This window comes from Bacillus sp. mrc49, assembly GCF_002803435.1.
The window spans coordinates 1-43,000 of the sequence record NZ_PHNG01000767.1 but is presented as its reverse complement, the minus strand read 5'-3'; the positions used below and the strand labels follow the sequence as shown (position 1 = coordinate 43,000).

The following is a 43,000-nucleotide window of genomic DNA, read 5'->3' as shown; positions in this document are numbered from 1 at the left end:
GACCTTCAATCCGATTACCGGAAGAAGGAACATCGACAATAATCCAGCTATAAAGCTGAATAGGAACCCAATGATCACGGCATTCGGTGCGAATGGAAAGATGGTCGGACAATCCAGCGCAGGCTTTGTATTTGGCGCGACTTTATCCGCGATTCCCTTGAAGGCTGGGACGATCTCGGCAATCAGCATCCGTACCCCTGCAAGAATGATGTAGACACCGGCTGCAAATGTGATTGCCTGGATGAAAGAAAATACGATGAAGTTCGAGCCGCCGGATAATTTTGTTTCGATATAATCCTGCCCGGCAAACAATGCGACGATCACGAAGAAAATCGTCATGGTTAGGGAGACAGCGACCGATGTGTCCCTCAAGAATCCTAACGATTTAGGCACCTTGATTTGCTCCGTCGTCTTTTCCTTGTTGCCAAACCATTTTCCGACGGTTGCAGAAACGAAATATCCAATCGTCCCGAAGTGGCCGATGGCAAAATCATCGCTTCCGGTGATTTTCCGCACGTATGGCTGAAGGAGCGCAGGGAACAACACCATGCATGCCCCCAACAGAATGGAACCGACCAAGATGAGCGCAACGCCGTCAAGCCCGCCGACCGATAGGGTGACAGCAAGTAAACAAGCCATGAATAAGGTATGGTGTCCCGTCAAGAATATATATTTAAATGGCGTGAAGCGTGCTAGTAAAACATTGACGACCATCCCAAAAACCATGATCAAGGCAGTCGAAGTCCCAAAATCACTTTGTGCCGCTGCAACAATGGCTTCGTTATTCGGGATGACGCCTTGAACATTAAAGGCATGATCGAACATTTGGCTGAATATATCAAGGGCGCCAATGAGTACGGCCGCACCCGCTCCAATGATGATGAAGCCCATAACGGTTTTTAGCGTTCCAGATACAACATCCGCAGCAGCTTTCCGTTGTAACAGCAAGCCGACTAGCGCAAACAGCCCGACCAGTATCGATGGTGTACCCAAGATGTCATTCATGATAAGCTCCAGCATTGCCTCTCCCCCTCTTCTTTATCTTTTCTTCTTATAGATGTGAAGCTAATTTCGATGTAATTTCAGGAATGCTCATCATGTTTTCCAGGGTGACGATCGTACGCGTCCCATCATCCAGCTGACCGACAATATCCGCGGCACCGAGGAATATATCCGCCTGAACCGTTTTGGCCGATGCCAGATCCGTATGATCCACTTCAGCCGTCTTCCCCATTTCCGTCAACGCCTTTTTCACATTCATCTCCATGATGAAGCTGCTGCCCAATCCGTTCCCGCATACTACCATGATTTTTTTCATATCAATCTCTCCTTTTATCCGATATGGACTTCCAATTTAGATTTGATTTCCGGAATGCTCATCATGTTTTCCAATGTGACGATCGTACGCGTCCCATCATCCAGCTGACCGACAATATCCGCGGCACCGAGGAATATATCCGCCTGAACCGTTTTGGCCGATGCCAGATCCGTATGATCCACCTCCGCCGTCTTCCCCATTTCCGTCAATGCTTTCTTCACATTCATCTCCATGATGAAGCTGCTGCCCAATCCGTTCCCGCATACTACCATGATTTTTTTCATTCCGTTTCCTCCTTTGAATATTTATGAACGTACTCCATAAGGACCTCTTTGTCTGAAGTTCGCAGCAGTTCTTCAATATTGGCTGGTTCATTCAATAATTGAGTGAGCTGGATCAATGCGCGCAAATGGGAATCGTTATCCACCGCAGCCAAAATGATGATCAAGCGTACCGGCTTATCCGGCGCAAAGTCGACGGCTTCATCCAGCTTCAATAAGCTCATCGATAAGGACCGGACTCCCTGCTCCGGCCGTGCATGGGGGATTGCCACCCCGGGAGTGATGACTACATAAGGACCATTCGTTTCTATCGCCTCGATCATGGCATCCACATATCGCTCTTCGACGGTTCCCAGGTCCACGAGAGGCTTAGCCGCTACCTGAATGCCTTCCTTCCAATCGGAAACGTGCGGCTGTAATTGAATGGTTTGCATATTGAGCAGTTCTTCTAACACAGGCTTCTCTGCCTCCTTTAATGAAAATTGAGTAATTTTTGGTGTACGATCATACATCTTCGACTGCAGTGCCTTTTCAAGCTGATCCTGTTCATGGATGGTGGCATACTTGGAGATGAGCTTCAATAATGCTGCAACATCGACACTTTCGGCCGTATATCCGTACAGCTGCTGCATCACCTGCTGGCGCAGTGTATGCTTATCCTGCATTTCCAGTATGGGCGGCACGACGAATAATGTCGCGTTCGTCCGCATATGGACGGTTGAAAAGACAAGGTCATATGAGAGTGTGTAATCGGACGCAGCTCGAACGGACAGAACATCCAGGAACAAAATGTCGGGAAACAGCTCCCTCAATGTATAAATGAGGATATTGCTGATACCGATACCATTCGGACAAACGACTATCGCTCTTTTTCGATCATCCAATGTCGTTCCTTGCCTGCGCAGCCAGCCGCCAAAATAGATCGTGAAGTAGGCCACTTCCTCTTCCGATACCGGACAATCCAGCTCCTTCTCCAGCACCCACATCGACTTCTTTGTCAAATGATGCAGCTCAGGATATACCTTCTGGACCCGGCCGGTCATCGGATTCATTTGCGGGAGACCGTACCGCAGGCGATGATATGCCGGTTTAAAATGAACATATAGTTGTTGGCATAGCTGCTCTTTGTCTTTCAGGTGAACAAAAGCCAACCTTTCAAACTCTTCCACGATTTCCTCCAATAGCTGTTGAATGATCTCATCATCCTTTAGAGGCGAAAGGTCCTTCGTACGATTCATGCTTAATAAATGTAAAGTTGCATACAGGTTTTCCGTTTCACTCCATGCCGATTGAAAGGCATCCGTTTTGGTCATTTCCTCGACCATTTTGTACTCGTCAGTCGTAACAAATGGCTCCCAGCTCGGGTCTGCCAATAACGCTTCCCCTTTTCCAATGAGCTGATCGGTGCATAAAAACAAATAAGTCAGTTCATGGAGCCGTTCATCGGTGAAGGTGATGCCCAATTCACGCTCGATCCTTTCAAGCTGTGAGCGAATCGCAAAGATTCTACTTTCGTATCTCCCCCAGATGCACTCCATGATCGGCTCGCGATTCGGGCTGTTCAGCACATCATGCACCAGATGTTCGATGACATATCGTTTAACCCGGCTTTCTCCCTTCACCACATATCCTTCTTGCTTCGAATACTGGATTTTAAGCGCCTTGTCTCTATGTATTTCCTTTAACCGCTTTAAATCCTTCAACACCGTATTGCGTGATATTCCGGTAAGTGACTGGAAATGGTAGACGGACAGTTCCTCCTCGCTTAACAAAATCAGCAGGTAAAAAACTCTTTCTCTATCCATCTCTGAAAATATATAATTGCGTTTTGTCAGCTTAACATTCAATTCTTCATCCTTGATTGTTCCAGAAAAGGAATAACCCGTTTCACGGCTGAATTGAATCGGCTTATAACCTTGAAATTGCAGCCAATCATTCGCTTTAGTCAGGGCATATTGAATTTGCCTTCTCGTCAAACCGGTTTGTGCTTCAAGCTCTTTCATTTTCGAAATCGGCGAATGCTGCAATAGCCTTAATAAATTGGCGCTTCTTTCATCTAAAAACATGCTCATTCCCTCTCCCTTCCTCTACAATATCCCACTTCTCATTAGAAATGAACGGTTTCTGAGTTCGTTTGTTGTCACATCGACTGCACAATATTATACTCTACATTTTTTTGTGCACAATCCTGCAACCATGCTTAAGGCAACGAAGTCATCCGTTCGAGGGCTGAGTACATCCACTCAAAAATAAAAAAAAGTTTCGGAGTCACCGAAACCTTTTGTCTACTAGACAGTCATACTCTCATACTCCATGTCCAGACGGTTTTTTCATGAATAATGAAAGCACCACATTAACGCCGGCAAGCAGTAAACTGACTTTAAATACAAGTGATGATCCCGTAGCAGCAGCTGCTGGCAGGTCATTTGCGAAATCAGCCAGATAGCTGCTTTGCTTCGCAGAGAAAAGCGATATCATGACTGCAATGCCAATGGCCCCCGATACTTGCTGGGAGGTTTGCGTGATCGCGATACCATCTGGATAGAATTGTCTTGGCAAGGCATTCAATGTATTCGTTTGGACGGAAGCAAGGACCATGCCAATGCCAAGCATCATCACGATATGTGTGACTGCCACGATCCAAAGTGCCGTTTCCGTTCCGTACATGGCATATAGCCCATAGCCGATCGCAACCAATATCGTTCCAGGCATAATGATGGCACGAGGGCCATATTTATCGAATAGCCGCCCGATGATCGGCGCGAATACACAGTTTAACAAACTGCCTGGCAGCATGATCAAGCCAGTGGCGAACGCCGAGACGATTAACGCCATTTGCATATACATCGGCAGCACAACAAGCATCGATAACATGTTGAAGAACGTAATCATGTTCATCACAAGTCCCAGCACGAAGAGTGGATACTTGAATGCCTGTAAATTCAAAAGCGGGTTTTCCATCTTCGTTTGACGGAATGCAAACAAAACGAGTGCGATGATCCCAACGATGATTGTGCCCATGACCGTCGTATTCGCCCAGCCGAGATCGCCGCCTGCGCTTACCCCGTACACAATACCGCCAAAGCCTATCGTCGATAACACAACCGACAAGAAATCAATTGTAACCGTTCGGATTTCATTAACATTCGGAATGAAAATATAGCCAAAAATAAGCGAAAATAATAAAAACGGTAGCGTAAACCAGAATATAAAATGCCACGATAACGTATCCAAAATCATGCCAGCCAAGGTAGGACCGAAGGCTGGACCCGCTAAGATGACCAATCCCATGATCCCCATTGCCCCTCCACGTTTATGCGGCGGGAAAATCGTGAAGATGACATTTTGCGTCAACGGCAAAATGATCGCCAGTCCAGCTGCCTGAATCACACGTGCCGCCAATAGCACACTAAACTCTGGTGCGACAGCCGCGACAATCGTACCGATAATTGAAAAAAATAAAGACGCCATGAACATTTGGCGTGTTGTAAACTTTTGCATTAAAATTCCTGTTACCGGCACTAAAATGCCGAGTGTCAAAAAGTAGCCTGTTGCCAGCCACTGGATGGTCGTCGCACTTACATCAAAAATATCGCTTAATTCACCCAATGCGATGTTCAATGCGGTTTCACTGAATAGCCCGACAAACCCCGCGACTAAAAGAGCCGCCATTATCGGCCCTGTTTTTACCTGTTTATCCACTTGTTAAAAACTCCCTCATTATAGTTGATAGCCATCGCAAAGAGATGTCTCTGAACTCATCTGCAAAAGCTTCTTACATTTGCCGAAAAAAATCGTTGCATGACCTCAGCAACGATTAGTACCCATAGCCGAAAGCACCCTCCCTATTATACCAACCGGTCTATTTGATACTATACCAAAAAAAATTCTCAGGATGTAAGTACTTTTTAACGCTTCTATTCAACGAATTCACATTTTGGACACACTTTTATCAGTTACATGTTCTTTTTACCGGAAGAATAGTGCTCCCTTTCACTGGATTGGAGCTTTACTCGCGAATTTGGCTTTCACACATATTTTGGTGTGATTTCTTGCTCATTCATTGACATTTTGTATACATAAGTATACAGTTAGAAGAAGAAAAAACATGTATACGTTTGTATACAGAAAGAGGATGCTATGAGAGATGAAAAAATGAAGGATCTAAAAAACGATGGACATCACAAAGGAAAAGGACATGGTTCACACCATCGTGGCCCAAAAACGTTTCGCCGCGGACGGGCTCTCGCTTTTCTGGAGATGATGAAGCTTAAACGTTCAACCATTAAGGAACAGTTAGACAAACCAGAGTTTCAATCCATTAATCAAATTTTAGTCGGTGAATTAAAAGCCATCGATATGTTAATCAACGAATTTACACAATTATTTGAAATACAAGAAAGTGAAGAAAAGGAAGCTATCAATCATGATGAGGAAGGAATGGTACAGAATGAAACAAATTAACCACTATATCGATTCAGTGTTTCATACCCAAGATGAGCTTTTGGAAGAAGTCGCGTCTGCGATAAAAGAAAACGGGATGCCTTCCATATCGGTATCTCCTTCATCCGGGAAATTCCTAACCATGCTTGTATCGATTTCAGGTGCGAAACATGTACTGGAAATAGGTGCTCTTGGGGGCTATAGCGGGATTTGCCTGGCCAGGGGCTTCGGCAGTGAAGGGAAATTAACGTCCCTTGAATTAAAGGGAACTTACGCAGCCTTGGCACAAAGCCATCTATCAAAAGCTGGCTTTGGCGATCAAGTAACGTATATGACCGGAGAGGCACTGCAAAGCCTTGAACGACTCGTTCGTGATAACAGGAAATTTGATTTTTTCTTTATAGATGCTGACAAGGACAATTATGAAAATTACCTGCACTATTGCATAGAGCTGGCAGAACCGGGTGCTTTAATCGTCATGGATAATGTCCTTGTCGGAGGCAGTGTCGCAGATCAGGAAGCTGAACCTAAGCATTACACTGAATTCATGAAGAAATTCAATGAATCTGTCGCCAATCATCCTCGCTTGGAGTCATTGCTCATTCCACTTGGTGACGGGCTGGCCATTTCAAAAGTAAAGTAACGCTGCTTCGTTCACGATTATATCGATCAAGCCTCCCGATTTATCGCTCAATCTTACGAAGTGAGGAAGAAAAATAAAAGGAATTTCAATTTTCTTGAATGAAAATGATTTTTATTATCAATAATAAAAAAGAAGAAGGGCAACCAGTTGATGGTTACCCCCCGAGGTTTTAAACTCCTGGATCAAATGTTTTGCAATCCGTTTCTTTACTATTTGATGCATGATTCCCTTTATGACTCACTACATAAATAGCTTCAGCATTACATTTGTTTCCAGAATGCCAATGTACACAATTATTTACCTCACATAGAACATCTTTAGCCATCGTATTACACCTCCTCATTTGTTATCATTAACAAATTTGGGGGTATTGATACTTTCCTTTTTTAGGTTCCTCCATTTTAGGTGATACAACTCTTGTACTGAGGATTATTGCGATTTATCGATCAAACTAGATTTTATATCAATCAAGTGTATGATTTTTATTTTAGGCTGATTGTTTCAGTAGTTCGGCTTGCGGGATTTTCCAGAGCTCGCGCCACTTTTTCAAGGCCGAGATGAGAATGACCAAGCCAAGGCATAGCATGATAATCGACAATGCTCCATTCAGGATGCTGAAGCCTGCAGCGTCCGGGTTCAAGTATACGTTTTTCACCATCCAGTATCCTGCTACATTAACCGTTACATATAGGTAAGCGAGGGGCACGAGGCATGTCCACATATACCAGCGCTTGTCGGCGATTTTCAAGACGACGGTCGCCCCGATGATGAGGCCGATCGAGGCCATGAGCTGGTTGGATACGCCAAATAGTGCCCAGATCGAGCCGATGTCCCCGGAATAGAGCAGATAGCCCCAGATGAAGCAGGCTAACGCACTGGCGAAGATGTTGCCGGGCAGCCAATCGACTCGCTTCAATGGTTTATAGAACTCGCCGAAGAAGTCCTGGATCAAGTAACGGGCCACACGCGTCCCGGAGTCGATTGCGGTTAATATGAACACCGCCTCGAACATGATGACGAATTGGAAGAAAAATGACGCCAATTTATCAAAGAAGGGAATTTCCGTAAAGATATAAGTCATCCCGACAGCAAGGGTTACGGCCCCGCCTGTCCGTCCTTCAAGGTTAATGCCAATTTCTTCGCTTAGCTCATTAAGGTGCACTTTTTCCATTCCTAATGTTTGAAAGACCTCAGGTGAAGAGTTAATCGCAAAATAATCACCTGGCTGCAGGGAGACTGCCGCAATCAATGCCATGATGGCCACGACACATTCCACAAGCATCGCCCCGAAACCGACGGATTTGATATCACTCCAGCGGTTCAGCATTTTTGGCGTTGTGCCGGAGCCGACGAATGCATGAAATCCTGAAATCGCCCCACAGGCAATCGTGATTGAAATGAATGGCCACACAGGACCGGCGACAATCGGGCCTCCGCCATTGACGAATTCGGTGAATGCTGGAAATTGGATCTCTGGATTCACCACGAACACGCCGATGATCAATGCGGCAAATACACCAATTTTCATGAAGGTGCTTAAGTAATCACGCGGTGCAAGCAGCAGCCACACCGGCAATGCCGCTGCAAAGAAAGCATAAATCGGCAAAATGAGGGCCAGCGTGCTTGCTTCGAGTGTCAATAGTTCACCAAGGGCCGTTCCTTGAATGTTCGGACCAAGCAAGATCCCAGCCATGATGAGGGCGAAGCCGACGATGGTCGCGCCTTTTAGATTGCCTGTTTTTTTATGGTACAGGCCTACTCCCATGGCGATGGGAATCGTGATTCCGACGGCAAACGTCCCCCAGGGGTTATTTTCCAATGCATGCAGGACGACCATAGAAAGTCCTGCCATCGTAATGGTAATGATAAAAAGCATCGCAAGTCCTGTACAGAAGCCTGCGACCGGTCCAAGTTCTTCCTTGGCAACTTCCGATAGCGATTTTCCGTCTTTACGCATCGATGCGAACAGCACGACGGCATCATGGACGGCTCCGCCGATGACAGCCCCGATCAATAGCCATAGCAAACTTGGCAAATAGCCAAATTGTGCCGCAAGAATCGGACCGACGAGCGGGCCTGCCGCTGCGATGGCGGCAAAGTGGTGTCCGAATGCCACCCATTTATTTGTTGGAACATAATCTTTTCCATCTTCCAATGCATGAGCCGGTGTCGGCTTGGAATCATCCAGTTTTAAAACTTTCCTTGCTATGAATGTCCCGTATAAACGGTAGGCGATCATTAAAATACAAATCGAGCCAATGACGATTGAAACCGCATTCATTTTGGAACCCCCCTCTATTTCTTACATCGTAGACTGATGATATCATGATGTAAGCGGATGCAAAGGGTTTTCAAGCTACAATGCAGATAATGAGGGCTGGATTGCAATATAAAGAAGCTAAAATGCAGAATTATGAAAATTTTAGAAACCAATAAGCTGCTTTAGCTCCTTTACATATGTGCGGCTCACGGGTATGTTCGATCCGTCGCTCATGATGAGATTATACGTCGAATTGAACCAGGGCTGTATTTCGGCTATATGGGTGACATTGACGATAAACCCGCGATGCACCCGTAAAAAGGAGCGTTGATCAAGCTTCCTTTCAAACACGATGAGCGGGTCGCCCATTTTATATTCATTTTCTTCCGTTTTGATGATCGTCTTTCCATCGATGAGCCCGATGAATAATATCGAATCCCGGTCGATCAAAACGATCCGGTCATCGATTTCAACAGCCAGTTTCCCTGTCTGCTCCACCGCGCTGCGAAGCGGGGGATTCGACCTGATTTCACCCTCCCCTGCTTTAAGCACTTTGACGAGCTTGTCCAAGGTTTGGCGTATCCGCTTTTCATCAAAGGGCTTCAATAGATAATCAAATGCATACGATTCAAACGCCTGAAGGGCAAACTCGTCATAGGCCGTGGCAAAAATGAGGGTCGGGGCCGGCTCAAGCCCCGCCAATTGTTTCGCCAATTGCAACCCTGTGCCATCTGCCAGCTCAATATCCAAAAAGACAAGATCTGGCTTCAAGCGGGGAATATTCCTCATGGCATCTGCTATCCCTTCAGCCTCACCGATGACTTCTACGTGCCTGCTTCTCTTTAAAAGATATTTCAATTCATCCCTTGCCAGTGGTTCATCTTCTACGATAAATGCTTTCATCATCGTTGACATATGCTCCTTTTTTGTTTAGTGGTATTGATATTTTCACTTGTGTACCAACATTCGTTTCACTTTCTACCGAGAGGCTGGCCTGGCCCTTATAGATGCCCTCCAGCCGTTCACTGATATTATGAAGGGCCGTTCCTGTACCTTTCGGCGATTTGACAGTACGCTTCCCCAATTCAGCTAATTTCTCGCTTGGGATCCCTTTTCCGTTATCCTTCACGGTTATGCACATCGCCGCCTCTTGAAAAGATACATCGATGAGGATTTCACCTTTGTTTCTCATTTGCGAAAAGGCATGGTGGATGGCATTTTCAACGAGCGGCTGCAGCGTGAACGGAGGCAGTGGAACCTCCTTAAGACTTGGTTCTATGTTATGAACGATTTCATATTTATCCGGAAAGCGGGCCTGCTCCAGCGATAAGTATGCATGGACATGCTCCAATTCCTTTTCAAGCGGCACCAATATTTGCCTTGCGCCTTGCAGGTTGCTGCGAAAGAAAGCACTAAGCTCCAATAATAGGCTTCTTGCCTTCTCCACATCCGTCCGGCATAAAACGGAAATCGTATTGATTGCGTTGAACAGAAAATGCGGATGGACTTGTGCCTGCAAGGCCTTGATTTCTGCATCTTTCAATAACTCCGTCTGCATTTCCGCTTTAGCGAGCTCCAGCTGGGTGGAAAAAAGCTTTGCCAGCCCTTCAGCCAGCTCCTGTTCCACTTGGCTTAATTTATCGGGATGCTTGAAGTACATCTTCAACGTCCCGACCGTTTTCCGTTGGACCTGAAGGGGCAGCACGACCGCTGCTTGCAATGGACATTGATCTTGAAAGCAATAAATATCCTTTCTTGTTTTCGCGACGATGATCTTACCCTGCTCAAGAGCCTTTTTCGTTAAGCCCGTGGCGATTCCTTCCTTCGGGACATGATGATCGGAAGCTGCCCCCACATGAGCAAGTACGCTATTCCGATTGGTTATGGCCACGGCATCCGCTTCTGTCAGCCCAAGGATGATCTCGGCAATTTTCTTACAGGAGCTTTGATTCAAGCCCTGGCGGAAATAAGGCAATGTCTGATCCGCAATCAGGAACGCCAAATTCGTCTGCACCGCCCGCGTCCGGGCCTCATCCCTCGTAATCGATTGAATGATGAGCATGAACAGTAACGTGCCAAAGCCATTGATGAATATCATCGGAAGTCCGATTACCTGAACGAGCTCCCAGGCCCGTTCAAATGGCTTGGCCGTTGCCAGGATGATGACCATTTGGATCGCTTCCAGTGCCATGCAAATCGGGAGGGCAAACCAAGGGGTGATCCTTCCATGCTTTTGACGCCTTTTCCCTAAATACCCGGATAAGACTCCGGCCAAAATTGCCGCCACGGCACAAGCCCCTGCTGTAAATCCCCCGAGCGAATAACGATGAATCCCTGCAATCAAACCGACCCCCAAACCAACGAATGGCCCCCCAAGCAAGCCGCCGATGGCCACACCCATGATCCTGGTGTTGGCAATCGCGTTATCTGGCGCGATTTCGGTATGCCAATCACCGACGGGCATGGCATGATTTCCGATTTCAATCCCGGTATAATTACTAATGATGCCGAATGTTCCAAAAAGGATGATGAGCATGATTTTCTTTGACATTCGATGTTCATGGCCGATCATTTGCCGAAATGGCTTCATATAAGAAAGCAGGAACGCAGCAATCACGATGATTCCCACTTTTTCAAACAGCGACGGTAATAAATGAACCAACTCATCCACCCTTTTCTGGCTTTTTCATTCATCTTACAACAGCTTTGAAATCTTTGTCGAATTTTGTTTTTTCATTTCAGCCCGCCACATCATTGGCGCGGGTATACCGTTTCTGAATCTGAATAAGTCATTTTTGAAACCAAGCTAATTAAAGAAAATACTTATAATGGGAACTTAGGAGGAATTATGATTAGTAGAGACAGAATTTTTTATACTTTAGGGGCATTATCATTAATTGGTGCAGCATTGTTCCCGATTGGATATATAACATCTTTCAATATATTTATCTCTTTGTTTATTATAGGTATATTACTTATCTTAATAGCTCAAAAAAGAAAAATGGATTATTCATTACCGTTTGGAAGTTTTTGGTTACAGCAAGAGCGATTGGAAAATCCTAACGGAACATAGCAAAGTGTTTTTCTTCACCTGGTTTTTTATAGATATTTTACTCGGATTAATCTCGGTGCTTACTCCTATTCATACCTATATATCAAGGTCATAATGCATTAAACAATCCTTCTCATCCATACGTTTTCGCCACCCTACTATATCACTCACGTTCATGTTAATTGAATTGGGCAAAATCTCTTAAACTTCGCCGTCCCTCCTTCATGATATAAGCTATTCAGCCAAACAAGCAACCAGCAAAGCTAAGTTAACGGGAAAAACCGGGGCAGGAATTTGCCCCGGTTGCTTCGTACTTAAATGATTTCGCTTTTTTTCTCAAGGTCAATTAATCCATGATTCTCTTCGATTTCGTTTTGGTCTGTAACATCATATTTTGCCGGAGATTTGGCGATTTTGTAGAGGGCAATCAATACACCGAGCTCTAATATTAGCGCTGGTACCCCGCCAAGATTGGAGAGCATTTTAATTCCGTCAATTTGTGCAAAACTGATCATCACCCAGGAAACAAAGCTTACGGTTATTCCCCAGGTGGCTTTAATTAAAATTCCTGGTTCGGGACTTTTTGGAGAGATGCCAGTCGAGCTGATGCCACCCATCGCTGCCGTATTTGCATCCGCTCCCGAAACAAAGGAAAGGAAAACGATGAATAAATAAAAAGGAATGACGACCTGAGCGAAAGGCAGCGCCTCGAATACGGCATATAAAACGGATTCAGGACCACTGTCATTCAAAACTTTTGCGAGTGCCCCTCCTTCCATTTGCATCTTAATCGATGTACCACTGAAGATCGTCATCCAGATGCCGCCGAAGATCGCCGGCAAAATAAAGTTGACGAAGATCACTGTTTTTACCGTATATCCATAAGCGATTCTCCCAAGAAATAAAGCGGTAATCGCTGCCCATGAAAACCAGTTAGCCCAATAAAACGTTGTCCACCATTGAGGCCATTGATCTCCAGCGGCAGCTCCTGTAAATAAACTCTTCTCAAAAAAGTGACTGATATAATAGCCGAGTGATTCCGTACCTAAATTCAACATATAAGAAGTCGGTCCTGCAATAAGCAGGAATAAGGCGACGGCATAGAAAGCTTTTACGTTGATATTGGACAAAATCCGGATTCCCTTCGTCAATCCACTTGATGCGGAAACAATGAAAATGGCTGTTCCGACAAGAGTGATGATTCCCCAAACAACAGGCGTGCTTTGTATTCCAGTCAAGCTTTTGATTCCGCCAGCAAGGCTCATCGTGCTCGTCCCCATTGAAGCAGCCATTCCCAAAGCCAATGTATATAAGCAGACGGCATCAATCACTTGCCCGCCTTTCCCTTCCAATTTCTTGCCGAGGATAGGCGATAATGTAGATGATAAGCTGTATGGCTTACGCATATTATAATAAGTAAAAGCAAAAACAATAATAGGTACACAATAAATGGCATAAGGTGTAATGGTCCAATGAAGGTACATCGTTGACATCGCAAAGATGGCCGCAGCCGGACTATTGGGGTCAATCCCCAAAGATTCAGGCGGTGCTGATACATGATATACAGGCTCAACGATTCCCCAGAATGTTAAACCAGAGGCAATGGTTGTCGTTAATGTGATGGCAAACCAGTTTTTGAAACTCAAGATGGGTTTTGCTTTAGCACCACCAATTTTCACTTTCCCTAGTGGAGAAAAGTACGTGGCGATACACGCTATCACCATTAGTAATCCACTTACACTGAACACGCCTCCCAAGTTTACAATCACCCAATCGTTGGCATCGGTCGTTATCTTTATAAAAGCCTCTTTGTTGGTAAAGCTAAGGATGACGGCACCCAATAATAATAAAAACGGTGGCCAAAACACTAAGTGTCGGATATTTTTCATGATTCCCCTCCTAATCCCACTGTAGAGAAAACGGTTAAGACACTTTCAACTACCCGTGTTTCTATAATTATTCATTTTTCCTTTTTAAGCATTAACCGGTGCAGGTGTTAAGATCTTGCTGGCAAACCGTACTAACTCTTCCCTGGTCGCGACGCGGCAATTATTTAAGCGCATTGGCGCATTTTCTTCCGATAATGCGATTTCCACCAGTCGATCCACGTCAGCAAGGCTTAAACCATCCTCTTGAAGCGAGGTTTTCAAGCCGCTTGTTTCTACTAATCTGTTAAACTCGCTTGCCCCCGCAAGAGCAAGTCCTTCTTCTGTCAATCCTTCCTCTTTTACACCAAGAGCACGCGCTACTTCGGCATGGATTTGCGTCGCTTCTTCGGCATTCCAAGCATATGTAGCAGCTAATGCAATCGAGACGGCACGTCCATGATGGATCCTTCCCAGTGTTCCAAGCGCATGACCGAGGCAATGGGCAATTCCGGTGCCTCCTTGCTCGATGGCCATTCCTGCAAGTGTGGCTGCTAGTGCAAGATTTCCTCGCGCCTCTAAGTTTGCAGGGTTTTGCAGTGCGGTTTCAAAATGCTTCGCAATCAACCGAATCGATTGCAGGCTCAATGCTTCTATAAATGGATTCGATTTTTTTCCGGCGCACGCTTCAATTGAATGAACGAGGGCATCCAAGGTTGTAGCCGCTGTTAAAAAGTCAGGCAAGGCCACCGTGAATTTCGGTTCTAAAATGGCAAGATCAGGTGCCATATCCGCATCCCATCCCCAAACCTTTCTTTTTTCATCGGTAGAGAAGACAACCGTGCTCGTTACCTCCGCTCCTGTTCCCGATGTAGTGGGAATCATGATCGATTTAATGGTCTTTGGTGCAAACGGGCGTGCCATTAACGCATAATGTACTGCCGGATGTTCTGCACCTGCAACAAGAGCTGCCATTTTTGCTACATCCATCGCTGAACCACCGCCCAACCCGATTACACATTTAGCATCGAACTGGCGAATGATTTCTGCCGCTTCATCAATGGAGGCTGCCGTTGGATCACTTTGCACATTGCTAAAGACGAAGGCTTCTACACCATCCATTTCGAGAGCCTTCAAGATAATATCGGAAAGACCGACCTTCATGACACCTGGATCTGTAATCAGTACCACTTTATTCTGACCGCTTATTCCCTTAACATCCGTTCCGATTTGCAAAGAGCGGTCAATTCCGAAGGCAATTTGTGTTTTAGGCATGAAATCAAAAGAATTACTCAATTTATATCCTCCTACTTTCATCTTTGATGGATCCATCTGATCACTTTGCGTTATCAATTAAAACGTAAGATAAACCGTTTTGATTTGTAAAAATTCTTCAAATCCATGTTTTCCATCGTCACCGCCGATACCTGATTGCTTCCATCCTGCATGATACCCTTGGTAAGCTTCACCTTGTTGACGATTTACATAGACTTCGCCACATTCCAGCTTCGTTGTCAGCTCCATCACATATCGGTAGTTGTTTGAGTACACATTTGCCGTTAAGCCATACTGGGAGTCGTTAGCCATTTCAATGACTTCTTCCAACGAATCAAATGTAATGATCGGCAGCACAGGGCCAAAAATTTCATCATGAACGATTTTCATTTTTTGCGTACATTGATCTAAAAGCGTTGGAGGATAAAAACTATCCGTCATTCCTTCGACCAAGCTGCCACCGCATAAAATTTTGGCTCCTTCATCAACGGCTCCAAGCACCATGCTGTGTACACGTGAAACATCCTGAGCGCTTATCAAACAGCCCATTTCTACATCTGGATCGATCAGCCCATCACCCATCCGAACGGATTGAAAAGCTTCGACCAGTTTTTTCGTGAACGTCTCTTTAATGTCACGATGAACATAAACACGCTCCGTGTTATTACAAACTTGCCCAGAGTTGGCTAGCCTTCCGCCCTTTATGGCTTGGACAGCTAGATCAATATCTGCATCCTCCATTACAATGGCAGGCGCTTTGCCCCCAAGCTCCAGCGACGTACGAACCATTTGACGTGATGCTTTTTCCATGATTTTTTTACCGACTTTCGTGCTTCCGGTGAAGGTCACCATATTGATTTGATCTGAAGAACTTAATGTTTCACCTACAACATCATCAGTCCCTGTCACGATATTGATCACCCCTTGTGGGAAGCCGGCTTGATGAATGCATCGTGCAAGTTCCAAGGCAGATAGTGGTGACTTCACGCTTGGTTTGACGACAACCGTATTCCCGCTAATAAGTGCTGGAATGATTTTTCTCATCAATACGTAAATAGGGAAATTCCAAGGAACGATCACTAAAACAACTCCTAGCGGTTCCTTATAGGAAATGATTTTTTCATTGGGATTATCGCTATCCACTACATCCCCCTCGATGCGCCGGGCCCACTGTGCCTGGTATTCACCCAAATCCGCCGCATAAAAGACTTCCGACTTCGCAGCGGCCAGCGGTTTTCCCATCTCTTCGGTAATGGCTGTGGCAATAGCTGTCAATGATTCTTCTTTTCGCATTTCGTTTAATAAATTCATGACGGTTTCTGCTCTTTTGTATGAGGGCACCATTCTCCAAGAAGCGAAAGCCTGTTTCGCCGCGTGAACGGCTCGTTCGGCTTCTTGCTTTGTACAAGATGACACTTGAGCAACTACTTGTCCTGTTGCTGGGTACGTGACATCCATATAGTTTTCACTATCGGTAAATTTTCCATTTATATATGCTTCGTATCGTTTCACGTGTATGATTCACCCTTCTCTAGTAGTTTCATAGTTAGAAAGCGAATTTGAGTGTTAACTGGTGACGGTTTGGCTTTCTCCTACATAAAAATGATTCACTTCATATTTTTTCAATGCTTCTTCGTCCAATTCAATTCCTAAACCTGGTTTCTCAGGTGCGACTAAATATCCTTCCCCGTCTATCATCAAGCGATCCTTTTGAATGAAATCACGGCGGTCATTCGACCAAGCTGGCGGATCATATGGAAACTCCAAATATGGACAATGGCTAATGGCCGCAGCGAGATGCAGGTTAGCTAGAAGACCGACACCATTTGTCCACGTATGGGGACTGAACCAGCCACCGCTTGCTTGTATGAGTTCAGCGATCTTTTTCGTTCGGGTAATTCCTCCCGATAGCGCCACATCCGGTTGATACACATCAAGTGATTGATGCTTATTCATTTCTCGAAAATCATGCCAATTCCGATTCATTTCCCCGCCTGCAATCCGAATACCGACACTGTCACGCAATTTTGCCATTAATTCAAATTGGTGTGCTGGAAGCGGTTCCTCTAACCAGAAGACTTGTAACTGTTCAAGCTCTTTTGCGACTTGATAAGCCATTTTCAAATCCCAAGTGCGTTCTACATCCCAAGGCATTTTCCAGCCTTGATTGGCATCTACCATAATTTCCAGCTTGTCCCCAACTGCTTTTCGTACAGCTTCCACGACTTTAATATCATCTTTAACATCTTTATGATGAAAGCGAATTTTCATCGCTTTGAAACCTTGCTCCACGAAAGAAACGGCACGTTCTGCACGCTCCTTCGGGGTGACCATTTCACCTGTCGAAGCATAAGCGAGCAATTTATTCGAACGACCGCCAAGCAATTTATAAACGGGCTGTCCGCTCGCTTTTCCAATCAAATCCCAAAGTGCTAAATCCAGAGGCCAGCACCGGCCATAATGAAAGTCAATATTCTCGATGATTTGTGAATGGCGCTCCATTGCAAAAGGATCTTGACCGATGAATAAATGCTCATGACCTTCAAACCCCATCATGAGATCTCCAGAGCCGACGCCGGTAATGCCCTCATCCGTATGAACGTACACCACGGTCGATGCGAATTTCCTTCTCGGTTCCGGATCCCATGCCGCCTTGAATGGCGGATCCAATGGCAATAAATAGTGCTTGATTTCAATGCCGGTAATTTTCATGTTTTTGCCTCCAATACCCTTCTATTTTTCTTCTTCTTAAAACTTTTGCAAGTTCCATGCCAACATGATGAAGCTTGTCCTATCGGCATTTTCGTTTGAATTGTAGGAATATTCTACAATTTCACTGTAGAAAAATCCTACAGTGTAGACGTTATCTACAAAAAAAATAAGCCTCGCATTGAAGGCTTATTGTCGGATCAATTCATTTGCAGCCAGGAAATCATAGGCCACCTTCGATACATCCTGGTGAAGGGTATCGACTTTATAGATTAATTGGTGCATCTTTTCGTTTGTTAATTTAGCCGAAAGGCTGTTTAATTTTTTACCAGCGATCGGATATTGCTTCATTGTTTTCGTTAACAGAACTGGCGCGGCATGATAAGGCGGAAACACGATCTTATCTTCTTGTAATGTAACCAAGCCATATTCCTCGATACGGCTGTCGGATTCCATCCCAACAGCGACATCCACCCTTCCTTCTTTTACAGCCAATGGGAGGATCTTCGAATCAAGGGCAATGACGTTCTCCTTTCCCATGTCTATATGATAGGCCTCGTTTAGTCGCTTAAACCCGTCCTCCCTAAACAAAAACTCTTCGTTTGTTGCAATTTTCATTTTCTTATCTTCTTTTTGTAAAAAATTCACCAAATCGCTAATGGTATGAACATGATTTTTCTCCACGAATGTCCGTGTTACGATAAGTCCCCACCTGCTATTGAAATCACTGCGATTCAACCATGTGATTCCCTTCCTTTCATCTTCGTCTTTCACGAGTTGATACAGCTGATTGCCATCATAAATGGGTGATTTTTTATGATAGTACATTCTCGCTGTATTCGTGTATTCCCAATACATATCAATGAACCCCGCCTCAAGGGCTTGCCTGATGGAGGGGCTATCCAGAAAGCGAATTTCTTTTACTATGAATCCTTCCTTTTTTAATAACAAGGCAGTCATTTTCATTAGTAAATATTGTTCGGTCAACGATTTGGATCCGATCTGGATAACCTTCTTTCCGACCGTTCCTTCATTTTTTTGCTTGTTTTCATGTTCTGCGGAGTCTATCGGCGAAGAGTTGGTGCAGGACGATAAAAATAGGCAGCCTAACAACATTACGAGAACCCTGCACGCTTTCCGACGAAGACTGTTCAAGAATATCCCCTCCCTCTACGTTAGATCATGGTTTCATACCCATTTTTTTCATTTTATATATAAGCGTATGGCGAGCAATTCCTAGTTTTTCTGCAGCCTTCGTTTGATTATCGTTTGTTTCCGTCAGTGCTTTTTTAATCATTTGTTCCTCTACCTCCTCCAATGCTTGTGAAAGATTATCGCTTGCCGTCCACTGCTTATTGTCAAAAGGCACGTTACCATCTTCTGAGCTTAATCGCTCATCAGTACTTGTTTCCTCCAAATCCGCTAATTCAATCGTTCCTTTTCGCTTAAGAATATGCAGCCTTTCTACCGTGTTTAACAACTCCCGAATGTTTCCCGGCCATTTATGCGCTGACAGTCGTTGCACCACCTTAGGGTTAATCTTCAGTTCCTTCTTGTATTTATCATTTAGTTTTTCCATGTGATGCCAAACAAGCGGGCTGATATCTTCTTTGCGATGCCTTAATGGGGGAATTTCGATTTCCATTAAATTGAGACGGTAATATAAATCTTCTCTGAATTGCTGTTCCTCGACCAATTTTTTCAAGCTTTTATTGGTAGCGGCAATGATTCTTACATCCAATGAATGATACTCATTACTCCCTATCTGCATGATTTTCTTTTCTTCGATAACATGCAATAATTTCACTTGCATGCTTAACGACAATTCGCCGATTTCATCCAAAAAAACCGTTCCCCCGTCACCCGCCAGGAACTTCCCTTTTTGGGAGGATGTCGCGCCAGTAAAGGAGCCTTTTCGGAAGCCGAACAATTCACTTTCTAATAACGTTTCGGGAATTGCCGCACAGTTTATCGCCACAAAAGGCTTGTGTTTACGGACACTGTTTTCGTGAATCCACTTTGCCAAGGCCGTTTTTCCAACACCGCTCTCCCCAAGTATCAGCATGCTTGCCTCTGTGTCCTTCACTCGTCGTACCAGTTCAAGCACTTTATTCATCTTCTCGCTTTCTGACACAAGCCCAGGATTGCCCGAGAGACCTTCATCTTCCGCTCGTGGTTGCTGACATACCTTTACGACAATGTTTTTTAGTTCCTCAAGCTCAATCGGCTTGTTTAAATAATCTGCAGCGCCAATTTTCATCGCCATTACAGCGCTTTCAACATTCGCATAGGAAGTCAGCATAACAACCGGAATGTCCCCTTCTTTTTTTACCGCTTTCAAGACCTCGATTCCTGTCATATCAGGAAGCATATAATCCAAAATGACGGCATCGATAGGCGTTTCACAAATGGCTTTTAATGCAGCCTGCCCATTCAGTGCAATGACCGTATTGATCCCAGCCTTTTTTAACTTCCGAGCAATCAATTTACATAGTTGCTCTTCATCATCCACGATTAATACATTCCAAGTCACAGTCATTTCCTCCGTTCTCATGGATCATCATCTAGTAAACACGCAAGTGGTGATGGTACCCTTTCCTAATTCACTGACCAACTCCAGTTTGCCGTCATGCTCGGCCAAAATATCACGGGCAATCGTAAGCCCCAGTCCGGATCCGCTTTCCTTTGTGGAAAAGAAAGGATTGAAAAGCCATTGTAAATCTTGTTCACTGATCCCCGTTCCAGTATCCTCGATAATGACAAACACATTAGCATTTTCTTCCCTTATTGTGATGATGATCGACCCGCCATCCGGCATGGCTTCAATCGCATTCAGAATTAAATTCAAGAATACTTGTATGAATTGATCATACGCTCCTTTTATCGAAGGGTCATGCTCATAATGTCTAATAATTTGAACTTTCGTTTCATTTAACTTCACTCTCAACAAATGGATGATTTCTTCCAATATACTTTGGAGTGGGAGATACTCCCTTTGTTTCTTGTTTACCTTTGCAAAGTTAAGAAAATTGTCGACAATATCTTTCATTCTATTAATAACTACATAGATGTCGGCTGATAGTTCCTTTATATCCTCTGAACATTCACTTTCTTCCGCTTCCTCCAATAACATTTCGGCCGATCCGTATAATATGGCAAGTGGATTCTTGATTTCATGAGCAAGCCCTGCCGTAATTTGGCCGATCAATGCCAGTTTGTCACTTTGCTTCAATCTGGCTTCCAGAAGTTTCATTTGTGATATATCCTGGAGGACGGCGATAATACCAATCGTATGCAAATCTTCATTGTAAAACCTCGAAGTGGTAATTTTAATTCTTCTTTTATTGCCGTTTGCGTCAATCATATCGCTTTCCTTTTCTTCACCCTGAATACCGGAGTGAAGCGTTTGCAATAACACCCATTCCCCGTTTTCGGACTTAATCGGCAAGTCCCTTATATGATTTCCGATCATGTCCTGCCTTCCATAGTGGACCATTTTTTCAAATTGCTGATTAACATAAGTGATGAAGCTCTCTTGATTGATGGTGATGATGCCATAAGGAATTCCCTCAAGTACGTCGTATAAATAACGCTCTTTTTCCTCCAGCAGCTTTTGCTTTTCATAATTGCTATTCCCCATGTTTATGATCGTATCGGTCAACAGCCCAAGCTCATCCGGCCGTGCCTTCTTCTTCTCGTTAAAAGGGATATATGTCCGAAGCGGATGATACGTTCGGGCATATTCGGTCAACCGGATGATTGGATACAGAATACTTCTCATACCCAACCAAGTGAAAAATAAGCATAAAACCAAAATCGCTGAAAAGCTTATCCTCAATGCCAATGAAAGCTTGTGAATAGGTTCAAATGCAATTTGTTCCTGCACGCCATAAACGAGGTCCCAGCCATCTTGCATCGCTTGATAGGCGGCCACACTTCGTTCTCCTTCCCAATCGATCACCATGGACTCCGAAAAACCGCCTAACTCCTGCAAAGACGAAGTTTGACCGATTTGCTGCCCTGCAGTCGATGCAATGACAGTTCCTGAGCTGTCGGTTATATAGCTAAAATGCCCCCTGCTCACACTCACACTTTTCAATACTTCCGACAAGTAATCCTTACTGACTTCCGCTACGAGTGCACCCTGGAATTTTTTGTTTCCCGAAAAAACCGGCACGGAGATTGTCACAACATCATCGCCCGAGTAGTTTTGAACATTATCCGAAACAGCATAGTTATGACTCCAGCGGACTTGTTCAAAATTTGGATAATCATAGTAAAGCAGTGTAGGGTTTTGAACGAAAGGAGCCTCGAATCTTATCTTTTTGCTATGGTCTAAAAAGTAGATGGAATGGATAATGGAGCTTTGCGAAATGGCCTGCTTCGATTGAGTATACATGCGAACATAATCAAGCTTTGCATCGGTATCTTTTCCAGCAATCAACTGGAGCTGCAAAACGACATCCGTCATCTCCGTATTCAGTCTTTTGACGATCATATCCGTATTCGACCGATTTTGCGCCACGATATCTCTCTTTATTATTTGCTCTGCATATCCGATGATAAGATTGTAAATCAACAGAATCGGAATAATCAAAACCAACAGAAAGATATTCAAGTATTTCCTCGTGATGCTTTGGTTGATATATTGAAATAGATTTTTTATGATTTTCATCGAAGACACCCTATTACCTGCAATTTTATAGATAATAGAATTATAGCAGATAAAATCGAATAATTTGAATTACCATTTTATTCAGTTAACTACTGTCGAACACTGCTTGTTTGCCTGGGAAAATAGTCCGAAGACATCACAAAGGGCATGGGTCGATAAAGAACCCATGCCCTAACGTTGTTTATTCGTTTAGCTTCTTCCGCATATCCGCCGCGACATTCCTTAATGCTTTCTTCGATCCCCGCTTTAGGTCATGATCCAATTTCCTTTCTTCGTAGCTGACGAATAGGGCGTTCAGATCATAGCCTTCCGGATATAAGTCGACGGCTTTTATTTCAAGCTCCAGCTTATTTGCATGAACTTCCTTGAATTCATCTTCGAAAAGGACGATGACATGATTGAATGAATCCTTCTTTTTATAGACGATCGCATATCCGTCAAGTCCGCTTACCTTTACCTTGTCACCGACGTCTAATTGGGGCAAGGCTTTTTTTGATGGAGTCTCGGCTTTCGCTTTTTTGATTTTTCCTTCCTGGACACGTTCCAAGTTATAGTCTTTATTGTCAATATAGTGTTTTGCCTTTTGCAAAACCTTTTGACGTATATCCATTTTTTTCGCGATCCACAGGGCATTGCTTTCTCCGGATTGGCCGATCAGCAGCTTATACTTCGGCTCCAATGTTTCACTGTTAAACTGCATCGCCGCATTCATGAAATCGCTGTGAATTTCGGAATAGCGCTTGATTTCCCCATAATGGGTCGTGGCAACGGTGATGCATCCCTTTTGATAAAATTCCTCCAGTATCGCAATCGCCAAAGCCGCGCCTTCATTCGGTTCCGTTCCGCTCCCGATTTCATCGAAAAGCAGCAGCGAGTTATTGGACACAGCAAGCATGATTTCCGAAATGTTTTTCATATGCGACGAAAACGTACTCAGCGCATTTTCCATGCTTTGGTTATCACCAATATCGACGAATACGTGATCGAAGACAGCCAGCTCCGTTCCCTCTTTTCCGGCAATATGAAGCCCGGACATCGCAGCCAGCGTAAGGATGCCGATCGTCTTCAGGACGACCGTTTTCCCGCCGGCATTAGGTCCTGTGATGATCAAGCTGCGATAATCCTGGCCGATTTCGAAATCCAATGGCACACTCTCGGCGGGCAAAAGCGGATGCTTACAGCCTGTTAGCCGGATATACCCATGACCATTGATTTTCGGTTCGATCCCGTCCATGCTTTTACTGAACTTGGCTTTTGCGAAGATCATATCATACTGGCTGATGAGCTCGATATTGATTTTGATCGGTTTCAATTGCTCGAAAACCGTGCCGGATAATGTAGCCAATAGCTGATACTCCTCCATCGCTTCCTCCGCTTTGAAGCTGGCCAATTCTGCATTCAACTTCGTCACGGTGGCTGGCTCGATGAACACGGTGGCCCCTTTGGCCGAAACCTCCACGATCGTTCCGGCCACCTGGTTTTTATAAGAGGCTTTGATCGGGATGGTGTAGCGATCATCTTTTTTGCTGATGAAGAATTCCTGAATGAACTCTTTATTGGCCCCGCTCTTCAAGAACTTATTCAGCCGCTCCTCTATTTTGCTTTCCATTTTGCTGATTTGATTCCGAATCCGCTTCAAATCCCTGCTGGCTTCCGAAGCAACCGCATTCCCTTTTATCGTGAATTGGATCTCTTCCTCGATGCTCCTTAATTCGGTCATCGAATGCGCGTACGAATGCAGGGTTGGGGCAAAGAACGCTTTATCGGTCATAAACGTCTTGATATTCCGGCAGCCTCTCAAAAAGTCGGCTATCGCCACAAGTTCACTCGGCTCCAGGATCATTCCCTTTTCCAGTTTGTCGATATGAAGACCAACATGGGAAATGCCTTTTAAAGGAATATGGCTTTCCGCGTTCAATAAGTTCCTCGCTTCCGTCGTCTCGTTCAAACGGTTCTTAACAACCTTCAACACGCCGCTTGGCTGAAGCCGATCCAACAATTCCTTCCCTAAGCCGCTTACACAATGGTTTTTCACCATTTCTTTTAGTTGGATATATTGTAATTTTTCATAAGTCATCGTATTCATAGCCTGATCCTCCTTGAATGAGTGTGATTTTCTCCTTAAATCCAAAAAATGCCCGCAAAAGTCCCCCCTACCTTTACAAATGAACAAGCCATTTGAGTAGAAAGCTCCTGCGGGCACGGCCTCATCAATGATAAGAACCTAAAATCGATAACAAAATAGGCAGGTCAAATAAACCTGATAGACAACAAAAAAGCATGATAGGACAAATCCCACCATGCAATTTCGCCGTAACACCTACATGTTACGCGAATTATGGAAAAGGAAGCAGTCTTAAGGTAGGCATTCACAAATGCATAATTGCACCGTGAAAAAAGGCATACTTAATCCACTGACTTATCAGTGATTAAAAAACCTTATTCAACTGAATTAGTTGATACCTACTCCCGACATAAAACACCACACCTTTTCTAAGAATTGGAACTAACATACCATATTAGTAAGAAAGAGTCAAACTATTCTCGAATGGACTTTTGAAGGTATAATTTCATGGTTCTTTACGTTGCGCCCAATGGGGAGACTGCACAATTGTGTTTGGGCGTTTTGTAGTCTCGATAGCCCGCTTTTATTTATCAAGCACTTAAATAGCTCGCCAGTCAGGCAGGCCAGGGTCCGAATTGGCGAGTAAACGCACGTTTTTCGCGAGTAAGGCTCCCGAATTCACGAGCAAAGCACAAATCTTTTTTTATGAATGATGACGACAAAATGGATCCGGGTCCTCAACTTCTGTTTTCAATGTCTGAATATTTACTTTAAAATCGGGGTATGTTATCCTTATATTGTCATAAACTAAAAACAGCCCCATGCGCTAACATGAGGCTGACAACTAGCAAGAGTGGTTGGTCACAACTAACTTAATTTAATCGTCAGAAGAAGAACCATTGCCATCTTGGGAGGATGAGTGGTTCTTTTTCCGTTTCTTGGCGAACATAGACAGGACAAGACTGGTTGCTACTGCAACAACGATCTCTTTACCCATATCTATCATGATGTTCAATAAGAAATGAATCATGCAGTCACCTCCTTCCCATCCATAATTAGATGGAAAAGTATGTGACCTACCACTCTATCCTCAGTTGTCCCTTTATCTTATCATATATTTCCATTTTTTTGAAATCATACTCAACATTAAATAGGAAAAGAGGATTATCCACCTTCGGATAATCCCTTTTCTTATTTTATTATGAGAGGGACTACTTTCCCTTCATTTACGTTGATCAATCCATGGTCCGTTATTTTCAGGGCCGGGCTGACTGGGAGCGATAAGGTGCTTAATGACATGATGACATTATAATGTTCGTAGCCTAACGATTTAAGCGAGTCAGTCAGTCGCTCGACTTGTTCCGATACGATGTCCATCGGTTCTTCGGAAAGGATCCCCCCCACTGGAAGGTGAATCATCGAGAGGATCTTGCCGTCATGGACACTGCAGACGCCGCCTTGGTTCCTGATGACTTCGTTAGCGGCCATCACCATGTCCTGCTTATTGCGGCCGATCACCAATAGATTATGGTTATCATGTGAATAGGTGGTGGCAACCGCTCCCCGTTTCAAAACATCGCCGGTGATCAGGCCGTGGGCCCGGTTGCCGTTTTTCCCATACCGTTCGAAGGTGGCAATCAACCCGTAGGGGCTTTCTTCCCAACATAATTCACCATTCTCCATCGTGAGCCAATCATGTGTTTCACTTGTGAAGGTGGAACCATTCTGCACATTGATGATCCGGCACTTAGCTTGTCCCTGCTCATCCGGTACAGATAGGTGAAAATCGTTTTCGCTCAGGTCCGCAAGCTTCACACTTTGATAGAAGTGTTCCGGAAATTGCTTGCCGCTTGCTTCCTGCACGTAAGGCTGTGACGAATCATAAGCGAGCTCGCCGTTTTTATATACCTGCTCGATGTCAAAGCTTTGCAAGTCCGAGATAAGCAGGAAGTCTGCCACCTTTCCAGGGGCAATGGCGCCGCGATCATGCATCCGCATCCGCTGTGCCGGTGTATACGTACAAGCATATATCGCTTTTTCCGGGGACATGCCCATTTGGATCGCTTTCTTTAACAGGACATTCAGATGCCCCCTTTTTTGGAAAGAGTCGGTCATGACGTCATCGGTGACGAAGCAGAAATGCTCATCCACTTGATTTTCCTTCAAATAATCCATCACTTCTTCAGTCATCGATTTCTCTTGTATCTCAATGAACATCCCGGCAGCGATCCGCGCATCCAACCCTTCAACGGTCTGGTGCGTATGATCTGAATCCACTCCGGCATGAATGATCTTTTGCAAGTCCAAGTCGAGCAGCTTTGGAACGTGCCCCTCTATGATCAGATCTGGATAATGGGAACGGATGTGAGACAGGATTTTATTCGTTTTGCATTCGGGGTCGGAGATGACCTCATAGTAATTCATGATTTCGCCGAGACAGATAATATCCTCGGTTTGCATCAATTCGTCCATGTCGGAAATTTCGATGGAACCGCCCGTCGTTTCCATCGATGTCGCAGGGACGGAGCTCGGGATGGCATAAAACATATCCGCGACACACTCTTTACTCGCCTTGATCATTTCCTTCACTCCGGAAATACCGAAAACATTGGCCATTTCATGCGGTTCCGGCACGATTGTGGTCACGCCATTCTTGATGAGGCCATAGGAAAACGTGGCCGGTGTCACCATCGTGCTTTCAATATGCAGGTGGATATCGATCAGTCCAGGGATCAGATACTTCCCCTTTCCATCGAGAATCCGATCGGCAGCAAAGGCATCCGGCTCCCCAGCTCCAATATAATAGAACCTGCCGTCCTTGATGGCCGCGTTCCCTTTCATGAACCTCTTAAAGTAACTGTTGAAAATGTTGATATCTTTTATAAGCATATCCATTCGCATAACTTCCCCCCCTAACCTAATCGACAAGCACCATCTGGCTTCTCGGAACTTCAAGGACGATCTCCTGACCCATCCGGTAGGATTCCGTCATTTCCTTATTGACGATGAAATCCCCTATTGGCGTTTCAACGACGTATTGATAGCTTCTTCCAAGATACGTGCTTACCTTGACTCTCCCGGATACACTATTTTCCTGCACGGCTGCGGCATCATCCTTTTCCCTGATCAACAAATCGTCCGGTCTGATCGCGCCTATTTTCCCGGCATGATTGGCCATCCGGGCATCCTTATCCAATACGAAGGAGTAGCCGGATTTATTCAGAACAATTTTACCGTCATGATTCGTCCGTTTATCGAAGTCAATGAAGTTCTTGAAGCCGATGAAATCTGCGACGAATTTGGTTTCAGGATATTTGTAGATGGTCGCAGGATCACTCAGCTGCTCGATGACCCCTTTATTCATGATCGCCACTTGGTCGGATATGGAAAAACATTCTTCCTGATCATGGGAAACATAAACCGTCGTAATACCCAGTTCCTGTTGGATGCGGCGAATTTCGACCCGCATATTCACCCTTAAGTTCGCATCAAGGTTGCTCAATGGCTCGTCAAACAAGAGGATATCAGGTTCGATCACCAGCGCCCTCGCAATCGCGACCCGCTGCTTTTGCCCGCCGGATAGCTCTTGGGGATACCGTTTTTCAAATCCTTTTAAATTTACGATTTCGAGCACATTCATTACTTTTTTTTCAATTTCCGCCTTTGAATTCTTTCTTAGGCGCAGACCGAAGGCAATATTATCGAAGATCGACAAATGCGGGAATAAAGCATAGTTTTGGAATACAAAGCCAAAGTTCCGCTTGTTGACGGGAACCTTCGTATAATCCTTATCCTTGAATAAGAATCTTCCTTCGTTCGCCTGTAAAAAGCCGGCGATCAAACGCAGGGTCGTCGTTTTCCCACAGCCGCTCGGGCCAAGGAGGGAGACCAATTTCCCTTTTTCAATCTCCAGGTTGAAGTCCTTTAAAATATTCTGTTTGTTATAGGCTACAGATACATCTTGTAAAGTGAATAACGCCATCCATCATTACCTCCTTTATCGTTTTGTGAAATAAGACAAGCCCATGAGCCGTTCAACCATGAACATGAAGAATGCCGTTATGAACATGAGCAATACGGAAATGGCCGAAATGGTCGGATCGAAATAATTCTCTACATACGTCAGCATCTGAATCGGGAACGTGCTAACTCCAGGACCCGTCATATAAACGGAAATGTCCACATTATTGAAGGATTCCAAAAAGGCAATCATCACGGCTGCCAGGATTCCTGATTTTATATTCGGGAGGACGACCGTGAAGAATGTCCCCAGCTTACTTGCCCCAAGACTCTCGGCCGCTTCTTCGATGGAAAAATCGAAGTTTGACAGGCTTGAGGAAATCACGCGGATGATGAACGGCAGCATGATGACTGTATGCCCGACAAACAGGGCCGCATGGATCGGAAGCTGATACGTTCCCACAATATAACGCAAAAACGCAAAGCCAAGCACGATGCCCGGAACTAAGATCGGCGAAACGAAAAACGCATTAATGACGGACTTCCCTTTAAAATCAACCCTGCTTAATGCATAAGCAGCCGGAACTCCCAGTAATAGCGCCAATAGATTGCCGGCAAGCGAAACAAGAATGGACGTTTTGAATGCGACTAAAAACATGTCCACCTTGAAAATATTTTCATACCATCTTAAAGAAAACTCTTCTGGCGGGAATTTCAAAATATTTCCGCCCTCGAATGACGTAACGGATATGATCAGTAAAGGCCCTAGTAAAAAGAGAAACACCAGGAGAGTAAACAGGGCCAATCCTCGATTTTTTTCCTGCATACACCTCTACCCCTTTGGATTTAATTTTTTTGCCAAACCATTCATGATCGAGATGATAAGGACGGTTACGGCAATCATGATCGTCGCGACGATCGATGCCACCTGCCACTCATTCAAGGTTATGGCATTTTGATAAAGAAATGTCGAAATGACTCGCTGCTTCCCGCCTAATAAGGCTGGCGTCGTATACGCCGTGAAGCTTCCTACAAAAACGAGGATGCTGCCAATGACCAAGCCTGGAACGGAAAGCGGGATGATCACCTTTGAAAACACGGCCAGCCGTGAAGCTCCAAGGCTCTCCGCCGCCTTCAATAAATCGGTCTCGATGTTTTCCATTACGCCTACCAGCGTTACGATGATCAAAGGCAGGAATAAATGGACCAAGCCGATGATGATCGCCGTCGGCGTATACAATATGTCAAGCGGCTTGTCGATCAAGCCGATGCCCATAAGCAATTTATTCACCACACCGTTTTTACCGATGATCACCATCCAGCTGAATGAGCGGACGACCGGGCTCGTCAGGAGCGGAAAAATCGTCAGCAAAAGCATGATCGCTTTTTTTCTTTGTTTTAGTTTCGAAATATAATAGGCTGCTGGAAAACCTAAGAGAATACAAAGGATCGTCGTGAACAGACTCACCTTAAGTGTCGTGAGCAGGATTTCAATAAAGTATCGATCTTTGAAAAAATCCAGATATCCTTGTATCGAAAAACCATTGTCATTGATGAATGTCGTCCCTATCGTCAAAAAGATGGGAATGATCATGAAAACCGTCAAAAAAAGTAACCCTGGCAACAGCAGCAGGTATAAATAGCGTTTTTTCACCTCGGAGCCCCCTGATCGTTTGATTTATGAATGGATGGTGCGAATGAACAGGTCGAAAAACGCTTCTGCATTGACATCCAGACAAACATGCACATTCGCAGGCTTCATCAGCCGGTCCTGAAAGTCGCAAACCATCTGTCCATCACAAATCTCACTTTTTGTTTCTATATCTACATAATATTCTTTTGTCGTGACAAGATCTTTTTGCAAAGCGACGCCGACCGCCAATGGATCATGCATGGCGCATGCCCAAACACCATTCCGCTCAAAATACCTTTTCCGATAGTCTGATGTGCTTTCGCTTATATAGTCAGCAAGCTCTTGATTTTGAATCGCTTGGATATGCGCCTCGCTCAGCAGCACCTTTCTCGTGACATCGAGACCGACCTGGGTGATCGACCGGAACCCTGCATGCAGGACGATTTTGGCTGCTTCCGGATCGACGTATGCGTTATATTCGGAGGTCGGCGTAACATTGCCGCCCCCTTGTACAACTCCGCCCATGAAAATGACTTCCTTCACCAGCTGGGTGATTTGCGGACATTTCTTCACCGCAAGTGCCAAATTCGTAAGCGGTCCCGTCATGATCAGCGTCACTTCTTCCGGAAAGTTCAAAATGGAATTGATGATGAAATCAGCAGCAAACCCATCATCAGGCTGCTTCGTAACGGGGACGTTCGCGAGGGCGCCCCCTATCCCATCCTCCCCATGGATCCTGTGCTCAAAAAAGGAGGGCCTGATGAGGGGGGCATCTGCGCCCTTTATGACTGAAATGTCTTGTTCGCCGAGCATATCGAGTATCTTGCACGTGTTAAGAGTGGCCGTATCAAGTGATACATTGCCGTTTACGGTTGTAATCGCCAATATGTCGAATTGACGGCTTTTCACGGCGAGAATGATCCCGATTGCATCGTCTATTCCAGTATCCACATCGAGAATCAGTTTTTTCTTCATTCATCAAACCTCATTCCATTCTTAGTGTGCAAGCTCACGATTCCAGCGATCGATCCATTGTTTCGAGTTTTCATTAACGAACTTCATGTCCAGGACACGCAGGCTGTTAATGACGTCTTCACCATATGTTAAGCCTTTCGCCTCTTTTTCAGACAGCTTCACTTCCGTATTGACAGGTGAGTCGATTTTCGCCTTCGCTGATTTTTCCTGTACTTCCTTGCTTAAGATGTAATTCATGAACTCTTCAGCCAATTCCTTTTGATCGCTGGCTTTTACGATATTCACCGTATTCATGACCGCGTATCCGCCTTCTTTCGGAGCAATGAACTTCGCATTCGGGACGGCTTCCTGTAAATCACTGAAATACATTTCCATGATCGGGCCAGCCGCAATTTCCCCTTGCGAGAACATGTTGACGAACTCGGATGTTTGCCCGTACTCTTTTACCGCATTCGGCATGATCTTTTTCATTTGGGCAAAGGCCTTATCTTCATTGAATTCCTTACTTCCGCTTACTTTCGAAGCTGCATCCAAAAACATCGGGCCAGTCGTTGAAGTAATGGATGGAATCGTGATTTTTCCTTTCAAATCCTTGCTCCAAAGATCTTTCCACGAGGAAATCGGTGCATTCACTTCATCGGGATTATAGGCAATCCCAAATTGGGCAATCGTATAGGCCGGGCCATAGTCGGCGCCATTCGGGGCCTTCGCTTGGTCGTAGATCTGTTTCATGTTCGGAACCTTTGCAGCATCGATTTTTTCGAATAACCCTTCATCGATCCCCTGCTGTGCATAATAATCGGATAAATAGATGACATCCACGTCACTATTTGCTTGGCGTACCTTATTCAGTCGATCTGCATTATTTCCTGAATCGACGACGATCTTAACATTATGCTCCTTTTCAAAAGGCTCATAGACCTCAGGGCGGAAGAAATCATCGGCAAATCCCCAAGTCGAAACGACTAACTTGGCCGGTTTTCCCTTCCCCTCCTCCTTTGAGGAACAAGCGGCTAAAACTAGTGTGAACACTGTGAACATCATGAATAAGCTAATTATTTTTTTCATCATCGAACCCTCCAATTTGATATTGTATAAAATTCCCTTTTTACAGCCATACATGTAAAAAAAGACAATCTTAAATAGAATTAGCATTCTACCCAAGATTGTCTTTTCTTTGTAAACAAAGATAAAACTTATCATTTTGGTACTATTGCGGCGTTCGCTCCAGATATATCCGGAGCGAAATCCATTTATAGGATTAAATAGTTTCCTTCAATACAATATTGGTGAAAGCCCGCTGCGTCGCTGAGTCATAATCCCTCAAGACCGCTTCGATCTCCCAATCCGTTTGCGTTTCCAATTTTTGTCTCAATTTCTTTTTATAAAGCAGTGACATATGAAAATCAACCTCCTGCTTCAGGCTGGGAACTTCTCCCTCCAAAGCCTCGGAGCGTGGTGCACGGCGATGTTTGGCCTGAAATGTAATCACATTCAGTTCGACGGTAACCTTGAGCACCGTCGTACCAAAACCGAACAATTCCTTCGATACCTCATTATACATATGAGAAAGCAATTTCTTCGTTTCATTAGTGTTTATCGGTAAGATGACTTTTCACCTGCCAAAACTATCATTTGAGGTAATTATATATACTTTTTTTCAATTGCACAAGATAATATTCGGATTTGATAAGAAAAAATGTTCAAATCCATGAAAAACGACCATTTAACTACCAATAACCGAATTATATCAGTAAGTTCTTTATGATCCTTCACTATATTCATATAACTTTACAACGAGCCACATCCACTGATCCTACCTATTTTGGGAATTCTTTAACCGTTTTGATTTTCATGTCCGTCCATGTGTTGAAAATGTTTTCAGAGAAATCTGCCTCTTATTGAAAACAATTGATATCTCTTGGTTCCTTATTGTAAACGCTTTTATGGGGAATTAATATACAGGTATAGCTTAGCCAATAAATAGAGAGGGTCATAGGCTCAATGAATAAGGGAGGAATGTTTTATGAAGAAAGCTTTTGAGAAAGCGCAGCAGTTCGGTAAATCTTTTATGCTCCCGATTGCCGTTTTACCAGCGGCCGGATTATTGCTGGGAATCGGCGGTGCTCTTTCCAATCCTAATACAGTTGAGGCTTATCCATTTTTGGATTTTGCCTGGTTGCAGGCTATATTCACGATCATGAGCTCTGCAGGCAATATCGTTTTCGCCAACTTGCCTGTCATCTTTGCCGTCGGCGTCGCCGTAGGCTTAGCTCGTTCGGATAAAGGGACCGCTGCCCTGGCAGCCATGATCGGCTACTTCGTGATGAATAGTTCGATCAATGCACTGCTTCAAATAACCGGGGAGCTTGCCAAGGATAATTTGGCTGGTGCCGGACAGGGAATGGCTGTTGGAATCCAAACACTGGAGACTGGGGTGTTCGGCGGTATCATAGTTGGTATCACCGCGGCATTTTTGCATAATAAATATAATAAAATTCAGCTTCCACAAGTATTGGGATTCTTCGGGGGCTCCCGTTTCATCCCAATCATCGTTTCATTCGCATCCATCCTGGTCGGAGCCTTATTGTTTGTCGTATGGCCTTACTTCCAGCTTTTCATTAACCAGCTTGGTGCACTGGTAACGAGCACAGGAACGATTGGAACCTTCTTCTACGGATTCATTTTGCGCATGCTCGGGCCGTTAGGGCTTCACCATATCTTCTATCTCCCTTTCTGGCAAACTGCTTTAGGCGGAACGATGGAGATCAAAGGCCAGCTGGTGAGCGGAACGCAGAATATCTTCTTCGCCCAATTGGCCGATCCAACTACGACCAAGTACTATGAAGGGGTATCACGGTTCATGTCCGGACGGTTCATCACGATGATGTTTGGTTTGCCGGGAGCCGCATTGGCCATCTATCATTGTGCTAAACCAAAAAACAAGAAGGTAGTGGCCGGTTTGCTTCTTTCAGCAGCCTTAACGTCCTTCTTAACAGGCATTACCGAGCCGCTGGAGTTCAGTTTCTTATTCGTCGCTCCGATCCTTTATGTATTTCATGCCATATTCGACGGCTTGGCGTTCATGATGGCAGATATATTCAATATCACGATCGGTCAAACCTTCTCTGGAGGCTTTATCGATTTCACCTTATTCGGGATACTCCAGGGGATCAGTAAAACTAATTGGATTTATGTCCTGGTAGTGGGCATTCCGTGGTTCTTCCTTTACTACTTCACGTTCAAGTTCTTGATCAAGAGAAAGAACTTAAAAGTGGTTGGCCGTGAAGATGAGGAACAAGCCGTCTCGCAACAAGTGGCGGCATCGGAAAGAACCGAGACCATTGTCGAGGGCTTGGGCGGACAGGAAAATATCGAGATCGTCGATTGCTGTGCAACTCGCTTGCGCGTCACGGTAAAGGATGAAGCTTTGGTAAAAGAAGACGTCATCAAACAAACCGGTTCCAAGGGCGTCGTCAAACAAGGAAAAGGCATTCAAATCGTTTACGGACCACAAGTAACGATCATCAAAAATGAAGTGGAAGAGTATTTGGGCCACTAAGCGGATAGATAAACGATAAGGGAGTGTTACACATGCAAAATGTGCTGGATACCATTCATAAGGGATTGATCGTGTCTTGTCAGGCATTGGAGAATGAGCCGCTGCACAGTTCTTTCATCATGGGGCGCATGGCTGTCGCCGCAAAGGAAGGCGGTGCGAAATGCATTCGCGCTAACTCTGTAGCCGATATAATCGAGATCAAGAAAAATGTCGACCTGCCAGTCATCGGGATCATTAAACAGGTCTATGGACAAAACGATGTCTATATCACCCCTACCATGATGGAAATCGATGCATTGATGGAAACGAAAGCAGAAATCATTGCGACCGATGCAACAGCGCGTGTACGGCCGGACGGCAAAACGTTAAAGCAGTTTTTCGATGAAATACGGGCAAAATATCCAGATGTTTTGCTCATGGCCGATGTATCCTCCAAAGAGGAGGCCATATACGCCGACCAATTAGGATTCGACATTGTCGCGCCTACTTTATACGGCTATACAAACGAAACGAGCGGACAGAAAATTTATCACGACAACTATGCGGTGCTGAAGGAAATCGTAAGCGCCGTGAAAAAGGCAAAAGTCATCGCTGAAGGGAATGTCATAACACCGGAAATCGCGCGTTCCGTATTGGATATGAACGTACATGCAGTAGTAGTCGGGGGCGCCATCACCAGGCCCCAGCAAATCACTAAAAGATTCGTCGATGCTATTCAATGAGGGAGTTCCATGGGATACGTCGAACATGAAAAAAACGTTAAACGAAGAGATGGTATGAGTAAAACTCATACCATCTCTTTTTGTATGCAACAACTGTTATCCCTAACTAAAACAAGCCCTAAGGGAAGGGAATGAAGAAGCCGGACATTTGATTATGGATGCACTACCACAATCGCGAATAACACCGAAACTTCCTAGTAAAAGCCAATAGTAATGATTTAACTACAATTTATGTGGTCTTCGGGTACTTAAAATTAACGTCATGACCGCTACGTTAGAAAAAAAGAACTATGCCCCTAACTCAAGGCATAGTTCTTCGAAGAAACATCTCATTCTACACTTATTCCTTATTCCCGATCGAAAAGAGAAGCGCCCGCTATACCCGGCTTCGTCATTTCATAAGGGTTTAGGATCAAATCCAATTCTGCTTCGGTCAACACATCATACTGCAGGCAAAGCTCGCGAACGGATTTGCCTTTCAAGATCGCTTCACGCGCGATACGTGAAACGACTTCATATCCTAGATGCGGATTGACGGCCGTGATCACGCCCACGCTTTTTTCGACATATTCTTTCAAGCGTTCCTCATTAGCTTCGATACCTGCCAAGCAATAATCGGTGAATACGTTGAAGGCATTGTTCATGATGCTGATCGATTGCAATAAATTGAATACGAGTACAGGCTCCATTACGTTCAATTCCAATTGACCTGCTTCAGAGGCGAGGCAAATCGTATTATCGTTCCCAATTACTTGGAAAGCTACTTGGTTGATCAATTCAGGCATGACCGGATTCACTTTTCCAGGCATGATCGATGAACCTGGTTGACGTGCAGGAAGCGTGATTTCCCCTAATCCAGCTCTTGGTCCTGAAGCCATCAAACGTAAGTCGTTCGCGATTTTTGACATATTCATCATACATACTTTCAAGGCAGCCGATACTTCGGTATAAGCATCCGTGTTTTGTGTGCCATCCACTAAGTGTTCTGCACCAACAAGCGGCATTTCACTGATTTCAGCTAAATATTTCACGACATTTTCGATATAACGTGGATCGGCATTCAAACCGGTTCCGACCGCTGTCGCTCCCATGTTCACTTCATATAGATGCTGGCGTGATTGGCTGATTCTTTTTATATCCCGCTCCAGCACACGGCTATATGCCTCGAATTCTTGGCCGAGACGAATAGGCACGGCATCCTGAAGGTGAGTACGGCCCATTTTGATGACGTGATCGAATTGTTTCGCTTTCGCTTTAAAGACGGACCCCATCTTCGTCATCGTCTCCAGTAAACGCTCTAATAATCGCAGTGTCGAAATATGAATGGCCGTCGGGAAGACGTCATTGGTCGACTGTGACATGTTGACGTGGCTGTTCGGACTAACTTTGCTATAGTCGCCTTTATCGTGCCCCATCAGTTCTATGGCCCGATTGGCAACGATTTCATTAATGTTCATATTCATCGATGTTCCGGCGCCGCCCTGAATTGGATCGACGATGAAATACTCATGCCAATTCCCTTCAATCACTTCATCAGAAGCCTTCACGATACTATTCCCTATACCCTCATACAAACGCTTTGTGTCCATGTTGGCTAACGCCGCCGCTTTCTTTATCATCGCCAATGCACGAATCATCTCTTCATTGACTTTGTATCCGGTAATCGGAAAATTTTCTACAGCGCGTAAAGTCTGAATTCCATAGTACACATTTGCCGGAATTGCCTTTTCACCAAGAAAGTCTTTCTCAATACGGATTGCTTTCTCATCTATCATTCCTTGATCCCCCATGTTTTTAAAAAGTAATTTTTTCAATTTGTGCATCACATCAGTTTTGGAACGGTTGGCACCATCGTCATCTAACCTGGGACGAGCCTTATTTTCTCCCGCTCCCCTACCATCCTGTAGTTTGGACAACAGATATGCAACACTCCCCTAACTCCATACATTTCTCAAAAATGTTTTCCAAGGAATACTATAACACCCCATCATTCACTTTCAAATCGATCTTTTTCATTGATCAGAAAGCTAAGGAAACTTGGCTCCGTTATTGAGGTGAACCTTAACCAATCCAGTCCCACGGAAGGTACGTAACGCAACTTCCTCATTCTTAAAGAAGTGGACAATTTAATTATACTAGATTTTATAATTTTATATAGGAATAATATTTAAGTGGTTTTTTTTCTCCCATTATCCTTGGATGATACACTCATCTTTTCGCGGAAACGGCATCGGGAAATACGGATGAATCGAGTATTTTTTCATTCCACCCACTGAATTGGCTGATTTCCATTAGAATATCTTCCTACAACTTCATTGTTTTGTCCAGTATAATAAAACGCTTCCAAGCAAGAAATCCGCCTTCCTTGTTTGAACAGGCTGAAATATGACAGGTTTGACGATCGATCGCCATCATTAAAAGATATCGGTTATTGACGTCCTTACTGGATACATTAAACTATACATAGAATCAATTTTGCCTGGAATGGGTGGTCATTTGGAATATTTAGCAGAAAACCTCATATATGGAATCGAATGCAGCATGAGTAAATTCACCAAAACGGAAGAAGAATTAGCCAACTATATTCTGCAGCACCCTGAGGAAGTGAGTCAGTTAACCATTAGTCAAATCGCCAAAAAACTGCATATTTCGCCGGCAACGATCACTCGTTTCTGCCAGAAATTAGCTTTTTCCGGTTTCAATGAGTTTAAGCATGAGTTAAAACGATTCGTCGACCTTCGCAATTCGCCGATACATATGAAGGATCTAAAGCAGGTCGATTATTTCGCGAAATTATATCAAGATCACATGAGCATCATCGATGATACCTTTCATATCACTTCTTATGAGGATATCCAAAAAGCGGTCTCTTTCCTTACGAATGCAAAAAGGATACATGTCTACGGCATTGGCAGCTCAGGTATAGCCGCTCATGAGTTCAAATCGAAGTTTTTCAGGATCGGCCTGTCTGTCGAAGCGATCACGGACCCCCATCAGTCGATGATGGATGCCGCTTTAAGCAACCAGGAAAGTGTTGTCATCGGCATATCCATTAGCGGTGCGACAAAAGAGGTCATCCGCGCGATGAAAATCGCCAAGAAGCAAGGCGCCCTGATCTTGGTTTTCACAGGCAATAAGAATTCCGAGCTCTCACGGTTAAGTGACCTATCGTTATTGGTCACAAGCAAAAACAGCATGCATATGGGGCAGAACATCTCTCCCTTGCTGCCGCTCCTATTGCTGTTCGATTTACTTTATACCGAGTTGGTTTCAAAGGATTATAAAAACAGGATAAGCATCAGGGAAAAAACCTTGCAGGCATTAACGGACACCCACTGAGTCTTACTTCCTCCAAATAACGAAGGCCACCCTTCCCAAACAGGGACGGTGGCCTTCGTTTCATTCGTTTAGCTATGCAGTCCCCCCTTTAGCCATGGGCGATTGCGGTACGCTCCGATCGGGATCTGGATCAGGGATGTTTTCCCTTGAGATCCGCCCATTTTATAAAGCTCATCACACATATTGACGTCGAACCCCAGCAGCGGATGCCCATTCATTCCGAGGGCAGATGCCGCCAACAATATTCGCTGCACGAGCATCCCCGCCTCCATTTGCTGGATCCGGTATCCCCTGTATCCAAGCTGAGACTTGAAGTACGTCCGATCACCCGCCACATGGATGCAGATCGGGACTTGCTGAAAATTCAAGACATCGAGGGACATCCCGCACTGCAATCGAAGCCGATGATCTCCTGGCCTTATCAGCCTTAACGAATGTGTCGTCCTTTCATACAGGTAGGCACCATCCTCCATATCTTCTACATTATATAAGCTTGCATAGATGGTTACGCGATGCTCATTGTCTTCATCCAGGTCATTTTGATAGGTGAACGCGGCTGTTGCCTCTTGAAGGAGAAGGGCGAGCCGCTCTTGACTTACCTTTTCTAAAATGAAGTCCATTTCAGGGGAAAAGCGTTTTTTGCAAACCGATGCCAAATCGTAGGACATTCTCTTCACGATAGGCAGGGCGATTACATGTCCCTCGCATTCCCTTTGTTCCCTGGCTTCTACAGGTCGAATCATTTGACTGGATTCGATCATCGATGCTCCATTCATTTTCGTTAACAACGGGAAATCCCTGACCACAACCGATCGAACATAGTGTTCCGGCTGGATAAGGGGCAATTCCTGGCACAGACCGGTCGCAGTGGCATCCTCCCCTGTATCCTCATCCTTCTCCAGTTTTACTGGTTCCTTCGATAAGGCAATCATTGCATAGGCGCTTTCTTCCTCTTCCGATAATCCAAGAAGGTGATTGATGGCACGATCCAGGAATTGAAAGCACACCCTCGTGTTCATCCCGAACCGTTTTGCCACTTCCAGCAGTTGTCCGATAAGCACGCCAGCATCAAGACCTTGCAGCCGATATGAGAAATTATTATATTTATAAAAATTTTTCCAGAACATCGTCGATACAAATACGGCGCCAAAACAAGCGGATGCATTGAAGCGATCACCTAGGGCCTTGATTAAATATGAATCAAAATTCCCTTCCCGCAACAGCACCAATCGATGGTGGGCTGCATCATAATGGTACACGCCGTCCGGGAATTCCTCCGTCTTCAAGTATACATACAGCTCACTTGGATACAGCGCCCCCCCTGATGGGGGGAAACGCCGGAATGACTGCATCAGGTCATCGGGATCCGAGGCTCTCTGCGCTTGGCTGATTTGGGTAAGACCATAGGCATACCAAAGAAAATGGCCGATTACGCTTCCGTCAGGCTTCGAAAACCTGGCGGATCCATCCAGTGCAAGCGGAACCTCCAGCGACAACGGGAACTGTGGCAAGTCACGGTAAAGCTTGAACGTAAGCGGTGCATCATCCCAATCCACTTCCCAGTCAGGCGGACTTGCCTTTTCAATGTCAAAATGCAAATTATGAAGAAATGTCTCTAAACTCATCCCCCTACCTCCTTAATCCACCTTTATGGAAACGGATGCGGATGCGGGTTGAGCTGTTCGAATTCAAGCGGCCGTTTTACATATCCAAGTTCCATTGGTACCCTGAGTACCCGCTCAAGTCCTGTCACCCGTGTAAGATGATGGCCGAATGTCATCGGCAGCATTCCCGGAATCAGCACTTTGACGCAATGTAATCCATTACGCTCGATTTCAGGCGTCGTCTGATCCACCACGATCACGTCAAGCTTCAAACGGCGAAACTCCTCAAGAATGCTTTGCAGTTCATCAGTCAAGTCCTGATGTTTCTCGATTTCCCCGAATTCTTCAGCAAACGTCCGCATGGGGCGTTCCGGTTTCAATAAAAAATCCAGTCGTGCCTCCGATTGCGGCAAACCGTACAGGATGCCATGATCATCCATTTTCCGTACAAGGGAGGAGTCCTGGAACATTTTCTCGATTTCCTCCTTGTCTTCCTCCAACTTCTCGTCAAGGGTCAGCATCATGCCCGCCAACTCGAAAACCGCGCTTTTCACCGCCCGGACCGGATCAAGATGGGCCCCTGCCGCACATATGAGATTCAATCCTTTTCCTTTCCTGTTTTTCGCCAGTGCCCATACACTCGGTATACCGTGTTCCATCGTCGAATTGAACAGCTGGATATCATATCCGGCCGCTGCCTTTGCCCTGTCTATCATCAATTCCAGCTCTTTATCATCGGCCGAATAGGGGTCGATCCGGTTCAGAGGAAGCTGTGCATACCATGTCATCAGAAACGAATCACGTTCCGCCACTTCCATGATTCCGTAGAAGATGGCCTCCTCCAAACTGCCGCCAAGAGCGCACCCATTGGAGGTTTCATAGACAAACCCGTTTCCACAGCCCAAGCTGTAATAGGAGAGCAGCTCTGGAATTAAAATCGGCCGCTCCTGCATGAACGAATATCCCCATACCCAATCAATCGAGCGGTCAGGATCGAACGGTTGAAACGGAAAATCTGGCTGTGCATAATTCTTCTCTGCGTGAACGCCTATCTTGATTGGATCAAGCGCTTGATCTTTCAGGTTGTTGTAGCTGTCATGCACCACGGTCCTCTTGCCGCGCGGCTCCATTCCGCAATACCTCTCAAGTCCCTCCAATATGGCCGTCATCTCGCTAGCTGCATAGGAAAGCGTCCGCCCAGCCGTCCCCTCATCGCCTATGAACAAAGGCAAATTAACACTGACATCGGCAAATGGCGGAATGAGGTCTATCATTTTACTATTGAGGAAACCCGTGCGAGTGTCCAAATAATCCCTGGCCAAAACTTTACCCAGGTCCTCCATTGAACGGGTACGGTAACTGCCGGGGCTGATTTTCGGACTTGGCTGCAAGGATATCCTTGCCCGATTCATCGAGTCATCGGGCAATTGACTGCAAATCGGACACAATGGATCAGGTAAAAACGAATGCCATGACCCATTAAGCGTTTTCAGATGGATGAATGCCACCCGCCCCTCAGAACGGGGCTGATCGCCGCTCATCGCCTTCCTTACTTCCTCCCCAATCAAATGAGACATCTGCAACAGACCTGAGCGCGACGCTGCGGCATCCCGCCCGATCCCGCCATTTCCCAGGAGCTGCTTTTTGATGCCCCACATTTCCTTTCGGTCACGCCCGGCCATGAGCTGCCTCAGGTCGGCACATTGGGAGCAGCCGGGTATGCCCGCTCGCACCAGCGGGCCGACCACACCTTCTCCAAACGATACGAACCCTCTCAGCCAAGGGATGTTTTGTGACCTTGCCAGCTCTTCCGCCTTCAAATGGACGGCGGGATCCCAGGCATCCTGCAGCACCAGGAGCAAAGCGGTGTCCTTAGGAATTCCTGCCGTGAAATCGGATAGGCGATGGACCTGGTATGTGCCGGATAAGTCCCGATGAACCTGGTCGGCCAATACGCCTTCCCCGACAACCGATACGTCAGTTTTCACCCTGATTCCCCCTCTCGCAAAAACACCCCGAACACCCCTGCCAGTTCTTCTTGCAAAACAGTTTCCGTTTCCACTTCGAAAACGAAGAGCCGCTTGCCGCCCTGTTCCACTGCCTGCATCGCGGAGCGTACCAATTCGGAACTCGCTGTCCCTTCACATGCAGGAATCACAAGGTCCTCTGCTGCGCGTTCTGCCGGATGCTCGGATGATGCAGCGAAATCTGAAGCGGTAAGGCAAATGGTTTGATTTTGGACCTTCATGATGGCCTTTTTCAACGCCTCACGCAATCCGAGCGTGACATTCAAACCGACAGCTCCCGACCAGCCATCGCTCGTTCCTACCCATACTGCTGGAAAACCGGACACATCACTGCCAAGGCCGATGATCGGTTCACCTTGCAGACGGGTCAGTGCTTGTAAATAATACGTGCAGCGCTCGTCATCCACCTCAGTCAGCTTCACCGAAACAAGAGCCTCCTCGTTGAACTTCCGGTTCCCGAACTCCTCATCCAAACAGTTTTGCAATCCCCTGCATACACATTCAGCAAATGTTTCCCCTGCTCCGACTCCGATCGGTCCCTTCATGCCATCCAAACCAGACAGGGGAGGAAGGGCCGCAACATGCTGGCTGA

34 protein-coding genes and 1 pseudogene are annotated in these 43,000 nt (G+C 45.3%); 6 read left to right on the top strand and 29 right to left on the bottom strand.

Annotation, left to right across the window (positions count from 1 at the left end):
• The 5 genes from CVN76_RS23640 to CVN76_RS23620 form a co-directional block, all read right to left on the bottom strand.
• On the bottom strand, positions 1-1,020 hold a 1,020-nt coding region (locus CVN76_RS23640; RefSeq protein ID WP_100533269.1), incomplete at its 3' end, for a PTS ascorbate transporter subunit IIC.
• 31 nt (positions 1,021-1,051) lie between these two features.
• On the bottom strand, positions 1,052-1,318 hold the full coding sequence (locus CVN76_RS23635) for a PTS sugar transporter subunit IIB (RefSeq protein ID WP_048883161.1): 267 nt from the start codon (positions 1,316-1,318) through the stop codon (positions 1,052-1,054).
• 14 nt (positions 1,319-1,332) lie between these two features.
• Entirely contained in the window at positions 1,333-1,602 is a 270-nt protein-coding gene (locus CVN76_RS23630; protein WP_061140836.1) for a PTS sugar transporter subunit IIB, read from the bottom strand.
• Positions 1,599-3,671 carry a BglG family transcription antiterminator gene (locus CVN76_RS23625; protein WP_232732442.1) on the bottom strand — a complete coding sequence of 691 codons (2,073 nt, stop codon included), beginning with the start codon at positions 3,669-3,671 and terminating at the stop codon, positions 1,599-1,601. The genes CVN76_RS23630 and CVN76_RS23625 overlap by 4 nt, the downstream gene beginning before the upstream one ends.
• Before the next feature lie 232 nt (positions 3,672-3,903).
• The gene (locus tag CVN76_RS23620) at positions 3,904-5,301 is read right to left on the bottom strand and encodes a DHA2 family efflux MFS transporter permease subunit (RefSeq protein ID WP_100533268.1); all 1,398 of its coding nucleotides are present in this window, start codon (positions 5,299-5,301) and stop codon (positions 3,904-3,906) included.
• 438 nt (positions 5,302-5,739) lie between these two features.
• Here CVN76_RS23620 and CVN76_RS23615 point away from each other — a divergent pair, with 438 nt between their 5' ends.
• On the top strand, positions 5,740-6,063 hold the full coding sequence (locus tag CVN76_RS23615) for a hypothetical protein (RefSeq protein ID WP_100533267.1): 324 nt from the start codon (positions 5,740-5,742) through the stop codon (positions 6,061-6,063).
• The gene (locus CVN76_RS23610) at positions 6,050-6,685 is read left to right on the top strand and encodes an O-methyltransferase (protein WP_100533266.1); all 636 of its coding nucleotides are present in this window, start codon (positions 6,050-6,052) and stop codon (positions 6,683-6,685) included. Before CVN76_RS23615 ends, CVN76_RS23610 begins: the two co-directional genes overlap by 14 nt.
• A 169-nt stretch (positions 6,686-6,854) precedes the next feature.
• Here the strand turns inward: CVN76_RS23610 and CVN76_RS23605 are convergent, their stop codons facing one another.
• The 4 genes from CVN76_RS23605 to CVN76_RS23590 form a co-directional block, all read right to left on the bottom strand.
• Positions 6,855-7,010, bottom strand: coding sequence for a DUF1540 domain-containing protein (locus tag CVN76_RS23605; RefSeq protein ID WP_064505156.1), 156 nt, complete (start codon positions 7,008-7,010; stop codon positions 6,855-6,857).
• A gap of 162 nt (positions 7,011-7,172) precedes the next feature.
• Complete coding sequence (cstA, locus tag CVN76_RS23600; RefSeq protein WP_100533265.1) at positions 7,173-8,966, bottom strand: carbon starvation protein CstA; 1,794 nt, start codon at positions 8,964-8,966, stop codon at positions 7,173-7,175.
• Positions 8,967-9,107: 141 nt separating this feature from the next.
• Positions 9,108-9,851 carry a LytR/AlgR family response regulator transcription factor gene (locus CVN76_RS23595; RefSeq protein ID WP_100533264.1) on the bottom strand — a complete coding sequence of 248 codons (744 nt, stop codon included), beginning with the start codon at positions 9,849-9,851 and terminating at the stop codon, positions 9,108-9,110.
• Positions 9,823-11,607: a sensor histidine kinase gene (locus tag CVN76_RS23590; protein ID WP_100533263.1), complete on the bottom strand. Its 1,785-nt coding sequence runs from the start codon at positions 11,605-11,607 to the stop codon at positions 9,823-9,825. Before CVN76_RS23590 ends, CVN76_RS23595 begins: the two co-directional genes overlap by 29 nt.
• Positions 11,608-11,793: 186 nt before the next feature.
• On the opposite strand from CVN76_RS23590, the gene CVN76_RS23585 reads away from it, so the two are divergent.
• Positions 11,794-12,018, top strand: coding sequence for a hypothetical protein (locus tag CVN76_RS23585; protein ID WP_100533262.1), 225 nt, complete (start codon positions 11,794-11,796; stop codon positions 12,016-12,018).
• Between the two features lie 293 nt (positions 12,019-12,311).
• On the opposite strand, the gene CVN76_RS23580 is transcribed toward CVN76_RS23585, so the two are convergent.
• The 16 genes from CVN76_RS23580 to CVN76_RS23510 all read right to left on the bottom strand — a co-directional run bounded on the left by CVN76_RS23580 (position 12,312) and on the right by CVN76_RS23510 (position 32,763).
• Positions 12,312-13,886: a BCCT family transporter gene (locus CVN76_RS23580; protein WP_100533261.1), complete on the bottom strand. Its 1,575-nt coding sequence runs from the start codon at positions 13,884-13,886 to the stop codon at positions 12,312-12,314.
• Between the two features lie 84 nt (positions 13,887-13,970).
• Entirely contained in the window at positions 13,971-15,158 is a 1,188-nt protein-coding gene (locus tag CVN76_RS23575; protein ID WP_157805774.1) for an iron-containing alcohol dehydrogenase, read from the bottom strand.
• A gap of 57 nt (positions 15,159-15,215) precedes the next feature.
• Positions 15,216-16,649, bottom strand: coding sequence for an aldehyde dehydrogenase (gene aldA / locus CVN76_RS23570; RefSeq protein ID WP_232732441.1), 1,434 nt, complete (start codon positions 16,647-16,649; stop codon positions 15,216-15,218).
• A 54-nt stretch (positions 16,650-16,703) separates the two neighbouring features.
• Positions 16,704-17,849, bottom strand: coding sequence for a mandelate racemase/muconate lactonizing enzyme family protein (locus CVN76_RS23565; protein WP_100533258.1), 1,146 nt, complete (start codon positions 17,847-17,849; stop codon positions 16,704-16,706).
• A 186-nt stretch (positions 17,850-18,035) separates the two neighbouring features.
• Positions 18,036-19,001: an ABC transporter substrate-binding protein gene (locus CVN76_RS23560; RefSeq protein ID WP_157805773.1), complete on the bottom strand. Its 966-nt coding sequence runs from the start codon at positions 18,999-19,001 to the stop codon at positions 18,036-18,038.
• Positions 19,002-19,026: 25 nt separating this feature from the next.
• Positions 19,027-20,379 (bottom strand): sigma-54-dependent transcriptional regulator, encoded by a 1,353-nt coding sequence (locus CVN76_RS23555; RefSeq protein ID WP_198512630.1) that lies wholly within the window; start codon positions 20,377-20,379, stop codon positions 19,027-19,029.
• Positions 20,380-20,406: 27 nt separating this feature from the next.
• Positions 20,407-22,521, bottom strand: a complete 2,115-nt coding sequence (locus CVN76_RS23550; RefSeq protein ID WP_100533255.1) for a sensor histidine kinase — start codon at positions 22,519-22,521, stop codon at positions 20,407-20,409.
• A 181-nt stretch (positions 22,522-22,702) separates the two neighbouring features.
• On the bottom strand, positions 22,703-24,607 hold the full coding sequence (locus tag CVN76_RS23545; RefSeq protein WP_100533254.1) for an endonuclease MutS2: 1,905 nt from the start codon (positions 24,605-24,607) through the stop codon (positions 22,703-22,705).
• A gap of 856 nt (positions 24,608-25,463) precedes the next feature.
• Positions 25,464-25,616, bottom strand: a complete 153-nt coding sequence (locus CVN76_RS31210) for a hypothetical protein (protein WP_155645369.1) — start codon at positions 25,614-25,616, stop codon at positions 25,464-25,466.
• Between the two features lie 161 nt (positions 25,617-25,777).
• Positions 25,778-27,487, bottom strand: a complete 1,710-nt coding sequence (locus tag CVN76_RS23540; RefSeq protein WP_100533253.1) for an adenine deaminase C-terminal domain-containing protein — start codon at positions 27,485-27,487, stop codon at positions 25,778-25,780.
• A 16-nt stretch (positions 27,488-27,503) separates the two neighbouring features.
• The gene (locus CVN76_RS23535; protein ID WP_100533252.1) at positions 27,504-28,568 is read right to left on the bottom strand and encodes an ABC transporter ATP-binding protein; all 1,065 of its coding nucleotides are present in this window, start codon (positions 28,566-28,568) and stop codon (positions 27,504-27,506) included.
• 15 nt (positions 28,569-28,583) lie between these two features.
• Positions 28,584-29,372, bottom strand: a complete 789-nt coding sequence (locus tag CVN76_RS23530; RefSeq protein ID WP_064465501.1) for an ABC transporter permease — start codon at positions 29,370-29,372, stop codon at positions 28,584-28,586.
• 6 nt (positions 29,373-29,378) lie between these two features.
• The gene (locus tag CVN76_RS23525; RefSeq protein WP_061140846.1) at positions 29,379-30,200 is read right to left on the bottom strand and encodes an ABC transporter permease; all 822 of its coding nucleotides are present in this window, start codon (positions 30,198-30,200) and stop codon (positions 29,379-29,381) included.
• A 24-nt stretch (positions 30,201-30,224) separates the two neighbouring features.
• Positions 30,225-31,154, bottom strand: a complete 930-nt coding sequence (locus CVN76_RS23520) for a nucleoside hydrolase (RefSeq protein ID WP_061140847.1) — start codon at positions 31,152-31,154, stop codon at positions 30,225-30,227.
• A 21-nt stretch (positions 31,155-31,175) separates the two neighbouring features.
• Positions 31,176-32,222 (bottom strand): ABC transporter substrate-binding protein, encoded by a 1,047-nt coding sequence (locus CVN76_RS23515; protein ID WP_100533251.1) that lies wholly within the window; start codon positions 32,220-32,222, stop codon positions 31,176-31,178.
• A 193-nt stretch (positions 32,223-32,415) separates the two neighbouring features.
• Positions 32,416-32,763, bottom strand: coding sequence for a DUF2294 domain-containing protein (locus CVN76_RS23510; RefSeq protein WP_100533250.1), 348 nt, complete (start codon positions 32,761-32,763; stop codon positions 32,416-32,418).
• Between the two features lie 417 nt (positions 32,764-33,180).
• On the opposite strand from CVN76_RS23510, the gene CVN76_RS23505 reads away from it, so the two are divergent.
• Together CVN76_RS23505 and CVN76_RS23500 are read left to right on the top strand one after the other, a co-directional pair.
• Positions 33,181-34,716, top strand: coding sequence for a maltose/glucose-specific PTS transporter subunit IIC (locus CVN76_RS23505; RefSeq protein WP_061140850.1), 1,536 nt, complete (start codon positions 33,181-33,183; stop codon positions 34,714-34,716).
• 32 nt (positions 34,717-34,748) lie between these two features.
• Positions 34,749-35,438 (top strand): N-acetylmannosamine-6-phosphate 2-epimerase, encoded by a 690-nt coding sequence (locus CVN76_RS23500; RefSeq protein ID WP_100533249.1) that lies wholly within the window; start codon positions 34,749-34,751, stop codon positions 35,436-35,438.
• Positions 35,439-35,785: 347 nt separating this feature from the next.
• On the opposite strand, the gene aspA is transcribed toward CVN76_RS23500, so the two are convergent.
• The gene (aspA, locus tag CVN76_RS23495) at positions 35,786-37,213 is read right to left on the bottom strand and encodes an aspartate ammonia-lyase (protein WP_061141061.1); all 1,428 of its coding nucleotides are present in this window, start codon (positions 37,211-37,213) and stop codon (positions 35,786-35,788) included.
• 721 nt (positions 37,214-37,934) lie between these two features.
• Between aspA and CVN76_RS23490 the strand changes: the two genes are divergently transcribed.
• A complete protein-coding gene (locus tag CVN76_RS23490) occupies positions 37,935-38,777 on the top strand; it encodes a MurR/RpiR family transcriptional regulator (RefSeq protein WP_100533248.1) in 843 nt (280 codons plus the stop codon).
• 68 nt (positions 38,778-38,845) lie between these two features.
• On the opposite strand, the gene CVN76_RS23485 is transcribed toward CVN76_RS23490, so the two are convergent.
• The 3 genes and pseudogenes from CVN76_RS23485 to CVN76_RS23475 form a co-directional block, all read right to left on the bottom strand.
• Positions 38,846-40,402: a SagB family peptide dehydrogenase gene (locus tag CVN76_RS23485; RefSeq protein ID WP_100533247.1), complete on the bottom strand. Its 1,557-nt coding sequence runs from the start codon at positions 40,400-40,402 to the stop codon at positions 38,846-38,848.
• A gap of 23 nt (positions 40,403-40,425) precedes the next feature.
• Positions 40,426-42,369, bottom strand: coding sequence for a TOMM precursor leader peptide-binding protein (locus CVN76_RS23480; protein WP_100533246.1), 1,944 nt, complete (start codon positions 42,367-42,369; stop codon positions 40,426-40,428).
• Positions 42,366-43,000: pseudogene (locus tag CVN76_RS23475) on the bottom strand (bacteriocin maturation protein); the annotation flags it as partial. The gene CVN76_RS23480 and the pseudogene CVN76_RS23475, both read right to left, overlap by 4 nt.

Excerpts from the sequence above, each read along its gene's own strand:
- CVN76_RS23635 (WP_048883161.1), bottom strand. The coding sequence starts at position 1,318 with ATGAAAAAAATCATGGTAGTATGCGGGAACGGATTGGGCAGCAGCTTC.
- CVN76_RS23630 (WP_061140836.1), bottom strand. The coding sequence starts at position 1,602 with ATGAAAAAAATCATGGTAGTATGCGGGAACGGATTGGGCAGCAGCTTC.
- CVN76_RS23625 (WP_232732442.1), bottom strand. The coding sequence starts at position 3,671 with ATGAGCATGTTTTTAGATGAAAGAAGCGCCAATTTATTAAGGCTATTG.
- CVN76_RS23615 (WP_100533267.1), top strand. The coding sequence starts at position 5,740 with ATGAGAGATGAAAAAATGAAGGATCTAAAAAACGATGGACATCACAAA.
- CVN76_RS23610 (WP_100533266.1), top strand. The coding sequence starts at position 6,050 with ATGAAACAAATTAACCACTATATCGATTCAGTGTTTCATACCCAAGAT.
- CVN76_RS23605 (WP_064505156.1), bottom strand. The coding sequence starts at position 7,010 with ATGGCTAAAGATGTTCTATGTGAGGTAAATAATTGTGTACATTGGCAT.
- cstA (WP_100533265.1), bottom strand. The coding sequence starts at position 8,966 with ATGAATGCGGTTTCAATCGTCATTGGCTCGATTTGTATTTTAATGATC.
- CVN76_RS23595 (WP_100533264.1), bottom strand. The coding sequence starts at position 9,851 with ATGATGAAAGCATTTATCGTAGAAGATGAACCACTGGCAAGGGATGAA.
- CVN76_RS23585 (WP_100533262.1), top strand. The coding sequence starts at position 11,794 with ATGATTAGTAGAGACAGAATTTTTTATACTTTAGGGGCATTATCATTA.
- CVN76_RS23580 (WP_100533261.1), bottom strand. The coding sequence starts at position 13,886 with ATGAAAAATATCCGACACTTAGTGTTTTGGCCACCGTTTTTATTATTA.
- CVN76_RS23565 (WP_100533258.1), bottom strand. The coding sequence starts at position 17,849 with ATGAAAATTACCGGCATTGAAATCAAGCACTATTTATTGCCATTGGAT.
- CVN76_RS23550 (WP_100533255.1), bottom strand. The coding sequence starts at position 22,521 with ATGAAAATCATAAAAAATCTATTTCAATATATCAACCAAAGCATCACG.
- CVN76_RS23545 (WP_100533254.1), bottom strand. The coding sequence starts at position 24,607 with ATGAATACGATGACTTATGAAAAATTACAATATATCCAACTAAAAGAA.
- CVN76_RS31210 (WP_155645369.1), bottom strand. The coding sequence starts at position 25,616 with ATGATTCATTTCTTATTGAACATCATGATAGATATGGGTAAAGAGATC.
- CVN76_RS23540 (WP_100533253.1), bottom strand. The coding sequence starts at position 27,487 with ATGCGAATGGATATGCTTATAAAAGATATCAACATTTTCAACAGTTAC.
- CVN76_RS23535 (WP_100533252.1), bottom strand. The coding sequence starts at position 28,568 with ATGGCGTTATTCACTTTACAAGATGTATCTGTAGCCTATAACAAACAG.
- CVN76_RS23530 (WP_064465501.1), bottom strand. The coding sequence starts at position 29,372 with ATGCAGGAAAAAAATCGAGGATTGGCCCTGTTTACTCTCCTGGTGTTT.
- CVN76_RS23520 (WP_061140847.1), bottom strand. The coding sequence starts at position 31,154 with ATGAAGAAAAAACTGATTCTCGATGTGGATACTGGAATAGACGATGCA.
- CVN76_RS23515 (WP_100533251.1), bottom strand. The coding sequence starts at position 32,222 with ATGAAAAAAATAATTAGCTTATTCATGATGTTCACAGTGTTCACACTA.
- CVN76_RS23505 (WP_061140850.1), top strand. The coding sequence starts at position 33,181 with ATGAAGAAAGCTTTTGAGAAAGCGCAGCAGTTCGGTAAATCTTTTATG.
- CVN76_RS23500 (WP_100533249.1), top strand. The coding sequence starts at position 34,749 with ATGCAAAATGTGCTGGATACCATTCATAAGGGATTGATCGTGTCTTGT.
- aspA (WP_061141061.1), bottom strand. The coding sequence starts at position 37,213 with ATGATAGATGAGAAAGCAATCCGTATTGAGAAAGACTTTCTTGGTGAA.
- CVN76_RS23485 (WP_100533247.1), bottom strand. The coding sequence starts at position 40,402 with ATGAGTTTAGAGACATTTCTTCATAATTTGCATTTTGACATTGAAAAG.